The organism is Achromobacter maghribensis, assembly GCF_057334215.1.
The window spans coordinates 16,414-71,961 of the sequence record NZ_JBHFII010000005.1 but is presented as its reverse complement, the minus strand read 5'-3'; the positions used below and the strand labels follow the sequence as shown (position 1 = coordinate 71,961).

The following is a 55,548-nucleotide window of genomic DNA, read 5'->3' as shown; positions in this document are numbered from 1 at the left end:
GGCATGCTTTGATTTTTAAAATGGCTGTCCGGGACGCTATAGATTTTCAAAAAGATGGCGGCCCCCCCCCCGCGATCAGGGGCTTAACGTCCAGATTTGGTCGTCATTGGCGGGCCATCATTCCGGCATCGAGAAACAGCGTGCGTACATCCAATAGTCGCGCGACTGCCCGCGTACTTTCCTGTACTGCCGCAGCAAGCCCTCGCGTTGCATTCCCATGCGTTCCAGAACGGCGATGGACGCCGCGTTGCTGTCCAGGACGGTAGCCTGGACGCGTTGGAGCTTCAAGGCCGCTTGCGCCCACTCGGTGACGGCGCGGGCGGCCTGGGTTGCCAGGCCACGGCCGGTATGCAGCGGGTCAAGGTCATAAGCCAATTCGGCGCGCCCATTCGCGGGGGAAATCTCGTTCAAGCCGACGGTGCCCAACAGCCCGTCGCCTGCGTCCACGATGGCCCAGCGCAGCGCATCGCGGTGGCCGGCATAACTCTCGATCAGCACCGCAAGCGCGGACGGGCTGATATCGCCCCAGCTGGTATGTTCAACGACGCCCGGCTTGTTCAGATACGCCGACCAGGCAACGGCATCGTGGGGTCGAAGCGGCCGTAGCGTGGCTTGCAGGGTGCCGGGCAGTGCGATCGCGGGGGTGTCCATCGGTGGCCTTGGGTCTTGGTCTTGGACGCTTCATAAGCAATCCATTATTCGTCCATCAAAAAATAGAATTTTTCTGTTATGGCTGTGAACCACAATTCATACCGCCCGCCAGGAATAAGCGCGAGGCCAGAAAGTAGAACATAAGAGACACAGGGCACAGAAGAGGACGACGATGGAATCGGTGTATCTGGTAGTGGCGCTGGGCGCGGTGGTCGCCGGTTTCGTCCAGGGCTTGTCGGGGTTTGCCTTCGGGCTGGTGGCCATGTCGTTCTGGGCGTGGGCGCTGGAGCCGCGCCTGGCGGCCACGCTTGCCGTGTTCGGCGCGTTGGTGGGTCAGGTCTTGGCGGCCGTTACGGTCCGGCGCGGATTCAATCTGAAACTGCTGCTGCCTTTCGTGTTGGGCGGCCTGGCCGGTATTCCACTGGGCGTGGCGGTGCTGCCCCATCTGGACATGGATTGGTTCAAGGCGTTGTTGGGCGCCTTGCTGATCGTGTGGTGCCCGATCATGCTGGCGGCCAGGAACCTGCCCAGGATCTCGGCAGGCGGAAGGTTTGCCGATGGCACGGTGGGGTTCGCTGGCGGGGTGCTGGGCGGCATCGGCGGGTTTTCCGGTACTCTGCCCACGCTGTGGTGCACGTTGCGCGGTTTCGACAAAGACAAACAGCGTGCCGTCATCCAGAACTTCAACCTGTCCATGCTGGCGGTGACGATGGGTACCTACATGGCCACGGGGATCGTGACGCGGGACATGCTGCCGATGTTCGCCATCGTGGCCCCAGCGATGCTGGTGCCGACGCTGCTGGGCGCAAAGCTCTACATCGGCATCAGCGAGGCGCGTTTCCGGCAGGTTGTTCTGGGCTTGCTTACGGCGTCCGGCGTGGCGTTGCTGGCGTCCGGCGTGCCCCCCTTGCTGGAACGCCTGGCTTAGCAGGCCCGCCATGACGGCGGTGCCGGCAGACGGCGTTATCGCGCTGCGGGCGCTTGCGCCGCCACGGCGTCGGTCGGGGGGGGCGCATAAGGCCCCATCAGTTCCGTCACCCAATCGATGAACAGCCGCAGTTTCGCGCTGACGTGCCGGTTCGGTGGAAACGCGATGGTCAGCGGCATCGGGTCCAGGCGCCAGTCCTCGAACAGCGGCACCAGCGCGCTGCGCGTCAGGTAGGGCTCGGCCATGTAATGCGGCAGCCACAGTACGCCCAATCCGGCCAGCCCGGCTGCCAGGTAGGCGTTACCGTCATCCACCGCCAGCACATAGCGGCCGTGCACGTTCACGCTTTCGTCACCGCGGTGCATGGCATAGGGAAAGGCGCGGCCCAGACGCGACCATAGATAGCCGACGATCCGGTGGTGCGTGTTTTCCAGTTCTTGCGGGTGCGCCGGCAGACCGGCGCGCTCGAGATAGGCGGGGGCGGCGTAGACGCCCAGCCGCAGATCGGCAACGCGGCGCGCCATCAGCGACTGGTCGGTGATCTCGCCGCCGCGCACCACGCAATCCACGTTCTCGCCAAGGATATCCACGATGCGGTCGCTGACGCCCATGTCCAGTTGGATGTCGGGATAGCGCGCGTGGAACGCGGGCAAGGCGGGGATCAGGATCATGCGCGCCAGCGGACTGGGCACGTCCACGCGCAAGCGGCCCCGCGGCGCGGCCGACGCGGCGGACAGGCCCGTTTCGGCATCATCCATGTCGGCCAGCAATTTGACGACGCGTTCGTAATACGCGGCGCCGTCCGCGGTGACGGCGACGCGACGCGTCGTGCGGTTCAGCAGTTTGACGCGCAGGCGGGCTTCCAGCTGCTGCACCAATTGCGTGACGCTGGTCTTGCTCATGTGCAGCGTTTGCGCCGCCTTGGTGAAGCTGCCGGCTTCCACCACGCGGGCGAATGCCTGCATCGCATCGAATCGGTCCATAGCGGCTCCAGGAGGTGGCGCGGGGTTGCGGACTGTTTGGATTCTACAAACAGTGATGGACAGTATTGCCCGTTTATCGGCACCCGGCGGATCTCTACAGTGAACCCATCGTTAACCACGGGCCGCTTCCGGCCCATTGATGGAGATGACCGATGGCAACCCGCGACGTCGTTTTTCCGCCTGGCCGCCAGGCGCTTTATGAACGTAACCGCTATTCGCCGGCAATCCGGTCCAATGGCTTCCTGTTTGTCTCGGGGCAGGTTGGCAGCCGCGAAGACGGCTCGCCGGAACCCGAGCTTCAAACGCAGGCGAGGCGGGCGTTTGAAAACCTGAACGCCGTCTTGAAGGCGGCAGGCTGCACGTTCGACGATGTGGTCGACGTGACGGTCTTCATGGTCGACCCGCAGTCCAAGTTTGAAACGCTCTGGCAAGTGGTGCCGGAATACTGGGGCGAGGCACCGTATCCGGCCTTGACCGCGGTGGGCGTGACGTGGCTGTACGGGTTCGACTTCGAGATCAAGGTGATCGCGAAATTGCCGGACCCGGCGTAGCGCTGACCCGCCGCGTTTACTTCTTCACCACGTAGTTGTTCGCCTCGTTTTCGCCCGCCCATTTGCGCAGCGATGCGATGAATTCGGGGCATACGTTGCCGTCGACGCTGGAACTGACGATGACGCTGTTCTGCATCCGCATCAGCACGGTGCATTCGTAGACCCGCGAACGGTCCTGGTAGTGGCCAGTGGTGTTGGTCTGGAAAACGGGCGTGGCGGCGCTGGTGTTGGTGGCGGGAATCATGCCGACCACCTGCTGGCTGGAGCCGGTGGTGACCCATTCCGTGTAGGGGGCGGTCTGATAGTCGGACCACTCCAGCTCCACTTCGTTGCCCACGACGCGCGTCTTCGACGGCTCGCCCAATGCGGCGATGGCGTCATTGATCGAGCGGCCTTCCATGTTCTTGGCCACGTTCACGCTGGGCGAGAACGACAGGCCCGACTTGAACACGTTGCCTAGCGAAGGAAGCGAGGAACTGCCGCCGGTGGGCATCGGCGCGCATCCTGAGAGGGCGGCCGCAGCGGCAATCAGGCTGGCCGGCAGCCAGAGCGGCGTGCGGCGGGTTGGAGAGGGCTGGGACGACTTCATGGCGTGCTGTCGATGCTCCGTGGCAGGTCAAGGTGGCTCAACGCGTTTTGTTTCTTTTCGTGACAGGCTTCTGGCCCGTCTGCGGCGGACGCCCGGGAGTGCAGGGGACGGACGCAGATGGCGCGCTTACGAAAAGTTCGACATTTTTACCGGAAATCGGGGCCAGTATCGCCCTTGATCTGTGTGAAATTTGTTACGTAATATGCCGGCTGGGGAGATTCCCAGGGGGACGGACCCCACGGGCTTCTTGCTAAGATCGTCCCCGCTCTCCACTCGACCCCTTACACCGACGATGATGCCTGCTCGATTTTTTCCTTTGATCCGCGCTGCATTCGCTGCTCTTGCTTTGGTGGCGGGCCTGGCCTCTGCCTCGGCGCAGGCGCAAAACGCCTATGGCGGTATGGCGACAGACGGCGACCACACCAAGGTCTACTCGGTGGCGCCGGAAAAAAACAAGCAGTGGGCCGAAATGGCGGCCATCGCGGAGTGCAAGCGCGCGGGGGGAAAAGGGTGCAAGACGCTGACCACCTTCTGGGACAGCTGCATGGTTTATGCGCGCAATTCGCGCCAGGATCTGTTCCCGGGCAATAGCGTGGCGCCCGAAATGGCGGCCAAGAAGGCCATGCGCCGTTGCACGGCGGGCAGCCCGGACGGCAACTGCCGGTTGACTTCCCTGCCGGTGTGCGCGGGCCCGGGCTATAGCGCCGAAGACTTGGCGGCCGCCAAGCGGGCCAAACCCGCTGACATAGAGGCGCTATCCGCCAAGCTGGACAGCCGCGCCTACTGGGGCGCCGTGGCGGAAAACGCTGATGGCGGCGCGGTCTATTCGGATGGGTATCCCTCCGAGGACGAGGCAATCAATACGTTGCTGAAGTGGGAAGACTGCAAGGACTGCCGCAAGCTCCTGACCTATAAGGACACCTGCGTGGGCATCGCCTGGATCAAGGGCAGCGAAGGCCGGGGCACGCGCTTTACCGCGTTGAACCCCGACTCCGTTTCGGCGCGCGAAGCGTCCCGCGAGACCTGCACGGCCAAGACCGGCGCGCCTGCCTGCGTGGCGATGGTGCGGTGCTCGGGCCGTGCCTATATGGACGGCTACAAGGGCCAGGACGCCAAGTTGCAATAAGGGTTTGCGGGGCAAGCCGGCCTCTGCGCCGGCCTGCGGCCCGCGCTTATTTGTCCAGCCAGGGCGCTTGCTTCCACAACGTCTGGAATTCTGCTTCGCCCGCGGCAAGTTCACGGGCGTAGTCTGCCGGGGGCAGGTAGCGCAGCGGCGCGAACATGTCCCGGGCCTTGGTCTGGAACTCTGGATCGTCCAGCGTGCGCTTCACGGCGTCCACCAGCTTGCCCCGCACTTCCGCCGGCAAGCCCTTGGGCGCGGCAAGGCCCCGCAGGGATGCCAGTTCAACGTCGTACCCCTGTTCCTTGAAGGTGGGCACATCCGGCAGCGCCGCCGAGCGCGCCTTGCCCATCTGGCCAAGGAAACGCAGCGGGGTACCGCCTTTCTGATATTGCAGCGCCTCGCCGACATTGATTGCGCCGATGGTGATTTCTCCGCCCGCCAAGGCGCCGCGCACTTCGCCGGCACCCTTGTACGGGATGTGGCTGAGCTTCACGCCCGAGGCGCGCTCGAAACGCAGCATGGCCAGATGGTCGTCCGACCCCGTGCCGGTCGTGCCCACCGTGACTTTGCCCGGATTCTTCTTGGCATAGGCCGACAGGTCGGCCAGCGTCTTCATCTCGTTGTCGCTGCGCACGGTGAAGGCGCCCGGATCGTCGATCAGGTTGCCCAGCAAGTCGTAGCTTTGCCATGTGAAATTGGACTTGCGCTCGATGGGGATGGTCAGCATGTTGGGCGTGTTGATGAAGCCGATGGTGTAGCCGTCAGGCTGCGCCCGGGCCAACTCCGTGAAACCAATGGCGCCGCCGGCGCCGGGGCGGTTCAACACCACGATGCGGGCATCGTTGCCCAGGTACTTCTGCAGAAACGGCGCCATCATGCGCGCCACCAGGTCCGTGCCGCCGCCGGGTCCATAGGACACGATCAGGTTGATGGGGCGTTCCGGGTAGCCGGCGGCGAGGGCCGTGCCGCCAAAGATCGCGGCGCCCGACAGGAGGGCGGCGGACGCCGCCAGGACGCGCAGCGTGCGGCGCTTGTTGGGTTGTTGCATGTTGTCTCCTCAAGGGATGGGTCGGCGGCTTGATGCCGCGCTGTTTTATCAGGGGCCGCAACGCGGGGAAGGCGCGGCGGGGACTGCACGATTTCAGTGGGGCTACGGCTTCAGTGCGGCGATGCGTGCGGCCGCGATCGGCCAGACTTCGGGGTTGACCAGTTGCGGGGGGCGTTCGCCGCGCAGCATCGCGATCAGTTGCGTGGCGGACGACTGCGCGACATTGCGACGGGCCTCGTGGGTGACGCCGGCGGTATGGAACGTAGCGACCACGTTGGGCAAGCCCAGCAGCGGCGCGTCGCGCGGGGGCGGCTCTTGCTGCCAGACGTCCAGGCCCGCGCCGCGCAGATGGCCGCCGCGCAAGGCGTCGTACAGCGCTGCTTCGTCATGGATGCCGCCGCGCGCGGTCGAGAGGAATACGGCGTCCGGCTTCATGGCGGCGAACGCGCGCGCATCGATCAGGCCGCGCGTGGACGCGTCCAGCGGACAATGCAGCGATACGACATCGGATTGCGCCAGCAGGTCGGCAAGCGACACGGGTTCGGCGCCGCGCTGGCGGATGGTGTCGGCATCCAGCAGCGGATCGTGCGCGATTACCCGCATGCCGAAGCCTTGCGCGATGCGCGCGACCCGCGACCCGATCTGCCCGATCCCCACCAGGCCGATCACCGTGCCGTGGATCTCGTGACCCATCAGGTCTTCACGGGAAAAGCCGGTGTCGTGGCGCAGGCGCTGGTGGGATTCGACCACGCGGCGCTGCACGGCCAGCAGCAGCGCGTAGGTGTGTTCGGCGACGGATGCGGCGTTGCCGCCCGCCTGGTTCACCACGGCGATGCCGGCCGCCGTGCAGGCCGGCACGTCCACCGTGTCGTACCCCGCGCCGCCGGACGACACGCAAACCAGATCGGGGCACTGGGCGATCAGCGCGGCGTTCACGAACCATTGAGGCGGCAGTTCGTCTTTTGCGGCGGACACGTGATAGGCGTGGGCCGTCTTCAGGCCGGCCAGCGTGCGCGCATCGTCGCCGCGCGCCGGCAGCACCGACAAGCCGATGCCGGGCGCGGCACCAATAAGCTGGTCGAACACCGGGTTCAGCCACAGGTCCAGCCGGCACAGGCGTTTGGGGAAGTCTTGCGGGGGGGAACCGATATCCGGCATTGTGCGTTGTCTCCGTCTAGGGGCGTAGGGTGTCGAGGCGACTCTACGCGCGCCCAAACCGGAGATAAAGCGAATAATTTTCTAAGCCAAAGGCGAAATTTAGTAAACGATGGCGCCGTCAGACCATGCCGGCCGGCGCGTCGAAGTCCAGCGTGTCTTGCGCCAACGTGCGCAGGCTTTCCAGCATGGGTCGCGTGTCGTCCCGGCGCCATTGGAAGGTATAGGGCAGGGGGCGCAACGGCGCCATGCCGGGCAAGCGGTGCAGGTCGCCGCGCTGGATCAGGATGCGCGCCCAGGCGGTGGGCAGGAAACCCAGCCCCAGGCCCTGGCGCAGCATGCCGGCGATGGCGCCCCAGCTGTTGCAGCATTGGGTGCGGCCCGGGGACACGCCTTGTTCGGTCAACCAGTCGTCCAGCATGCGGATCACGCCCGAGCTTTGCGGCTGCGTGATCAGGGTCAGCCCGGGCAGGTCGGCGGGCGTGACGGCGGCGGGATCGGGCACGGCGCGGGATGACGCCACCCATTCAAAGTCCGCGCTGCCGATCAGGTGCGACGCGATGGACGCGCGCGACGACGGGCCGGCGATCACGGCGAAATCCAGGTCGCCGTCTTCCAGCCCGCGCTCCACCAGTTCGCCGACTCCCACGTAGGGCTCCACCAGCAGATTCGGATGCGCGCGCTGGATTTCCTCGATCAGGCGCGGCATCCAGGTGATTGACGTGAGTTCGCCCGCGCCAAACCGGCAGCGCCCGGAGTACGTAAGGTTGTTGCTGGCCTGCTGCATGAACTGATCGGCGTTGCGCAGCAGGTCTTTGGCGTGCGGCACCAGTTGCTCGCCCAGCGCGGTCAGCGTGGCGCTGCGTGCGCTGCGGCTGAACAGGTCCGCGCCGATGGAGGTTTCCAATTCCCCGATGCGCTTGGACAGCGACGACACCGAGATATTCAACCGGTTGGCGGCGATGGCGAAGTTCTTGCAGGTGGCGGCCCAGTAGAAGGCTTCAAGTTGCTTTAGCGTCATGGCGGGTGTCGGGTGGATGTCCGGGTGGGCAAAAGGCCGCAAAGACGGCGGCGGCCGATAGCCAGGGCGAATAAAAGTGTAATAACCAATATCGATAAAGTCACTTTATTCAAAGTGGCGCCCCGCCTATAGTCATCCGCCATCCCATGACCAACGCGGCGGCCCCAGCCATGGCCGGCCGACCCCCGCACGGAGCCCATGCCATGCCCGACCCCTTGCGCCACCTGCTGAGCCTGCACGATTTCGAGGCGGCCGCGAAGAAGCGCTTGCCCAAGCCGATCTATGCCTATGTGTCCGGGGCCGTGGAAGACGGCCAATCCGAACGCGGCAACCGGCACGCGTTTTCCCAGTACGGTTTTCGGCCGAAAGTGCTGGTGGACGTGTCCCGGCGCAGCACGCGCGCCACGGTCTTGGGCCGCGAGTACGCCGCGCCGGTGGGCGTGGCACCCATGGGCATTTCGGCCCTGTCCAGCTATCGCGGCGATATTGTGCTGGCCCGCGCCGCCGCCGATGCGGACGTGCCCTGCATCATGAGCGGATCGTCGCTGATCCGGCTGGAGGAAGTGATGCAGGCGGCGCCCGGCACCTGGTTCCAGGCCTACCTGCCCGGCGACGACGCGCAGATCGCCGCGTTGATTGACCGCGTGGCCGCGGCCGGGGTGACGACGCTGGTGCTGACGGTTGACACGCCGGTTGCCGCCAATCGCGAAAACAATGTGCGGGCGGGATTTTCGACGCCGCTGCGTCCCAGCGCCGGCCTGGCATGGCAGGGGTTGACGCACCCGCGCTGGTTGTTTGGCACATTCTTGCGCACGCTATGGCGCCACGGCATGCCGCATTTCGAGAACAACTATGCCACGCGCGGCGCGCCGATCCTATCCGCCAATGTGCTTCGCGACTTCTCGGACCGGGGCCATCTGAATTGGCGGCACGTGGCGGCCATCCGGCGCCGCTGGGCGGGGCGGATGGTGATCAAGGGCATCCTGCATCCCGACGATGCGCGGACGGCGCGTGCGCAGGGCATGGACGGCGTGATCGTGTCGAATCATGGGGGGCGGCAGTTGGACGGCAGCCTGTCGCCGCTGCAGGCGTTGCCGGCGATCGTGGACGCCGCGGGCGGCATGGATGTGATGCTGGATAGCGGCGTGCGGCGCGGGTCGGACGTCTTGAAGGCAATGGCGCTGGGCGCGCGCTGCGTCTTCGTGGGGCGGCCCTTCAACTATGCGGCGACGGTGGCGGGGCAGCGCGGCGTGGCGCATGCCATTGGCCTGATCGTGGAAGAGGTCCGTCGCAATATGGGGTTGCTGGGCGTGGTGGATCTCAAGGCGCTGGATGCGGATTGCGTGATGCGGATTACGTAATGCGGATTACGTGATGCGGCTGCCTGGCGCGTAGCCGCCTGCGTCGCCCGCCGGCCTGGCCTAGAATGCGGGCACCTCGTTCATGCGGCGCTGTCCGCCAAGGATGCCTTGCCTTATCTACGTAGAACTGTGTTGACGCATCGCCGCGGCGCCTGGGCGTGCGCCGGCGTCGTGCTGGGATGGGCCTTGTTGATGCCAGCGGCCGCGCATGCGCAGGCAGCGGCGCCCGCGCCGACTTACCTGAAGACCACCGAGCCGCTTGGCGGCGCCTTCGAGCTGGAAGGCTATCCCGAATCCAACCTGCGGCAAATCAAGTATCGCGGCAAGGTCTACCGGCCGCTGAACGCGTACGAGTTCATTTATGTCAAGGCACTGGGCCCGATGCAAGGCGGCCAGCCGATGCTGTTGGCGGTGTCCAACGACTTCATGGGGGTGGGCACGATACTGATCGCCGTGCAGAACGACACGCCGCTTGCGCGCGTGTTGAGCCCGACCGTCGATATCCGCGACCCCGACATGGGGCTGGCGCAGCCGGGGCGACAGGACCTGCTGCTGTTCACGGCGGGGTCGCGCGCGTTGGTCACGTCCACGGGGCAGGTGCTGTGGTTCGAGCACGCATTGCCCAAGGAATATGTGCATTCCATTCCGCTCCTGGTGTCGGTGTCGCCGGACAACCGCCATGGCGCATTGCTGCTGGACAACGAGATCCGGCTGAGCGTGTCCGACAAAGGCCCGTATGCCAGCGTGCCGTTCACCAAGGCGATGCAACAGAACGCGTTCAAGGCGGCATGGGACCAGAGCTATGCACAGGCCAAACAGGCGCTGCACGAAGGCAAGCGTATCGACCAGCGCCGCCTTTACGCCAATCTGAAGGCGGAGTGGGTCAACCGGAATTTTCGATGGCAGCAAACGCAGGATGGCTGGCAGTTCATCGGGCAGGGCCTGAAGCCCGTCGCGCTTGCCGGCAAACCCCGCCAGGAGCGATGACGTGATGCCCCTATTTCAAGGATCGCGCGGCTTGGCGCTTGCCTGCATGTTGTTGCTTGCGGGGTGCGCGGGCCGTGCCGATGTCTACGAGAAACACGTTCGCGCCGAAGACGCCGACCCGGCCGATGTGGCGTTGACGCTTGACGTCGCGTTTGCGCAAGCCCCCGATTACGAGCCGAAGACGAACGAGTACGGGTCGGAAACCAAACGGTTGGAATATTCCGGCTATCCCAGCCTGGACGTGCCGTTCTACCAGAAGGGCGTGGGCTTCGATCTGGGCGTGCTGGGCGACCCGCGCGCGCTGCTGGCCTTGCCATACCCGTCGCCCGCCATTCGGACGACCGCCGCGCAGCTGAAGATTTTTGGCGAACGCCTGGACGCCACGCACTATCGCTTCGTGGTGCTGCCGCGGCCGGGATGGAGCAGCATGAACAGCTTTCAGGTTGCGTTTGCCATCAACGGCCGGCGCGAAGGCATGACGTTTGCCTACAGCCCGAAAACGGTGTGCGAAAGCCGCTTCGATGTCACGACGCCGACATATGGGTTCGGGATGTCGGTTGCGGCCAGCTTTCCGGGCGGCAAGCCCGGTTGCCTGAAGGCCTGCGATGCGCGGCCGGGGTACCCGGGGCAGTGCGCCTTCTTTTCCGGCGTCGACTAGGACGCCGGATCAGCCCGTCAGGTCCTTGACCGCGTTTTCGACCAGGCCCTGCAACCACGCCAGGGCAGCGTCGGCGGGCGCGCGCCGGCTGCATACCATGTCGATGCCAAAGGGGCCGGGGTCCACCTCGGGCGGCAAGGGACGCAGGCTCAGGTTCTGGCCCGCCAACCGCAAGGCGGCACGGCGCGCCAGGGTGGCGATCAGGTCCGTGCCCGCCACCGCGTGCGGCAACGCGACGATATGGGCGAAGGTGCAGGCGACGCGGCGCTTGCGGCCCAGCCGCGCCAGGCCGGTATCCACCACGCCGCGCGCCGACCCGTCATCGCTGGGCGCGAACAGCGCATGCGGCAGGGCCACATAGCGGTCCAGGTCCAGCTTGCGGCCGCGCAGGGCCGGATGCTGCTTGTCGGCGATGCAGACGAACGATTCTTCGTACAGACGGGCAACGCGCATGCGTTTGGGCGGCGTCAGGTGGCCGCCGATGGCGATATCCACGGTGCCGTTGTCCAGTTGTTCATAAATGGAGGCGCGGTCCAGCCGGGTCACGCGCAGGTCTGCCTCGGGCGCTTCGCGCCGCAGCCGGGCGACGATGTGCGGCACCAGGACGACGTCGGCATAGTCGCTGGCGGCGAGCGTGAAGCGACGGCCATCGGCGGCCGCCGGGTCGAAACCGGCGCCTTGCGCCAGCGCGCGGCGGATCTGGTCCAGCGCGCTACGGATGGCGGGCATCAGCGCCACGGCATGGTCGGTGGGCTGCATGCCGTCGGCGGTGCGCACGAAGAGCTCATCATTGAAGACGCGGCGCAGCCGGTTCAGCGCGCTGCTGACCGAGGGCTGGGCACGGTGAATGCGCTGACCGGCCAGCGTGACATTGCGGGTGTCGTACAGCGCTTCGAAGGCGACCAGCAGGTTCAGGTCTACGGCGGATAAATTCATGTGGTCAATAGTACGAATAGTGATTATCGATTTCAACAATTCGAGGGTGCGCTTCTACCATGACCGGCATGGAACCAAAAAAGGAAACCGCCATGCCCACCGTCCTGATCACCGGCATCGAACCCTTCGATGGCGAATCGCTCAACCCGTCATGGGAGGCCGCGCGCCATCTGGACGGGCTGGAAATCGGCGGCGCGCGCGTGGTGGCGCGCCAGTTGCCCTGCGTGATCGGCAAGGTGGTGGGCGTGTTGCGGCAGGCGATCGACGACGTGCGGCCGGATCTGGTGATTTGCCTGGGACAGGCGGGCGGCCGCAGCGACATCACCGTCGAACGCGTGGCGATCAACGTGGTGGATGCGCGCATCCCCGATAACGAGGGCCATCAGCCTATCGATGAACCTGTCGTGCAGGGCGGCCCCGCCGCGTACTTCTCGTCGCTGCCCATCAAGGCCATCGTGCGGGATTTGCGGGCAGGCGGCGTGCCGGCGTCGGTGTCGCTGACGGCGGGAACGTACAACTGCAACACCATTTTTTATGGGTTGGCCCATTTCGTCGCGACGGAACGGCCGGCCCTGCGCGGCGGATTCGTGCATGTGCCGTACCTGCCCGAAATGGCCACCCGCCATCCCGGCGCGCCCAGCCTGGCGCTGGAGGTGCTGCTGCACGGCGTGAAGATCATGGTGGCGACCTCGCTGGCCGTGACGCAGGACGTCAAGCTGAGCGGCGGCGCGCTGCACTGACAAGGAGAAACGATGATGGAAACACTGGCAAGCGCGGACGCGTTTTCGTTGGACGGCGTGGCGTTCCGCCATCGGCGGGTATCGGCGGGCGGCTTGGGTTATCACGTGGTGGAAGGGGGCACGGGCCCCGCGCTGATTCTGTTGGCGGGCTTTCCGCAGAGCTGGTACGCGTGGCGCCGGGTCATGCCGTTGCTGGCGCCGCATTTCCGCGTGTTCGCCGTGGACCTGCCGGGGCAAGGCGATTCGGACAAGCCGCTGGATGGCTACGATACGCGCACGGCCGGTGAACGGTTGCGCGCTTTGTTCCATGCCATGGGCCTGACACGCTATGCGCTGGCGGGGCATGACATCGGGGCCTGGATCGCGTATCCCTATGCGGCGCGCTATGCCGCCGAGGTTGAACGCGTGGTGCTGCTGGACGCCAATATCCCGGGGGTGACGCTTCCGCCTGCCATCGAACTGGGGCCAGACAACTGGAGAAGCTGGCACTTTCTGTTCAATAGCGTGCCCGATCTGCCTGAAGCCTTGCTGGCCGGGCGGGAACGCGTCCTGATCGAATGGTTCTTCTCCCGCAAGACGGCCAACAAGCCGGGCGTCTTCAGCCGGGCCGACATCGATGAGTACGAACGCGTCTATCAAACCCTGGGCGGCCTGCGGGGCATGTTGGGGTACTACCGCGCGGTGGTTGAAGACGCGGCGCAGAACCGGGCGTTGCGCGCAACCCCGCTGACGGTGCCGGTGCTGGCGCTGGGCGGGGCGCAGGGCAGCGCGCCCGACTTGCACCAGGCACTGAAGCCATTGGCGCGCGATCTGCAGGGCGGTGTGCTGGACGATTGCGGCCACTATCTGCCCGAAGAGCAGCCTCGTGAACTGGCGCGTCGCATGCTGGCGTTCCTGACGCAACCCGCCGCGCCATCCCGCGCGTAGCGGCTGCCATCCCCCGGGCGCCGGCTATTTCCACATTGCCTATCGGTATTTGTTGAGGGCCTGCGCCGCACCTATTCTGTTTTTACCAAACAGACAGGGGCGGCACATGAGCACGATGGTATACACGCGGCGGGACATCCTGCCGCTGCCCGGCGATTTCATTTATCGGGCTGACGTGGGAGCCGCGGCATGAGCGTGATGCGCAGATGGTTCCGCCCGTCCGGATGGCGGGCGGGCGTGGGGTTGCTGGCGGGCGTGATGCTGGGGGCAGGGCTCTTAAGCAATTTTGCTGGCTCCGCGCCGGTGCCGGGTGAAGAGGCCAACCGGTATCCGAACCGTCCGGTCAAGATCATCGTGCCGGTGTCGGCCGGCGGCAGCGCCGACAAGCTGGCGCGCACGGTGGCGCAGAAACTCAGCGAAAAGTGGCATCAAAGCGTGGTGGTCGAGAATCAGCCCGGCGCCAGCAGCGCCATCGGCAATGCGGCAGTCGCGCATGCGCGGGGCGACGGCTACACCGTGCTGCTGAGCGGCGACGCCCTGTCGCTGAACGCCTTGCAGCCGGGCAAGCTGCCCTATGACCCGGTGAAAGACCTGCAAGGGGTGACCAAGGCGGTCGTGAACCCGCAACTGCTGGTGGTGCGGCCCGGGCTGGGCGTGACGTCATTCCAGGAATTCGTGGCGCTGGTCAGGCGGCGGCCGGGCGAGATATCGCTGGCGTTGCCCGGCGGCACCGGCAGTTTGCAGCATTTGGCGGTGGAACTGCTGAACGAGCGCATCGGAGCCAAAACCAATCAAATCCCGTATCCGGGCGGCGGACCGGCCACGCTGGACGTGCTGGGCGGCCATGTGGACGCCATGCTGATCACGCTGGCCGCAGGCACCGAGAACGTCCGCAACGGCAAGCTCGTGGCGCTGGCCGTCACTACGCCGTACCGCTCCAAGGCGTTGCCGCAGGTGCCGACGATCCAGGAAGCGGGAATAGCCGGCTACGGGGTCGAAAGCTGGCAGGGTTTTTCGGTGCCTGCCTCGACGCCGCGCGCCATTGTGGACCGGATCAACCGGGACGTAGTGGCGGTGCTGCGCGAACCCGAGACCGCGGCGCTGCTGGAGAACCAGGGCTTCACCATCGCGGCGACCACGCCCGAAGCCGTCGACCAGACCGTGCGGGACGACATCGCGACGTACCGGCGGGTGATGGCTTCTGCCGAAGTGAAGCTTAAGTAGTGCGGTTCCGTGCCATATCGTTATAGGCGCGGGCGCGTCTTCCCCCGGGGAAACGACGCGCCGCATATTGATATCTGAAAGTCTTCTTTGTCTTGCCGGCCCGCGGCCCGCAGCATGGACCTCCGTTCAATGCACACGACAAGACGACAACATGGCAATCCGCAAGACATCGGGCCACGCCCGCACCGCAATCGCGCTGGCGCTGGCATGCGCCGCCGGCGTCGCCCACGCCGACGCCACGCTGGACAAGATCAAAGCGCGCGGCACTGTCACGATTGGCGTGCTGGCCAACGGCGGCGTGTTCGGTTCGCTGGACCCGGCCACGCAGCAACTGGTGGGCTGGAACCCGGAGCTGGCGCGCGAGCTGGCCCGGGGCCTGGGCGTGAAGGCCGAGCTGGTGCAGGTGCAGACCGCCACCCGAACGCAGTTCCTGATTTCCGGCAAGGTGGATCTGCTGATCGCGTCGATGGAGCTGAACCCGGAGCGTGCCGACATTCTGGGCTATGCCCCCACGCCGTTCTTCCGCGTGGGCGGCGCCGCCGCGACCTTGAAGACGAGCGGCATCGCGACGTGGGAGGACCTGCGTGGCAAGCCCGTGTGCGTATCGCAGGGCAGCAGCTTCGCCCGGCCGCTGTCGGCCGACTACGGCGCGGTGGTCAAGGGCTATAAAAGTTCGTCGGATTCCTTGCTGGCGTTGCGGGGCGGCCAATGCGTGGCAGCCGTGCACGATTCCACCCTGATCCATCCGTTGCTGCGCAGCAATCCCGAATGGGCCGCTTATCACGCGCCCATCGCGACCGAGGTGCTGCCGGCCAATTCCGTTGTGTGGACCCGCAAGGGCGAGGCCGACACCATCGCCGCCGTCGACAAGGTGGTGCAGGACTGGCATCGCACGGGTTGGCTGATCGCCACCGAAAAGCGCCTGGGGATCGAGCCGGCGCAGCCCCTGCTGCAGGAACTCAACGCGAAATTCAAGCAAGGCAGCTGAGCCGGGCCGGGTACGGAAAGAAGACATGGCGCTTATCTGCGCGCAGCAATCGGGAAGGAAACAGTAATGAAGACGGGAATGAAAGCGGCGGCCGCCTTGGCCGTCCTGGCCGGATTGGCCTCGGGCGGCGCACAGGCGGACGCGACCCTGGACAAGGTCAAGCAGCGCGGCAAGATCGTGATCGGCGTGGACGGGGCCAGCCCGCCATTCGGCATCCTGGATCCGGCAACCGGCAAAGTCGGCGGCTTTCAGACCGAACTGGGCGAAGACATCGCCCGCCGCCTGGGCGTAACGCTGGAAACCGTGCCGGTCACCGCGTCCACGCGCGTGCAGTTCCTGCAGGCGGGCAAGGTCGACCTGTTGATTGCCAACATCCAGTGGACGCAAGAGCGCAGCGAGATCCTGAGCTACGCGCCCACGCCCTATAACCTGGTGGGCGGCGCGGCGATGGTGTCCAAGCAAAGCGGCATCAAACGCTGGGAAGACCTGAAGGGCAAGGTGGCTTGCGTGTCGCAAGGCAGCAATTTCGCCAAACCCTTGCAGGACACCTATGGCGCGGTGGTCAAGGGCTTGCGCAACATCCCCGAATCGTTGCTGGCGTTGAAGGGCGGCAGTTGCGACGCGTCGGTGCACATCCAGCCGGCACTGTATGAAACGCTGCACGGTCCGAACGGCAAGGAATGGAACGACTTCGAGCTGGCCACGTCCGACTCGCTGATCCCGTCGCCCACGGTCATCTGGACGCGCCGCAATGAGGCCGACACGCGCGCCTTCGTCGACGGCGTGATCCGGGATTGGCTGAAGACAGGATTGTTGGTGAAGGAAGCCGACCGCTTCGGGGTGCCAGGGGACTATCTGAAGCAAGCAACCGCGCAGGCGCAAGCCGGCAAGTTCGATAGCGCGCCGCCCGAGGCGCAGGCCAAGCCATGACCACCCAGATGACCTCAACCCTGTTTCCCGGCGTGTTGTCGCGGCGCGCACGCAGCGCCGAGCTGTCTCCCATCGCCGCTGCCGGCGCCCGGGCGGCGCGGCTGGCGGCCGAGGGCCGCTCGATCATCGTGCTGACCTCCGGCGAGCCCGACTTCGACACGCCGGCCCCGATCAAGGATGCCGCCCGCGCGGCGCTGGAGCGCGGCCAGACCAAATACACGCCCACCGCGGGCACGGCGGCGCTGCGCGGCGCCGTGGCCGACGGCTATCGGCAACGTCATGGCCTGGACGTCGAGGCGTCCAGCGTCATCGTTTCCAATGGCGGCAAGCAGGTGATCTACCTGGCGTTGAACGCCACCCTGGACGACGGCGACGAAGTCATCGTGCCGGCGCCATATTGGCCCACGTTCCCCGATGCGGTGCGGATCAACGGCGGCGTGCCCGTCATTGTCGGCACGCAAGCGGAAGAGGGCTTCAAGTTGACGCCCCAGGCGTTGCGCGACGCGATCACGCCGCGCACCAAGTGGCTGATCCTGAACTCGCCCGGCAATCCGACCGGCGCGGTCTACACGGCCGATGAACTGCTGGCGCTGGCCGACGTGCTCCGCGGCGCGCCGCATGTGCTGGTGCTGTGGGACGAGATGTACGAAGAAATCTGGTTCGGCCAGGCGCCCGCGCACTGGTTGCGCGCCGCGCCCGACCTGGCCGGCCGCACGCTGGTGGTGAACGGCGTGTCCAAGGCCTACGCCATGACGGGGTGGCGGATCGGCTGGGGCGTGGGCCCAGAGGCCCTGATCCACGCGCTGGAGGCCGTGCAGTCGCAAGTGTCGTCGGGCCCCAGCTCGGTGGGGCAAGCAGCGGCGTTGGCGGCCCTGCAGGGCGTGGCGGACGATTTCGTGCTGACCGCCCGCGCCGCCTACGGGCGCCGCGCGCAACGGGTCGTGGACGGACTGGCGGCGGTGCCCGGTGTGCAGGTGCATGCCCCGCAGGGGTCGTTTTTCGCCTGGATCGGCGTGGGCGGGTTGATCGGCGCGGTGCGTCCGGACGGCCGGCGCATCGAAGACGACGGCGATGTCGTGGACTGGCTGCTGGAGTCTGAAGGGGTGGCGGTGGTACGCGGCGCGGCATACGGGTTGTCGCCGTATCTGCGACTGTCGTTCGCGGCGTCGGACGCGAATATCGACGCGGCGCTTGCGCGTATCGGTCGCGCGGTGGCGGCCTTGTCGCTGCCCCTGCCGCTGCCGCGGGAGGCCATCGCATGATCGATTCGGTGTTGCACGCCTGGGTCGCGTTCTTCAAGCCCCTGGGCCTGAACTACAGCTTCGTGCAAGACGCCGGGGAGCTCTCGGCGTTCGGGCATGGCCTGCTGGTCACGTTGCAGCTGTGCGCCTGGACCATCCCGGTCAGTCTGCTGTTTGGCGTGCTGATCGCGGCGGCGCTGACCAGCGGCCGGCCCTGGCTGGCGCGGCCGTTGCAGGCCTTTGTGGAGCTCACCCGCAATACGCCCACGCTGGTGCAGCTGTACTGCGCGTTCCTGGTGTTGAACATGTTGATCACGCAGAAGCTGGGCGGCGGCAATCCCATCACCCCGTTCGCCTGGGTGGTCATCGTGGTGGCGCTGCACAAGGGCGTGTTCCACGCCGAAGCGCTGCGCGCCGGGATCGAGGCGGTGCCGCAGGTGACGATGGAAGCGGCGCGTTCGCTGGCTTTTTCAAGGCGCCAGATACTTACGCAGGTGCAACTGCCGCTGGCGGTACGCTTCGCCTTGCCGGCACTTGTCAACAACCTGGTCGACCTGGTGAAGATGACTGCGATCGCGTCGGCCATCGCGGTGGGCGACGTCACCTACGAGTCCATCATGATCTGGTCGCATCGCGACAACGTGCTGGAACTGCTGCTGTTGATTCTGCTTTACTTCGGCCTGCTGACCTGGCTGGTCAGTCTGGCGGGGCGCTGGCTCGAAGATCGCTTGAGGATGCCCGGCTATGGCCAATGACCTGGCATTGCAACCCAGCCGCGCCCGGGCGTCCGGGCGGTTCCTGCCCGCGCTGCTGCGCGATCCGTGGTTTGGCCTGTTGCTGGCGCTTGTGGCGCTGGCTGCGGGCTGGGCCGTGACGGGGACGACGCCCGCTGCCGTGGTGGCGCTGTGGCATTGGTCGCCGGCGTTGCTGCGCGGGCTGGGCATGAACATCCAGATCAGCGTGCTGGCGATGGCGCTGGGCACGGTCGTGGGGCTGGTGGTGGGCGCGTTGTCCTTGTCGCCGTCGCGGCTGCTGCGGCGCGTGACGCGCGCCTATGTGCTGTTGTTCCGCAACGCGCCCATTCTGGTGCTGGTGTATTTCACGACCTACGTCTTCCCGTTCGAAGTCAATGTGGCGGGGTGGTACTTACCGTTTCCAGACTGGATCAAGGTGGTGATCGGTCTGGGACTGCCCGCCAGCGCCAATGTGGCCGAGATCTTCCGCGGGGCGATCCAGTCGATTCCCAGCGCGCAATGGGAGGCCGCGCAGTCCCTGGCGTTCAGGCGGACGCAGATCTTCCGGATGATCGTGCTGCCGCAGTGCGTGCGGCGCATGTTGCCGTCGTGGATGAACCTGATGGCCAGCATCACCATGAGCACATCGCTGGCCTCGCTGGTGGGCGTGCACGATCTGGTCGACACCGCCACCGTCGCCAGCAATACCGTGGCCCGCAGCGACTTCACCGTCCTGGTCTATTTCACGCTATTGGCGCTTTTCTTCGCCTATTGCTACCCCATCGCGCGTTGGACGCGGTATCTGGAACGACGCCATGAACATTATTGATTCTTCGCCGCTGGTAAGCCTGCGCGACGTGCACCTGGCTTTTGGCGATACGGAGGTGCTGAAGGGCATCGACGTGGAGGTCAAGCAGGGGCAGGCCGTGTCCATCATCGGCCCGTCCGGCTCGGGCAAATCGACCATCCTGCGCTGCATCACCGGGCTGCTGCGTCCGCAACGCGGTGCGATCCAGGTGGGCGACGTGCGCGTGGACGGGCTGAAGACGGAATCGGACTTCATCGCGCTGCGCAAGCGCGTGGGCTTCGTGTTCCAGCAGTACAACCTGTTTCCGCACCTGAGCGTGCTCGAGAACCTGGTGATCTCACCGATCAAGGTGGGCGGGCAGCCGCGCGCGCAGGCCGAGGCCCGGGCGCGCGAGCTGCTGGCCAAGGTGCGGATGGACCACAAGGCGGGCGCCTACCCCGGCGAATTGTCGGGCGGCCAGCAGCAGCGGGTGGCCATCGCCCGCGCGCTGACGCTGCAACCCGAGCTGATCCTGTTCGACGAAGTGACGTCGGCGCTGGACCCGGAGATGGTGGGCGAAGTGTTGACCGTGATCCGCGACCTGGTGCAGGACGGCATGACCTGCGTGCTGGTGACGCACGAAATGCGCTTTGCCGAAGAGGTCAGCGACACCGTGTATTTCACCGAGGCTGGCCGCATCGTCGAGTCCGGACCGCCGTCGCGCATCTTCGGTTCGCCGCAAAGCGAACGCACGCGCGCTTTCCTGCAGCGATCGTCCGGCGCGCCGGCCGCCCGGCATGCTGCGCCCGACCCCATCGCAAGCTATCTGACCTTTGATCCGCTACGTCTGGCGGTGTGATTTCCATTGGAGCCTGACCATGAGCACTGAATCCGCAATCGCCATCGAACGCCGCCAACACGTTCAGGCGGCGCTGTCCGATATCCAAGCCTTGTTGCGTGCCGGTCCCGCGGCCGGCTCCGTGACGCGCGAGCAGCTAGCCGCGGTCACCGCGCGCCTTGAGCAATTGGCCCAGCGTCGTGAACTGTTTCCCGTGTCGGATTTCCCGCCGCTCACGGCCGGGCAGGGCGTGGGCGCATCGACGCGCTACCGCTTGAACCCCGACGATGCGGCGGGCGCGCCGGCGCTGTATTTGAATTCCATCAACCCGGGCAAGACGACCTTGCCGCACAACCACACGACGTGGGCGGTCATCGTGGCGCTGTCGGGCCAGGAACTGAATCGCGTCTACCGCCGCAGCGACGACGGTTCGCAGGAAGGCCGCGCCACGCTGGAGCAAGTGCGCGAGGTGGTGGTGCAGCCGGGACAATCCGTGTCGTTCCTGCCCGACGATATCCATAGCATCCACGTTACCGGGGACACGCCGACGCTGCACTTCCATCTTTATGGTCAGCCGCTGGAAACGCTGTCAGGCCGCATCGGCATCGACCTGGCCACCGGCCAGATCCTGAATTACAACGCCACGCAGATGAAGCCCGGCCAAGAGGTGCGCGCATGAGCGCCGACCTGCGTCACGCGCAGGTGCAGACCCGGCTGGTGCATGCGGGGTCGCCAGCGTTGAAAGACGGTTCCGGGCCCGTGAACGTGCCGGTCGTGCGTACCAGCACCGTGCGTTTCGCCGACACCGCGACCCATGCGGCGTTGAACAAGCAGCGCGCCGCAGGCGATCGCGTGGCCACCTATGGCCGGCATGGGCTGGATACCCACCAGGCGCTGGAGGAAGCGGTGGCGTCGCTGGAAGGCGGCTACCGCGCGGTGCTGGCGCCGTCGGGCTTGTCGGCGATTGCGCTGGTGCTGCTGGCGACGCTGGCGCCGGGCGACCACGCGCTGGTGGCCGACAGTGTCTATTCGCCCGTGCGCAAGGTGGATAAATCGCTTCTGCAACGCTACGGCATCGAGGTAGAGTATTTTTCGCCCGCGCAGGACACGCTGGAGTCGCGCATCCGGCCTAATACCCGGCTGCTGTACCTGGAGTCCCCCAGTTCTCTGTTGTTCGAGGTGCTGGACCTGCCCGCCCTGGCCGCCACGGCGCGACGCCACGGCGTGCTGGTCGCGGCCGACAATACCTGGAGCGGCGGCCTGTACTACCAGCCGCTGGCGCTGGGCGCGAACCTATCTATCCAGGCCGCCACCAAGTACCTGGCGGGCCATTCGGACGTGATGATGGGGGTCGTCACCGTGGACAGCGCCGAGCTGGCACAGAAGATCGGCGTGGCCTACGACGCGCTGGGCTTGTCGGTGGGCGCGGACGATGCCTACCTGACGTTGCGGGGCCTGCGCACGTTGGACGTGCGATTGGCGCGCCATCACCAAAACGCGCTGGCCGTGGCTGAATACCTGGCGCGGCATGCGGACGTGGCGCGGGTGTACTACCCGGCGCTGCCGCAGGACCCCGGCCATGCGCGGTGGCAACGCGACTTCAGCGGCGCAAGCGGGCTGGTCTCGTTTGCCTTCGGCAACCCGGATCCGGCGGCCGCGTCGCGCTTCATCGACGCGCTGCGCTACTTCTCGATCGGCGCGTCGTGGGGCGGCTATGAAAGCCTGGCGCTGGAGGCAGCGCCGGAACGCCTGGCCGAACATAGCTTCTGGCAGCAGGGCGCCGGCAAGCCATCCGTCGTGCGCCTGCACATCGGCTTGGAAAGTCCGCTGGACCTGATCGGCGACCTGGATCATGCGTTCGCCGTCACCCGCGACGCCTTGCGGCGCAGCGCCTGACGCATATGCAAATAAGCCCCGCGCTTTAGGGTTTCTGGCTATGTAGAAGCAATTACAACCTCTTTGTCCGGTTGTACCCGCGGGTACTAGAATTTGCCTTGTTCCATGGCTGGCAGCAGGGCATGACTCCATTTCTTTCGATCGAATCGGTACAACTTCCGTTCTTGTCGCGCCGGACGGAAGCGGTCCGAGATTTTTATCACCGCGTGATCGGCCTGGAAGAGTTGGCGGGCGCCGACGGTCAGCGCCTGCTTTTTTCCCTGGGCGGGGCAACGCTGTCGTTGTCGCCGGTGGCGGAAGTGAGCCGGGCCGTCAAACCCGATTACCTGGCCCTCAAGACGCCGGCCTACGATGACCTGCTGGCGCGTTTGCGCCAGGCGGGGCATCACCCCGTCTGTTCGCTGCCCGACGCGCAGCCGCGCGTCATGTACGTGAAGGACCCGTCTGGCAATCAACTGGCCTTTCTGGGCTGAAGGCGCGCGATGAACTTCCAGCAACTCCGGTCGGTGCGCGAAGCCGTGCGCCAGGACTTCAACCTGACCGACGTCTCCGAAAGCCTGCATACGTCCCAGCCCGGTGTCAGCCGTCAAATCCGCGAGTTGGAGGAAGAGGTGGGGGTGGACATCTTCGTGCGCTCGGGCAAGCGGCTGATCGGCTTGACGCCGCCCGGCGAGCTTATCCTGCCGCTGGTCGAACAGATCCTGCAATGCGCCGACAACATCCGCCACGCGGGCGCCGAGTACGCGGACAGTCGCAAGGGTGTGCTCTCCATTGCTGCCACGCATTCGCAGGCGCGCTACGCCTTGCCCCCCGTCGTCAAGGAATTCCGGCAGCGCTACCCCGATGTGGTGCTGCACCTGCACCAGGGGTCGCCCAAGCAGGTGTCTGAAATGCTGCTGGAAGGCGAGGCGGACATCGGCGTGGCAACCGAGGCGGTGGCGGACTATCCCGGGCTGGTGAACCTGCCTTGCTACCGCTGGAGCCACAGCATCATCGTGCCGCGCGGCCACCCGCTGGAACGCGAACATGACGGCATCAGCCTGTCGCAGCTGTCGCGCTATCCGCTGATCACGTATGGGCACGGCTATACCGGTCGGGCGCATATCGACGAGGCCTTCGCCCGCGCCGGCATCACGCCCGACATCGTCATGACCGCGATGGACGCGGATGTGATCAAGACCTATGTGGAACTGGAGCTGGGCGTGGGCATCGTGGCGGCGGTGGCCTGGGACGCGGAGCGCGACACGCGCTTGACCGCCATCGACGCGCGTCACCTGTTCGAGATCAACCTGACGCGGCTGGCCATTCGCCGCGGCGCCTGGCTGCGCGGCTACGCCTTCCACTTCATCGAGATGTTCGTGCCGACGCTGACGCGAGACGTGGTGGACCGGGAATTGAAGGGCGAGGCCTGAGGGGCATCGGCGCGCTCGCGCAGGCAGCGGCCGAACCGCCCGCCGCATATCCATAGACGCATTTCTACGTTGCCGCGTCCGGGGCGCGCACGTAGCCTGGGCTTCTCTTCATTTCAGGAAGTCCAGGTCATCCCATGAGCACCTCTGCCCAAACGGCCGCGCCGGCCCTCAGCAAGCACACCGAACGCGCACAGGCCGTGCGCGCCTTCATCGCCCAGGTCCGGCAATTGGCGCCTGATGCGGCGCAAGCCACACCCGCGCAACTGGCCCGGGTGGCAACGCTGCTGGAAGCGCTGGGGCAACGCCGCGACCTGTTTTCCGCCGACGCCTTTGCCGTGGTGCCGGGACGCCCGACTTCCATCTACCGCCTGGCCGAGGACATCGACGGCGGCTACGCGCTGTACCTGTCGCTGGGCGAACCGGGCAAGGCACAGCCGCCGCATGACCATACGACGTGGGCCATTATCGCGGGGGTGAACGGCAACGAGCGCAACGAGGTCTATGTGCGCGCGTCCACCCAGGATCCGCTGCGCGACACCTTGACCCATGTGCGGCGCGTGGACGTCGGCCCCGGCAGTTCGATCGTGCTGGGCCCGGGCGACGTGCACACCATCGAACTGGTGGGCGACGAACCGGGCGCGCATCTGCATTTCTACGGCCTGGCGCTGGACCGGCTGCACGGCCGCGTGGTGTTCGAGAACACCGCGGGCGGCACGTACCGGACGTTTTCGCCGCCCGCAGCCATCTACCACGCGCGCCTGTCGCCGCAGGCGCTGCAGGACGAACTGCGCGGCGAGGCCGAGATCGCCGTGCTGGACGTGCGGGAAGCCGGTCGCTACGCCCGCCGGCATCTGCTGCATGCGGTGCCTGCGCCGCTGTGGCGGCTGGAACTGTTGGCCGACCGGCTGGTGCCGCGCCGCGACACCCGCATCGTGCTGGTGGACGACGACGAGACCCAGGCCCATCAGGCCGCTTTCAAGTTGACCCGCCTGGGTTGGACCGACGTGTCGGTGCTGGCCGGCGGAACGGACGGTTGGGAACGCGCGGGCCTGGAACTGTTTTCGGGCACCAACGTGCCTAGCAAGGCGTTCGGCGAGGTCATCGAACATGAGAAGCACACGCCATGGATCGACGTGGAAGAACTGCACGAGCGCGTGGCGCGCGGCGACGATATCGTCGTTGTCGACAGCCGCACGCCTGAAGAATTCCACAACTTCACGCTGCCGTTTTCGCACAGCCTGCCGGGGGCGGAACTGGTCTACCGCATTCGCGAGCTGGCGCCTGATCCCAAGACCTTTGTCGTGGTCAATTGCGCCGGCCGCACCCGCAGCATCGTCGGCGCGCAGACGCTGATCGACGCCGGCATCCCCAACCGCGTCGCCTCCTTGCGCAACGGGACGATGGAATGGCTGCTGTCGGGCCGCGAACTGGCCTATGGCCGCCACGCCGCATTGCCCGAGCCCGGCGAAGCGGCGCTTGCGGCCGCGCGCGAGCAAGCCAGAGACGTGGCGCAGCGCGCCGGCATCGGCTACATCGATGACACCGCGCTTCGCGCGTTCGAAGCCGAACAGGCGACGCGCACGCTCTACAAATTTGACCTGCGCACCCGCGAGGAGTACGAGACCGGGCATCTGGAAGGCTGGCGCTGGGCGCCGGGCGGCCAACTGGTGCAGGCGACGGACGAATACCTGGCGACCCGCCGCGCCCGCGTTGTGCTGGCCGACTGGGACGGCGTGCGCGCGCTGACGACCGGCGCCTGGCTGGCGCAATTGGGCGCCGTCGAGGTCTACCTGTACCAGCCGCCCGCGCTGGCTCCCGTGCAAAGCGGCCCCGAACCGCGTCGCGTGCTGCGCCATCGCCCGGACGCCGTGGGCGTGCGCCCGGCCGCGCTGAACGACGCGCTGCAGGCGGACGAGGCCATCGTGTTCGACGTGGAATCGCGCGCGGCCTATGAGCGCGGCCACGTGCCTGGCGCGCGGTTCGCGGCGCCGGACCGCCTGGCGGAGTTCCTGTCACCGGACGACCCGCGCGTCATTGTGTTGACGTCGTCCGACGGCGTGCTGGCGGGCGCCGTGGCGGCCGAGCTGGCCTGGCGCGGCAAGCATCCGGTCCGGTATCTGCTGGGCGGCACGCGTGCCTGGAAGGCGCAGGGCCTGACGCTGGCGGCGGGGGCCGAGGGCGTATTGACCGGCGACGACGATCAAAGCATCAGCCCATATCTGTTCGATGACCTGTCGGCCCGCGACCAAGGGTTCCGTGACTACCTGGATTGGGAACTGGGGCTGGTGGCGCAGCTTGAGCGCGAGGGCAGCGGCGGCATCCGCCTGATCGCGGCGGCGTAGGGCATGCGCGGGCGGCCCGGTGGCCAGCGCGCGCGCCGGGTTTTTGCCTGATTATCCACGGTCGCGGAAAGGGCTAATCTCTTCTTTTCGCCAGGAGATCCGACATGCCACCGCTACACAACGAAGGTCATCGCCAAGACACCTACACGCTGGGGACCAAATCGGTCAGACGCATGGGCTACGGCGCGATGCAATTGGCCGGCCCGGGCGTCTTTGGCCCGCCGCGCGACCGCGACGCGGCGCTGGCCGTGCTGCGCGAAGCCGTGGCCAACGGCGTCAATCACATCGACACCAGCGACTTCTATGGACCGCACGTCACCAACCAGATCATTCGCGAGGCGCTGGCGCCTTATCCGGATGACCTGGTGCTGGTGACCAAGATCGGGGCCCGGCGCGGCGAGGATGCCTCCTGGATACGCGCGGATGGCGCGGCCGATCTGGAAAGCGCGGTCGAGGACAATCTGCGCAATCTGGGGCTGGACGTCCTGGAGGTGGTGAATATGCGCATCATGTTCGGCGTGCACGGGCCCGAGGAAGGGTCGATCGCCGAGCCATTGTCGGCGCTGATCAAGCTGCAGCAACGCGGCCTGGTACGGCATATCGGCTTAAGCAACGTCACGCCCGCGCAGGTCCAGGAAGGCCGCGGGCTGTGCGACATCGTCTGCGTGCAGAATCAGTACAACCTGGCGCATCGCCACGACGACGCGCTGATCGACGCGCTGGCCCGGGACGGCATCGCCTACGTGCCGTACTTTCCGTTGGGCGGCTTCAGCCCATTGCAATCCGCCACGCTGACCGAGGTCGCGCAGCGGGTGGGCGCGACGCCCATGCAGGTGGCGATCGCGTGGTTGTTGCAGCGCGCGCCGAATATCCTGGTCATCCCCGGCACGTCGTCGGTGGCCCACCTGCGCGAGAACCTGGCTGCGGCGACTCTGGTGTTGCCGGAAACGGAGATCCAGGCCTTGGACGGGATCGGACGCTCGGCCGGCTGATGCGTGTCGGCGGCTGCCGAACGGCTACACCGCGGCCAGCAGGTCGTCGACGTGGACCATCAAATCGCGAACCTGGCGCAGCATCGGATACTGATGCAGCACCGGCGCCCACTGAGGGGATTCCAGCAATTGCCGCCAGACGGGTTCCAGCGCCGAGGGATCTGGCGGCTGCCCGGCCTCCAGCCTGCACGCATAGTCCACGCTGGCCGGCGCCGAAAGCAATTGCATCCGGCTGGCAGCGCTAAGCAGACGCGGCGCGGCGTCGGCCGGCGCATCGCAGCAATAGAGCACCGTGCCATTCAGCGCGGGCGAATCGGTCGGCAGGGCGCGAAGCGATGCGCCGCGCAGGTTTACGATTCCTTGCCGGGTCTGGAACGGATAGACGATGTGTGATTCGGCGTGCGCAAGCAGCCGCAAGCCGCGCTGAAGCCGGGGCAGGTCGGCGGTGGCGGCATCCACCGATGCCTTGGCTTCAATCAGCAGACAGACGTCCCAGACTGGCGTGGCGGCGGCCGTGCAGGTCTGGCGCAGCAGGACGGCGTCCCATTCGCTCTTGGCGCGTTCCGAGCTGGCGGGGATGGACGACGGCACCAGCATCGCCGTCACGACGCGGTAACGCGCAAGGTCGCCTTCGGCGTGGTTCAAGCGCTGGGCCAAGGCGTCCAGCGCTTGGGTGGCCAAGGCTTCGACGGCGGCGCCACGGCGCTGGGCCGCTGAACCTTGCGCGGCGGCGCCGGGGCTTCCCGAGCGCGGGCCGTGGCGGTCCCAGAGAGATTGGTACTGCCGCACCTGCGCATCCGGTGCCAAGGCGTCCAGGCGCTGCAGGCGCTCCAGCGCGTGATCGTCCAGCAGGCGGGCCAGCGCTCGCTGGACGGAGGGGTCAACCACCTTGTCCGGCACGGCGCGCAGTCGGCGCGCAGCGTCACGCAACGCCGTCCAGGACGCCGTGGAGACTGCCGCTTGCAGCGGCGCCAGGGCATCTCGGTCCGGGCCCGGCGCCATGCGTTGCAGCTTGGCGGGATGGGCGATCGCGTTGGCGGCGGCATGGATCTGGCGGCGGTCCTGGTCGGCGACGGCGGACAGTGACGCGAATTCACGCACCTGCGGCGCGCGATGCCGCAGCACGATGGCCTGGAAGGCCGGGTCGCCTTCTTTCGCGCGCATGGCCTCGTGGATCAGTTGGGCCAGCGCGCGCAGGAAGTCCTGCCGGGTCGCGGCGTCCGGGGCCATGCCTTGGGCCAGCGCCTGGCGCGCGTGCTCGACCGTCATGGCAAGCAGGGTAGCCGGACCGGCATTCGGTGCCTGCGTTGCCGCCTCGGGCGCGGACGGCACGCGGTAGCGGCGCGCAACGGTGCGGAGAATCGTGTCCAGCAACGGTGGGGAGGGCGGCAGCGGCATGGGCGAGCATTGGCGGTCAGGCAATGACCGCAGTGTCGCATGAAGCGGGCATCGGCTGACGGGTAGCAGAATGCCCGATCAAGACCTGAGGACCGGGCCGCAAGCCCGCTCCGTCACGCGTTACTTGAACATCGCTGCGTTTTCTTCCAGCACGGCGTCGGCGCATTGCGCGTCCAGATTGCCACCCGGGGCGCCCGCCACGCCGATCGCGCCGATGACGTTGGCACCGGCCTTGACCGGCACGCCGCCGCCCAGCAGCAGGAAGCCGGGGATGTCGGTCAGATTGGCCGCGCCCGGATTCTTCTGCGCGTTTTCCATCATGGTCAGCGTCGGGGTCTTGGCCGAGACGGCGGTGAAGGCCTTGGCGCGGCTGGCTTCGATGGTGTGCGGGCCGGCGTTATCGGCGCGTGCAAAGGCCTTGAGCAGGCCGGCGCGGTCCACGACCGAGGCGCTGACGTTGTAGCCCTTGGCCTGGCACGCGGCCACGGTGGCGGTAGCGAGCTTTTGCGCATCGGCCATCGACAGGTTGCTTTCGTTCAGCACGGCGGCATTGGCGGCGCCGGCGAAAGCCAGGGTGGACATCAAGGTGGCAAGCGAGAAACGGGTCATGGTCTGCGTCCTTTTCGGGAACATTCGGTAGGAGCAGTCAGTGTGGCCAAAACCCGCGGCGGGCGGTATACGCCCGAATACGCGGGCGTCTCCGTAGCGCTACGGAGGACCGGGGTCCAGCAACGTGGCGTACTGGCGGATCAGTTGCGCCAGCGAATCGGCTTCCAGCTTGGCGAAGACGTTGGCGCGGTAGGTTTCCACGGTGCGCGGCGACAAGTCGAACTCGCGCGCGATCTCTTTGTTGCTCATGCCTTGCACGACACGTTCCAGCACCTCGTGTTCGCGCCCCGACAGCCGTGCCAGCCGTTCGGCGGCGGCTTGCGTCACGGCCAGGCGCTCGCGGCTGGCGATGTGGGTGCGCACGGCCGCCTGCACTGCATCGAGGAACACGTCGTCATCCACGGGCTTTTGCAGGAATTCCATGGCGCCGCCCTTGAAGGCGCGACGGCACAGGTCGACGTTGGCGTGGCCGGTCAGCATGACCACGGGCAAGTCGGATTGTTCGGCCAGCCGGCTCAGCACGTCCAGCCCGCTGATGCCGGGCATGCGGATATCCAGCACGACGCAGCCGATGGCGCTGGGAACCAACTGCGCCAAAAAGGCCAACGGATCGCCGAAACCGGCGCTGCGCAGGCCGACGCTGCGCAACAGCAGCGCCAGCCCGTCCCGCACGGCGTCGTCGTCGTCGACCAGATAGACCTGCGGCGAAAGCGCCAGGGTGCGCGCGTCTGTGGCGGTCATGGGGAGGCTCCTGAACGCGGCAGGCTGACGGTGAAGCAGGCGCCGCAAGGGTGGAGGTTGCGGGCGGCGATGCGGCCGTCCATGGAGCCGGCCAGCGTGTCGCACAGCGCCAGGCCCAAGCCCATGCCCTGCGGCCGCGTGGTGTAGAACGGCGCGAACAGCCGCGGCAGCGCGTCGGCGGCGATGCCCGCCCCGGTATCGCTGACGATGAACAGGTATTCGTCGCCTTCGGCGCGGCCTTCGATCTGAATGTGGCGTGGACCGTCGGTATCCACCAGCGCATCCGCAGCGTTCTGGACCAGATTGTGCAGGATTTGCTCCAGCGCCACGCGGTCGCCCCGCGGCCGCGCGCCGGGGCTGGCGTTGTGCCACCCGAGGCGGATGCCTTGCCGGGCCAGGTCCGGTTCGCGCAGGAAGCGCAAGGACGCCACCAGCGCGTCCGGATCCAGCGCTTCACGCCGCGCGGGCGAACTGGGCTGCACCAGGGCACGCATGCGGCTGATGATGTCGGCGGCGCGTTTGGCCTGTTCCGAACTGGCCAGCAGGGCATGGCGCACGGCGGGTCGTTCGTCGTCGTCGTCCAGCAGGCGTCCTGCCGCGCGCGTATGCGCCAGGATGGCGGTCAGGGGTTGGTTCAGTTCATGGGCAATGCCCGCGGCCATTTCGCCCAGCGTGCTCAAGCGGGCCATGGCCGCCAGCCGCGCCTGTTCCTGCTGCCGGCGAACGTCGGCGCGCGAGCGTTGCCACGCCGCCGCGCCGGCCACGAGCAACCCGCTGGCCACGGCCCACGCCAGCCAGGCCAGCCACGGCCAATAGCCGGGCGTCAGTGTGCGGGTGCTGCGCATCTGGAACGGCTGGCTGGCCGCACCCAGCGGTTTCTGCAAACGCATCGTCAATCCGAACGCGTCAGCCGGCTGCTTGTCCAGCAACGGCAAGGGAATGCGGTCCACCGTCAGGCTCAGGTTGGACAGGCCAGGCGGGAAATCGGTGGCGGGCACCAGTTGGCGGGCCTCCAGCAGCAGACTCCAACTGGACGGCGCGATCAACCAATACTGCGCGGTGCCCACCGGCAAGGTGACGGGCCGCCCGGATTGGCGTGCGCGTTCCCGCGCCGCGGCCCAGTCGGGTGGCGCGGCCGTGCTGCCAGACCAGGCGCCGTCGGCCAGATAGCCCAGGCCCAGCAATTGCGGCAAGGCGGGCTGCAGGCTGGGGTACAGGCGCTCGGGCAAAGGCGGATGCGACAGGGCCGCCAACGTGGCGAGCACGGCTTCGTGCTGCACCGTTTTTTGGCTCAGCATGCGTTGGGCGATGCTGGAGCTTTGGAAGAAGCGGTCGTACTGGTCGACGTATTCCAGGCGGGCGATCCAGATGGCGCCCAGGCAGAACAGGAACAGCCAGCAGAAGAGGGCGCGCGTGCGCGATAAGAGGTTCACGCGTGAAATTATGCCCTGCAGCCAGCGCGGACAGGAATCCGTAGGGCTACGGAGGGATCAGGCGACGCGCTTGCCCGGGTCCGTGGCCGCAGCCGCCTGCGAGCTGGCGGACACCGCCATCTGGTACAGCGCCGCCACCAGATCGGACTGGGTGATCAGCCCTTGCAAGGTGCGCGACGCGTCCAGCACCGGCACGCAGTGCAGGCTGTCGGACATGGGGCGCGCCAGTTCGATCACGGGCAATCCGGGGGTGGCGAAAGGCACTTCGCTGCGCATGCAGTCCGCCACCAGCAGGTCGGAGGCGGGAACGCCGTCGACGGTGGCGGTCACGAGCCGGCTCTTGCGCGCCAGCACGTCGCCCTGGGCGAGCATGCCGGCATAGCGGCCGGCGGAATCCAGCACCGGCAGCGCCTGCAGCCGGTGTTTGTCGAACAGGCGGATCGCATAGTCCAGCGGATCTTGCTCCTGCACGGTAACGACATCGCGCGACATGATGTCCGCGCAAGAGACGTCGCCGAAGCGGCGCAGGCTGGCGCGCAGCTCGGCGGCCAGCACGATGTCTTCCAGGTCTTCCTTGCTGATGTCCAGCAGTTCGCCGCGTTGGGACAGGGCGTCGTCCAGATCGGCGCGGCTGAAGCCCAGCCGGGTGCTGGGGACGGCGTCGCGGGTGTGGTGGCCGGGGGCCGGGTCGGCGTGGCGGCGGGGATAGTTGCGCTTGAGCGCGCCATTGAACGCCACGGCGATGCACAACAGGATCAGGGAATTCAATCCCACCGGCCACAGCGCGAAGCCGTAGCCCAGGCTGGCGACGGAGGGGCCGCCCAACACCGCGGTCAACGCGACGGCGCCGCTGGGCGGATGCAGGCACCGCAGGCTGAACATGGCGCCGATGGCCAGCGCCACCGCGACGGCGGCAGCCACGCCCGGCACCGGAATCATCTGCGCGCAGAACACGCCGATCAGGGAGGACACCAGATTGCCCGCCAGGATGGACCAGGGTTGGGCCAGCGGGCTGGCGGGCGCGGCGAACAGCAGCACGGCGGATGCGCCCATCGGGGCAATGAACCACGGGTTGGCACTGCCCAGCGCGTGGCGGCCCACCCATTCCGTGCAGAACAGCCCGACAAGCGCGCCCACGGCGCCATACAGCTTCTCGCGCCGGTTGACGCCGACAGGCGCCGGCGCGAACGCGCTCAGCCAGCGCTTGATTGCCACACCCAAAACGATCTCCTTGCGTGCCTTAAATATGTCGGGGGACGACAATTTATCACGCGGCGGTGGCGCGCCGCGAGTCGTGGGCGGGGGGATTCAGGCGGGGTCGTCGCCGATGCGAGTCAGCAAGCGCGCCAGCAAGGGCCGCATGGCGCGCAGTTCTTCCAGATGCGAGGCGGACAGGCTTTCCAGCACGCGTTCGGCTTTGGGGGTCAGCACGACTTCAACGCGCCGGCCGTCTTCAGGATCGGTCTCGCGGCTGACGAGATCCTGGCGGGCCAGGCGGCCGACCAGTTCAGCCGCCGTGTGCGGGCGGATCAACAGGCGGTCCGCAATTTCGCCCACGTACAGGCCGCGCCGGCCAGACGGGCTTTTGCGGGTGCCCTTGATGGCCAGCAAGGTCTGGTGCTGCTGCGGGGTCAATGCCAATTCCGCGGCGGCCCCTTCACTGAAGGCCGCGAATGTGCGCAACGCGTAGCGGAAGTCGGCCAGCAGTTCGTAATCAGCGGGCGACAGCGGAGTGGGGGACGGAGAGGTTTTCACCCTCCGATTCTAATATATGTCGCTATACGATATAAATGATCTGGCGCAAGCCCAGGCGCTTTCTTCGTGGTGGTTTCTTGAATTCCCGTATCGACGCACGCTGGCGCGCGCCGGCTGCGCGACGAAAGCGAACGCATGGCGTATTTCCGCCGCGCCTCGTGACGGCGTTGGCGTTATCCGCCGCCGCTTGCCGCCCGTAGTTCCCACAGCACGTCCAGCACGTGGCGGGTCGCCTGTTCCACCTTTTCCGCACGGTGCGCGATGCCCAGCGGGCGCCATAGCGCGGGCCGCAGCGGGCGCATCACGATGCGCGGATCGGGTTGCGGCGCGGTAGCCTCGTGCGGCAGCAGCGTGGCCCCGTAGCCGGCGGCCACCAGACTCTTGATCGCGTCGTTGTAGTTCAACTGGATGCGGGCACGCGGGTTCAGGCCGGCGCCGGCGAACCATTCGCCGGTCTGGCGCGACAGCCGTGTCGTGGCGTCGTTCAGGATCAGCGGGCGGTCCGTCAGCCAGGCCGGCGTGACGCGCGCCGGCGCAGGCCAACTGGCGGGCAGGAAAGCCATGACCGGGTCGCGGCGCCAGGGCTTGAGCACCAGGCCGTCCAGAGGCGGTTGCGGCAGCGCCACCAGCCCGACGTCCAGCGTGCCGTCATGCAGCCGCTGCAACGTTTCCTGAGAGGTCAGCACCGCGACTTGCACGTCGATGCCGGGGTGATGGCGGCCCAGCGACTCCAGCGCCTGTGGCAGCAGATGGGCGATGGCGCCGGTGGACGCGCCCAGCCGCACGCGGCCGGACAGGCCCTGCACCTGCCGCTGCACGTCGTCCAGGGCCTGGTCGGCCTCGGCCAGCAGGCGGCGCGCGCGTTCCAGCAGCGTGTCGCCGATGGAGGTGGGCCGCACCTGGCCCCGCTTGCGGGTCAGCAGCGGAGCGCCGATGCGGGCCTCCAGGTCGGCCACGTGCAGGCTGACGGTGGGGGGCGCCAGATGCAGCGCGCGGGCGGCGTCCGCGAAAGAGCCCAGGTCGGCAATGGCCACCAGGGTGCGCAAGCGGTCCAGGCTGATTTCGCGCATCGGCTTATCGTTCAGTAAACATGACGTTGATGGTCATGATATTCGACTTTTCTTATGTTGGCCTCCGCCCGATGATACGGACTTGTCACCCCCCATCCTCACCTCCCGAACGGGACGGAGCACGCCATGACCCATCCTCTTGTTTTCATCGACGGCGACCAAGGCACGACGGGCCTGCAGATTCATGAACGGTTGCACGGCCGGACCGATCTGCGCCTGCTGACGCTGCCTGAGGCCGAGCGCAAGGACCCGCAGCGCCGCGCCGAAGCGATCAACGCCAGCGACGTAGCCATCCTTTGCCTGCCCGACGAGGCGGCGCGCCAGGCGGCGGCCTCCGTCGTCAACCCCTCGGTGCGCGTGATCGACGCCAGTTCGGCGCATCGCACGACGCCGGGCTGGGTGTATGGCTTTCCGGAAATGGACGCCGCGCAAGCGGACAAGATCGCCCAGGCCAAGCGCGTCACCAACCCGGGGTGCTATCCGACCGGGGCCATTGCCTTGCTGCGCCCGTTGATCCACGCCGGACTGATGCCGGCCGACTACCCGGCCGTGGTGCACGCGGTATCGGGCTATTCGGGCGGCGGCCGCGCCAGCGTGGAGGCCTATGAAGGACCGGACGGCGCGAAAGGTCCGGCCTTCCAGCTGTACGGGCTGGGCCTGGCGCACAAGCACACGCCGGAGATCGAGGCGCACGCCGGGCTGACGCAACGGCCCGTGTTCGTGCCGGCGTACGGGGCGTTCCGCCAAGGCATCGTGCTGACGATTGCGCTGCATTTGCGCCTGTTGCCGGCAGGCGTCACGCGCCAGCGGCTGCATGATTGCCTGCAACGGCACTACGCCGGCACGTCGCACGTGCAGGTAGTGGACAACCAGGAAGCCCAGGGCCACACCCATCTGGATCCGCAGGCGCTCAATGGCACCAACGACTTGCGCCTGGCCGTCTACGGTAACGAGGCGCATGGCCAGGTGCTGCTGACCGCGGTGTTCGACAACCTGGGCAAGGGCGCGTCCGGCGCGGCAGTGCAGAACCTGGACCTGATGCTGGCCGCATAGTCTTGTCCTGCGGCAGGCGGACCGCGTTCATGACGCCGCCGAATTGAAAAACGCCTGCCGAGGGCAGGCGTCGTGCGCAAAGCGGGAACCCTCGCGTGCTAGGCGTAAATGGACGGGCGTCCATCGCCTCGGGTGCCGTGTCTCACCATTTCATTTCGCCCTTGGCGACCTTGGCGCTGATGTCCAGCGAGGCGGCCGCGCCGGACTGGGGATATTGCGCCTTCATCGCGGCGATCAGCGCGGCGCCGTCGGCGGCCTTGGCGGTTTGCTGGTCGAAGGCGCGGATATAGCCTTGCGTGTAGCGGACCGATTCCAGGTTCAGGGGGGCGCCCGGCGCATAGTGGCCGGGTATGACGGTAACGGGGGCCAGCTTTTCAATGCGGGCCAGCGTGGCCAGCCAGTCCTGGTGCGATTGCGGCGTTTGCGTGTCGGCCATCCAGACGTGCAGGTTGCCGAACACCACCACGCCACCCACCACGGCCTTGAGCGACGGGATCCATACGAAACTGCGGTCCGGTTGCGGGCCGTCGAGTCCGGTGATTTCCAGCGTCTTGCCTTCGAGCGTCAGCGTGCGGCCGGGCAGCACCTGCGGGATGACGGCCTTGGAAGGCGCGTCGGCGCCCAGCTTCGGGCCCCAGAACGCGAGCTTGCCGTCCACGGTTTCCTTGATGTGCCGCACGGTCGGTTCGGTGGCCACGACGCGGGCGTCGGGGAAGGCCGCCAGCACGGTGTCCAGGCCGAAATAAAAGTCGGGGTCGCCGTGGCTGATGTAGATGGTGGTCAGTGTCTTGCCGCTGGCGCGCACCATCTCGACGACTTTTTCGGCTTGCGATTTGCCGAACTGAGCGTCGATCAGGATGGCTTCACGCTGACCACTGACCAGTACCGACGAGACCTGGAAAATGGCCTCGTTGCCCGGATTGAAATGGGTCAGCGCAAGGTCGGTGCCCGCGGCGTGAACCGGGGCGATCAGCATGGCGAGCGTGGCGGTTTGCAGCAGGCGGCGCAGGGAAGCAAGAAGGGGCATGGCGGGCTCTCGGACGAAAAGGGGGTGAAAGTGGAGCCAGTCTAGTTGCACGATCCGTTCGGATCTATCCCCCGCAATGGCTGAGTCTGTTGCATATATCGGTCATATCAACCCGGTTTTGCGTCGGCCAGGGTCGTTTCGACCAGATTGCGCAGCCACATCGTGCCGGGATCGCTTTCGAAGCGCGGATGCCAGTGCACCGTGACGCACAAGGGCGGCAGCGCGATGGGCAGGGGGCGGATCTCGAAGGCGTTGTCGCGGTTGAACCAGAGGGCGGCCCGATAGGGCAGCGTGACCGTCAGGTCGGTGCGACGCACGATCTCGGCGGCGGCGGAGAAGTGCGGCAGCGTCAAATAGGGCTGACGGTGCAGGCCGGCTTCGCCCAGCACGTCGTCCAGCAGGCGGTGCGCACTGCCGCGCGCGGCCACCAGGATATGGTCCAGGCGCTTGAACTGGCCGCGCGTCAGGCCGGCCGACAACACCGGGTGGCCGCGCCGGCCCATGCAGGCATAGCGCTCGCTGAACAGGTCGGCGTGGCGGGTGTGGCGGCCCAGGCCCGCCAGGTTGCCGATGGCCAGATCGACCTCGCCGTCCTTCAGCGCCTGCGGCAACTGTTCCAGCGCGATCTCGACCACTTCGACCCGCAGGCGCGGGGCCAGGGCATGGAGGCGTTCCATCAGTACCGGCAGGAAGACCATTTCGCCGATGTCGGACATCGACAGCCGGAAACGGCGGGTGCTGGTGGCAGGGTCGAACCGCTGGCGCAGATTGACCGCCTCGGCAAAGCTGTTCATGCCGCGTTCGATGGGGCCCGCCAGGGCGAACGCGATCGGCGTGGGCTGCATGCCCGTGGCCGTGCGAACGAACAGGGGATCGTCGAAGCGCTCGCGCAGCCGGGCCAGCGCATAGCTGACGGCAGGCTGCGTCAGGTTCAGGCGTTGCGCCGCGCGCGTGACGCTGCGTTCGTGCAGCACGGTCAGGAAAACCCGCATGAGATTCAAGTCGAAGTCCACGCATGCCCTTGATATCAATCTGATTTATAAGATAAATAATACCCATAAATTTGACACATAAATAGTTGATTCTTAGACTAATTTCCCAGAGCCGCGCCGCCTTGGCAACGGCCGCACCACCGGGGAAATCGTCGCATGCATGCGTTGACATTGCCGTCGTTGTTGGTTGAGCAGGGCGCCCGTCTGGGGCATCGTGTGTGGGTGCAGGCGCCGGGCGGCGTCTTGCGTTTTGGCGATGCGCCGGCCCACGCCGCAAGCTGGGCCGCGCGCCTGGCATCGGCGGGCGTGGGGCGTGGCGACCGCGTGGGCCTGATGGCGGGCAACCGGCACGAGTTCCTGTCCGTGGTGCTGGGTTGCGGCTGGCTGGGCGCGGTGGTGGTGCCCATCAATACCGCGTCGCGCGGCATGCAGCTTCGGCACATCCTGGCCAATAGCGGATGCGTGCTGCTGGTGGCGGACGCGGCGTCCTGTGCCGCCTTGTCGGCATTGTCCGCCACCGAACCCGTCGCTGGCCTGGCGCTGCGCGCGATCTGGCTGCTGGACGATGCCCCACCGCTTGCCGGCCTGCCCGCGCCGGCCAGTGCGCTGCCGCCGCCGCCCGATGCGCCGCTGCCGCCGGCCGCCGACATCCGCCCCGGCGACATGCTGGCGATCCTCTACACCTCGGGCACATCGGGCCTGTCCAAGGGTGTGTGCTGCCCGCACGCGCAGTTCTATTGGTGGGGCGCGATCGCGGCGCGCAATCTGGAAATCTCCGACGCCGACGTGCTCTACACCAGCCTGCCGCTGTTTCACACCAACGCGTTGAACGCCTGTTTCCAGGCGCTGGTGACCGGCGCTTCCATCATTTGCGACGAGCGTTTCTCGGCCAGCCGCTACTTCGACCGGCTGGAAGCCACCGGCGCGACCGTGACGTATCTGTTGGGGGCGATGGTGCCGATGCTGCTGGCGCATGAACCCGCGGCGGCAGAGCGCCGGCATCGCACGCGCATCGCCTTGGCGCCCGGCGTGCCTGAGCGCTTCCATGGCGCCTTCACCGAGCGTACCGGCATTGCGCTGCTGGAGGGCTACGGGTCCACCGAAACCAATTTCGCGCTGGGCGGGACGCTGGCCGAACAACGGCCCGGCACGATGGGCCGCGTTGCCCCCGAATTCGATGCGATGGTGGCCGACGAGGACGACGCGCCGGTGCCGGATGGCGAGGCGGGCGAACTGCTGCTGCGCGCCAGGCCGCCGTTCGCGGTGGCGACCGGCTACTTCGGCATGGACGACAAGACGGTCGAAGCCTGGCGCAACCTGTGGTTCCACACGGGCGACCGCGTGGTCCGCGACGCCGACGGCTATTTCAGATTCCTGGACCGCATGAAGGACGCTATCCGCCGCCGCGGCGAGAACATCTCGTCCTACGAGGTGGAACAGGTGCTGCTGGCGCATCCGGCCGTGGCCGTCGTGGCGGTTTATGCGGTGCGCTCCGAGCTTGCCGAAGACGAAGTCATGGCGGCGGTGGTCTACAAGCCCGGCCAGTCATTGACGCATGCGGCGCTGCTGGATTTCTGCCAGCCCCGCATGCCGTATTTCGCCGTGCCGCGCTATCTGCGCGTGCTGGGCGATTTGCCGCGTACCGAGAACGGCAAGGTCCGCAAGTTCCGCTTGCGGGAAGAGGGCATCACCGGCGACACCTGGGACCGGGACGCCGAGGGCTATCGCGTGGCGCGATAGCGCTAACCGGCGCTTCTCGCGCCATTGATCCATTCAAAAATCCAAGGGGCGGCAATGACGATGGCATACAAAGGGGCGGCGTTGTCCGCTGGCGACGAGGCGAAAAGAAAGCGAACCCGGCGCGTGGTGATGGCCTCCGTCGCGGGCAACGCGATGGAGTGGTACGACTTTTTCATCTATGGCACGGCGGCGGCGCTGGTGTTCGGAGAACTCTTCTTTCCCAAGGGCACCGACCCGTTGCTTGGCACGATGGGCGCGTTCGCGGGGTTCGCGGTGGGCTTTTTGGCGCGGCCCCTGGGCGGCGTGGTGTTCGGCCACATCGGCGACCGCTATGGTCGCAAGCTGGCGCTGGAATGGACGCTGGGGCTGATGGGCGCGGCGACGTTCCTGATCGGCCTGCTGCCAACATACGACCAGGTCGGGTTCTGGGCGCCGGTGGCGATGGTGGTCCTGCGCATCCTGCAGGGCGCGGCCGCGGGCGGGGAATGGGGCGGCGGCGTGTTGCTGATCAGCGAGGCGGTGGGCGGCAAGCGGCGCGGGTACTTCTCGTCGTTCAGCCAGCTGGGTGTGGCGGGCGGCTTCGTGCTGTCGTCGGCCGTCTTCATGCTGGCCCAGCAATTGCCGCAAGAGTCGTTCATGAGCTGGGGATGGCGCTTGCCGTTCCTGCTTAGCGTGCTGATCTTCGGCGTGGGCCTGTACATCCGCAAGCACATTCCCGAAAGCGAAGAATTCGTGCAGGCCAAGAAAACGGCCAAGCGCGGCATGCCCGCCGTGGAAGTCTTCCGCCGCTATCCGCGCCAGGTGCTGACCGCGATGGGGTTGCGCGTGGCCGAGAACGGCGGTTCATACATCTTCCTGGCGTTTGCGCTGGCCTATGGCAAATTCCTGGGCATCCCCAATGACGTCATGCTGGGCGGCGTGCTGGCGTCCATGTTCATCGAGTTGGGCACGTTGGTGTGGTTCGGGCACTTATCCGACCGCATCGGGCGCCGCGCGGTGTACCTGATCGGTTCGGCCGGTCTGGTGCTGGTGGCGTTTCCCTTCTTCTGGCTGGTGCAGACGAAGGAACCGATCTGGATATTCCTGGCCTTCTTCCTGGGCAATACGGTCTGCCACGCCGCCATGATCGGCACGCAGCCCGCGTACTTCGCGGAACTGTTCCCGGCCGAGGTCCGCTACACCGGCCTGGCGCTGGGGCATGAACTGGCCTCGGTGTTCGCGGGCGGCTTGTCGCCGTTGATCGCGATGGCGCTGTTGCGCAAGTATGAATCCGCCACGCCCGTTGCGTGGTTCCTGGTGGGCATGGCCGCCATCACGGTGATTACCTTGCTGCTGACGCGCGAGCCGCCCCGCGAGGACGCGGAATGAGCATGGCCCGTGGTCCCGGCATCGTCAGCGTGGGCGAAACGCCGTCGCTGCGCCATCCCGATGCCGCGTGCAGCACCGCCGGCCTGATGGCCGAGGCCATCGGCTGCGCCTTGCGTAGCGCGGGTCTGGCCCCGGCGGAGGTGGACGGATTGGGCGTGGCGTCGTTCACGCTGCGCCCCGACCGGGCCATTGACCTGGCCTGGCGGCTGGGGTTGCGCCTGAACTGGTGCATGCAGGACGAAATGGGCGGCGCCAGTGCCATCAATCTGCTGCGCCAGGCGTGGCTGGCGTTGGAAGCCGGGCAGGCCGACACCATCGTGCTGGTGTCGGGCGACCACTTCACCGGCGCGGATTTCGCGGGGCTGGTGCGCGGCTACAACCGCAGCGCGCAAGATTATCTGAGCCCGCTGGGCTGCGAAGGGCCGAACCCGCTTTTCGCCATGCTGACGCAGCGGCAAATGGCGCGCACGGGTTTGCGCCGCGAAGACTATGGCGCCCTGTGCGTGGCGCAACGGCAGTGGGCGGCCCACAACCCGAACGCCGCATACCGCCAGCCGCTGACGCTGGCGCAATACCTGGATGCGCCGCTCGTGGCGCCGCCGCTGGGCCGGCTGGACTGCGTGCCCGTCGTCAGCGGGGCCAGCGCGCTGGTGCTGCGCGCGCGGCCGCAAGGCATCAGCGTGCGGTTGATCGCCAGCGACGGGCGCTATAACGCCGATCAGCAGGAAGGGGATGGTCTGCAAACCGGCATCGCCGAGTTCGCGCCGGCGCTGTGGCGCCGCGCGAGCGTGGGGCCGGAAGACATGGACGTCGTCAGCGTATACGACGACTATCCCGCCATGGCGCTGGCGCAATTGTGCGATCTCGGGTTTGCCGACGCGGATGACCTGCCGGGATTTGTCGCCCGGCGCATTGCCACGCGTTCCTTGCCCGTCAATACGGCGGGGGGCCAGCTGTCTGCGGGGCAGGCGGGCACGGCGGGCGGCATGCACGGCCTGGTCGAGGTATCGCGGCAGTTGCTGGGTCAGGCTGGCGGGCGCCAATTGCGCGGGCCGCGCAGCTTGCGGCATGGCGTCGTCACCGGCTACGGCATGGTGCAGCTGCGCTACGGCATGTGTGCCAATGCCGCGGTGCTTGCATTGGAGGAAGCATGAGCGTGAACGTCTTTGAATGCCAGGCATGCGGTCATCGCGTGTATCCCGCGCGCTTGTGGTGCCCGGCCTGCGGACAGGATCAGAACCAGGCGCGAGAAATCGCCGTGCAAGCTGCCGAGCTGCTGGCGTGGACCGAGATGCCCGCCAGGCCGGGCGACGCGGCGTCCGCCGTTATCGCCACCGTGCGCGCCTTGCCCGACGGCCCCCAGATGGTGGTGCGGCTGGACGCGCCGCCCACCCATGCCGGCCAGCGCCTGCATCTCTTTACGCGGACGATGCACGGGCGGGCGTTGCCCTGGGCAAGCGCAACGCCGCGCTGAGGCGGCGTCAGCCGCCGTCCGCCTTCTGAATGGCTTCCAGGCGCTGCGCGAGCGACGCCGTGGACAGCTCGCCCACGCGCAAGTCGACCAGACGACCCTGCGCGTCCAGGAACAGCGTGGCGGGCAAGCCGCGGTTGCTGAAATTGCGCGAGGCATCGCCTGCCGGATCCAGCAGCACGTTACGCAGGGAGGGCGCATGTTGCTCCAGGAACTTCGCCACGTCGGGCGGCGCCTCGCCCTGATTCAGGAACACGAAATTGACGTCGGGATTGGCCGCCTGCGCTTTCGCGAAAGCCGGCATTTCGCGCCGGCATGGCGGGCACCAACTGGCCCATAGATTGATGACAGTGGGTTTGCCATGGAAGGCGGACAGCGCGGCGGGCGCGCCGTCGATGCGCTGCACGGCCAAGGCGACCAGGGCGGGTTGCGCTTGCGGCGTGGGCGCCAGCCAGCGCCCGCCGCCCACCCAGACGACGCTTGCCAGCGCCAGCGCGCCTACCAGCGCGGCACGCGGGGCATGCCGCCGCAGCGCGGCGAACAGGGTGTAGGCCCAGGCGGCGGCCAGGCCCGCCCATCCATGCCAGCCGCCATCGCGCAGGTCCAGCACCCTGATCGGGTCGGGCAGGTAGTGCTCGCGGTACTGCCAGACGAAACTCAGCCGGGCCACCAGCAAGCCGATCAACAGCGCCCGCCACAAGGCGGTGCCCAGTTCGGCGGCCAGATCGCGCTGGCGGTTCAAGAGGCGCGCCGCAAGCAGGCCCGCGGCGGCGGCCGCGATCAGCAGGGCGAAGTCAGCGGGGATGACGAGCGGGCCCAGGCGCAGGGCGGGCATCATGCGCCCGCTCCGGCCAGATGGATGGAGGGTGCGTCGCCGTCATTGATCTTCAGTTGCATGCTGCCTTCCCGAGTTAACGGGAAAGCCTATCATGCCGCGTCGCAAGGCTGGATTCAGCCCCCGGCGTCCGGCCGTACTTTCAGCCGGGGATGACTGCGGTGACGTCGATCTCGACCAGCCATTCCGGCCGGGCCAGCGCCGACACGACGATGCCGGTGGACACCGGAAACACGCCCTTGAGCCAGTGTCCCATGACGCGGTAGACGGTTTCGCGGTAGCGCACGTCAACAAGATAGACGGTGAGCTTGCAGATGTGCGAGAGCTCGCTGCCGCATTCCGCCAGCAGCATGGCGACGTTGGCCATGGCCTTCTCGGCTTGCGCGGCCACGTCGCCCACGCCGACCGATTCGCGGGAATCCAGGTCCTGGCCGATCTGTCCTCGCAGGAACACGAGGTTGCCGGCCACCACGGCTTGGCATAGGTCGTTGTCCAGTTGTTGTTCGGGGTAAGTGTCGCGGGTATTGAATTTGCGGATGCGGGTGTGCGCCATGATGGGTGTCTTGTCGTAAGGCGGGCGCGCGGGGCGCCGCGCCGGGTCAGTGGGGAAGAATCTTGGAAAGGAACCGCTGCGCCTGCGGACTGGCGGCGTCGCGGAAGAAACGATCGGTGGGGCTGTCCTCGATGATGGCGCCGTCTTCCATGAAGACCACGCGGTTGGCCACGCGCCGGGCAAAGCCCATCTCGTGCGTCACCACCATCATCGTCATGCCTTCTTCGGCCAGTTCCACCATCACGTCCAGCACTTCGTTCACCATCTCGGGGTCCAACGCCGACGTGGGCTCGTCGAACAGCATGGCCATCGGGTCCATGGATAGCGCGCGGGCGATGGCCACGCGCTGCTGCTGCCCGCCGGACAACTGGCCGGGATGCTTGTGGGCATGGGCCGACAGGCCCACGCGCGCCAGCAACGCGGCGGCCTTGGCGCGGGCGGTGTCGATGTCGCGCCCCAGCACGATCTGCTGGGCCAGCGTCAGGTTGCGGGTGATGTCCAGGTGCGGGAACAGCTCGAAGTGCTGGAACACCATGCCGACCTTGGTCCGCAGCGTGGGCAGGTCGCGGGACGCGGTGACGGAATCGCCGTCGATCAGGATGTCGCCGTTCTGAATGGGTTCCAGCGCGTTGACGGTCTTGATCAGGGTGGACTTGCCGGAACCGGACGGGCCGCACACCACCACGATCTCGCCCTTGGAAACGCGGGTGGTGCACTGCTTGAGCACGTGGTGGCTGCCGTAGTATTTGTCCACCCCGCGGATGTCGATGATGGGTGCGGACGTGTTCATTTGTCGTAATGCCCCGCGCGGATCGAGGCGCCGATCAGGTTCAGGATCAGGCGGCCCGCGGTGATGCAGGAGATCTGGTTCAGGTCTTTCTCTGGTTGGATCTCGACGATGTCCATGCCCACCACGCGGCCCTTGCGCACCAGGCCATGGATCAGTTTGCGGGCCTGGACGAAGGTGACGCCGCCGGGCGCCGGGCCGGCCACGGCGGGCATGGTGGCGGGGTCCATGCCGTCGGCATCGATGGTCAGGTAGTAATTGCCGCCGTCGGGAATGCGGTCCAGCACGGCGTCCATGCCCACGTCGTGCAGCTCGTAGGCCGTGACGAGTTCGGCGCCATAGGCGCGGGCGGCCACCAGTTCTTCCGGCCGGCCGCTGCCCTGGGCGCGCAGGCCGATCTGGATGATGCGGTCCACGTGGGCCATTTCGGATGCACGGCGGATGGGGCTGGACAAGCCGTCGCGCACGCCGTTGACGTCATCGCGCCAGTCCAGGTGGGCGTCGATGTGCACCAGCGTGATGGGGCCTTTCTGGTCCAGGCCGCGCAGGATGGGGGTGGTTATGCCGTGGTCGCCGCCCAGCACGATGGGCACGGCGCCGGCGGCGGCGATGCGGCGCACGGCGGCTTCGGCGCGCTCGTAATGTTCGCCGCGCGGCTTGGACAGGTCGGGGATGATGTCGCCGCAGTCGACGAAACGGATGTCGTCGCGGCCTTGCAGCAGCGGGCCGTCGATGTCGAAGTCATAGTGTCCGGGCCGGCGCACGACGCGGTCGGTCGCCTGGCGGATGGCCGTGGGCGCGTTCGTCTGGTCATTGCTGAAATCGGCGGCGGAATAGGGCGAGCCGTAGGGCATGCCCAGCACCGCGATATCCGCCTGCAGGTGGTCCAGGTCCAGCGCCAGCGTGGAATACAGCAGGGTCGGGTGGCCGGTGCGGGGAGGGACGGTGTAGGGAGTCATGTCGGGGGTTCCTTCAAAGGACGGTTAAGGGGGGTCAGGCCTGGGGGGGATCAGGCCTGGGCCTTTGGCGCGGCTGCGCGACGCGCCGCGGCTTCCAGCCGGCGGCCGATGCCGGCCATCAGCACGCTGCACAGCCAATAGATCAGCGCGGTGGCGCCCAGCACCTCCAGATACGCGAAGGTGTTGGCCGTCAGCAGATTGCTCTGGTAGGTCATTTCGGGCAGGCTCATCACCGAGAAAATCGCCGAGTCCTTGAACATCATGATGACCAGGCTGGTGGCGGGCGGGATCAGGTAGCCGAACAACTGAGGCACGACGATGTGGCGCTGCGTCTGCCAGTACGTCATGCCCAGCGATAGCGACGCGCTGGTCTGCCCGCGCGGCACGCTCTGCAGGGCGGCGCGCAGGATTTCGCAGAAATAGCCGCCGGTGTAGAACGCCGTGCAACCGATGGCCACCGTCATCGCAGAGGCCGGCACGCCCAGCTTGGGCAAGCCGAAGAACGACAGGTAGACGAGGATCAGGTACGGAATGTTGCGCACCAGCTCCACGTAACCCAGCGCCAGCGGGCGCAAGGGCGTGCGCGACTGCGCCGCGTAGGCGGCAAGCGTGCCGATCAGCATGCCCAGCGGGATACCGATCACGCTGACCAACGCCGTGATCCGCAGGCCCTTGAGCAACACGGGGATGGATTCCCCGACGATGGAAAGATCAATGGGCATGGGGCAGCATCCTTGACACGCGGCGTTCGCACAGCCTGGAAACGGCCGACAGGCAGAACAGAATGATGAAATAGACCACCGCCGTCACCGTGAACACCTGCAGCGGCAGATCGCTTTGCAGCGTGGCGTTGCGCGCGACCGTGGCCAATTCGGGCACGGCGATGATGGACATCAGCGACGACGCTTTCAGCAGGATGGTCAGCTCGCTGGTCAGCGGCGGGATCGCCCGGTAGAACACCTGGGGCAGCAGCACATGGCGCCATATCTGCCGGAGCCGCAGCCCCAGGGCACGGGCGGCGGCCACCTGCCCGCCCGACAGCGTGCCCAGCGCGCCGCGCAGGATCTCGACGATGTAGGCGCTGGTGTTGCACGCCAACGCGCCGATGCCCGCGGCGATGGGCGATACGGAAATGCCCAGCAGCGGCGGCACCACGTAGTAGGCGATCAGCATGTGGATCAGCGCGGGCGTGCCGCGGATGGCGCTGACCCACAGCATGACGACGCCGCGCAAGGGGGCATACGGCGACATCCGTGCCAGCAGCAGCGCCACGCCCAGCACGATACCGATGGCAAAGGCCGCCGCCGAGGCGGCAAGCGTGATGGCCGTGCCCGAGACAACGCCGTGCAGGAACGGTGCCAGCGCGCCGTTTTGATTCAACCAGTCCAGCATGGCGGCGGGCTCAGATCGCGCCGGCGGGCAGGTAGTTGGCGCGCGGGATGTCCATGGGCGCGCCGAACCACTTCTTCTGTAGTTCCAGCAGCTGGCTGGATGCGCGCAGCTCATCGAACGTGTCGTTGACGAACTGGCGGATCTCAAGGTCTTGCGGATTGGCGACCCACGCCAGCAGCTTGGCTTGCCCGATCTCACCGGCAATGCGGAAGGCGCCGGGCTGTTTGCGCATCTGCACGGCGGCGATGTTCGAAGGCATCAGCGCCACGTCCACCGTCTTGTTGGCCAGCGCGTTGGAGACGTCCGGGTAGGCCTGGAACAGTTTGGTGTCGGCATAGCCCTTGGCGCCGGACTCCTTCAGGCGCTTTTCGAATTCCTCGGCGACCGGCTGCGACGACGATCCCATCTGCGTGCCGATGATCTTGCCCGCGATGTCCTTGTCCTGCTTGATCGACGCGTCATCCGCCCGCACCATCAGCACCGACCGCACCACGCCCACCGGCTGGGTGAAGGCAAAGCGCTTGGCGCGTTCGGGGGTGATGCCCACGCTGGTGGCCACCAGGTCGAACTTGCGCGACATCAGGCCCGGCAGCAGGCCCTGGAAGGGCAGGTTCATCTGTTCCAGCTGCACGCCCAGTTTGGCGGCCATCAGTTGCAGCACATCATGGCCGTAACCCACGACCTTGCCGTTTTCCACGAACTCGAACGGCTCGTACGCCGCCTCGGTGCCCACGGTGAGGCGGCCGCGCTTCTTGATATCGGCCAGCGAGCCGCCCTCGGCAAATGACAGCGCGGGCAGGGCCAATACGGCACCGGCGGCGAGGGTGGTCGTGACAAAGCGCCTTCTGGACAGGTTCTGCATGATTTTTCCCTTGAAATATCGTGATGTTCCGGCCGCCGGGCTGGCGGACCCGGATCGGGCCGCCGCGGGAATCTGCGCTCCCTGGCGCCAGCGGTTCGGGAAACTGTATTCCCCCGATTCGGTCATGAAAAATGATTTTTTTAGTGGTATGGTTTCAAAATTCAATACCTTTCAAAACGGAACGACCTTGGCCCGTCCGGAGTTCACCGAGCGCGACCTGCGCTCCCTGCGCATCTTCTGCGCCGTGGCCCAGGCCAACGGTTTCGCCGCGGCGGAAAAGCAGCTGAACATGTCCAAAGCCTCGATCAGCCGCCATGTGCGCGAGGTCGAGGAAACGCTGGGCGTGCGCCTGTGCGACCGCGGGCCGTCGGGCTTCGAGCTGACCCAGGCGGGAAAGGTGGCGCTGGAACTGGCCCGCGACGCGTTGAAATCGCTGGCGCGCATCCGCCCCGAGATCGATGCGGTGCGGGGCGTGCTGTCAGGCACGTTGTCCATCGGCATGGTGGAACACGTCATCACCGACGCCGACTGCCAGATTCCCCTGGCGCTGGCCGCCATGCGCGAGGCGGCGCCCGACGTGAAAGTGGAAATGACGGTGATGACCTTCAACGACCTGGATCAGGCGCTGCGCGAGCGGCGCGTGCAGATCGCGGTGCGCGGCATGTACCGCCGCGAAAGCGGCTTTCACTATCAGCGCCTGTTCGTGGAACGGCATCGCCTGTTCGTGGCGCGTGGCAGCTTGGACCGCGCCCGCGACCTGCCGCTGGTGTATCGCTCGCACCCGTTCGTCCACGATGCGCTGGGCGAATACGGGTTCGCGCGCGGCCCGGAGGCCACGGGTCTGGAGGCCATCGCCATGCTGGTGTCGTCCGGCCATTACCTGGGGATGCTGCCCCAGCACTATGCCGATTCGGTGTCTAGGCGGCATGCCTTGACGCCGTTGCCGGACGGCCCCGTCTATGAAAACACCATCAGCGCCATTACCGAGGTGTCGCGGCCGGGCACGCGTGCCGTCGAACTGTTCCTGCGCTTGCTCGAACGCTTCCATCCCGCCCTGTAGCGGGCGATTCGCCGCGTATGGCGGCCAGGCGGCCGGGGGCAGGGCGGCCTTGCACGGGCAGGTTCCGCAGTGACGCTAAAATGTCGGCTCTCGGCTGAATGCCCAGCCCCTCCGGCTTCTTCATTATTGCGCCCGGCGCACCCATAACTATGAAAAAACTGACTGCTGTTTTCCTCGTGTCCGCAACCACGATGCTGACCGCTTGCGGCCCCAGCGACAACGCGCCCACCGCCGGCGCGCAAGCGCCCGCTGCCGTCAAGAAGGTCGTGGTGGGCCTGGACGACAATTTCCCGCCCATGGGTTTTCGTGACACGAGCAACCAGATCGTCGGTTTCGATATCGACATGGCCAAGGAAGCCAGCAAGCGCCTGGGGCTGGAAGTGGAATTCAAGCCGATCGACTGGAGCGCCAAGGAAGCCGAACTCAACGGCAAGCGGGTCGACGTTCTGTGGAACGGCCTGACCATCACCGAAGAGCGCAAGAAGAACATCAGCTTCACCGCGCCGTACATGGCCAATCACCAGATCATCATCGTCGGCAACGCCTCGCCCGTGAAGGCGAAGGCCGATCTGGCGGGCAAGACCGTGGGCGCGCAGGACGGCAGCAGCGCCACCGACGCCATCGCCAAGGACCCGGTTGCCGCCCAGATCAAGGAAGTAAAGAAGTTCGGCGACAACGTCACGGCGCTGATGGACCTGGCCGCCGGCCGCCTGGACGCCATCGTCGTCGACGAAGTGGTGGGCCGCTACCTGATCAGCAAGCGCGCGGGCGAATACCGGGTGCTGGAAGAAAACTTCGGCACCGAAGACTACGGTGTGGGCGTGCGCAAGGACGACACCGAACTGCTGGGCAAGCTGGACAAGACGCTGGATTCGATGAAGCAGGACGGCACCGCCGGCCGCATCGCGACCCAGTGGTTCGGCGCCAACATCATCAAGTAAGCGGCAAGCGGCGCGACTTACTGAATGGACTACGTACTCTCCCTGTTGGGGCCCATGGCGGAAGGCGCGAAAGTGACCTTGACGCTGTTTTTCATCACCTTGGCCCTGGCAGTGCCCCTGGGGCTGGTGCTGGCGCTGGCGCGTATTTCGAAATGGCCGCTGCTAAGCAGCCTGGTCAATGGCTACATCTGGCTGATGCGCGGCACGCCGCTGATGCTGCAGATGCTGTTCATCTATTTCGCGTTGCCGTTCGTGCCGGTGGTGGGCGTGCGCTTGCCGGATTTCCCGGCGGCCGTGGTGGCGTTCGCGCTGAACTACGCGGCGTATTTCGCCGAGATCTTCCGCGCCGGTATCCAGTCGGTGGACCGCGGCCAGTACGAAGGCAGCAAGGTGCTGGGCATGACCTATCTGCAGACGCTGCGCCGCATCGTGCTGCCGCAGATGGTGCAGCGCGTGCTGCCGCCGATGAGCAACGAGACCATCACGCTGGTGAAGGATACGTCGCTGATTTACGTGCTGGCATTGAACGACATCCTGCGGACGGCGCGCGGCATCGTGCAGCGCGACTTCACGACCACGCCATTCCTGGTCGCCGCCGCCTTCTATCTCCTCATGACGCTGGTGTTGACGTGGTTCTTCCAGCACATGGAAAAGCGCTATGCCAAATATGATCAGTGATCCGACGTCCGGCGCCGACGCGGCCGCGCGTCCCGTCATGATCCAGGCCCGCGGCATCACCAAGTCATTCGGCACCAACCGCGTGCTGGACCAGGTGTCGCTGACCCTGGGCCAGGGCGAGGTCGTGGCGGTGATTGGTCCGTCGGGGTCGGGCAAGAGCACCTTCCTGCGCTGCCTGAACCATCTGGAGACCATCGACGAAGGCAGCATCGACATCGAAGGCGAGGCCATGGCCCGTGCCGTCGATGGCGGCCGCAGCCAGTACGCCAGCGACGCCGACGTGCGCCGCATCTGCCGCAAGATGGGCATGGTGTTCCAGTCGTTCAACCTGTTCCCGCACATGACGGTGCTGCAGAACATCATCGAAGCGCCGTTGACGGTCAAGGGCATGTCCAAGGCCCAGATCATCCCGAAAGCGGAAGAGCTGCTGCGCAAGGTCGGCCTGCTCAACAAGCGCGACAACTACCCCACGCGCCTGTCGGGCGGCCAGAAGCAGCGCGTGGCGATCGCCCGCGCGCTGGCGATGGAACCGGACATCATGCTGTTCGACGAACCCACGTCGGCGCTGGACCCCGAACTGACGGGCGAGGTGCTGCGCACGATGAAGCAGCTGGCCGACGAGCGCATGACCATGCTGGTCGTCACGCACGAAATGGGCTTCGCCCGCGAAGTGGCGCACCGCGTCATTTTCATGGACGAAGGCCGCATCGTCGAGGAAGCGCCTTCCGCGGACTTCTTCCGCGCCCCGCAGCATGCGCGCAGCCGGGAATTCCTGGCGCATATGCTCTGATTCCGTGACCGTGGCCGTTGCACGGCCTCGCATCACTGAAAGCAGCCCGCCTTCGAGCGGGCTGTTTTATTTTTAGAAAAACTATTCTGAATCCATCAAGTCGGCGTAAGGACTTGGGTTTATCGCGGCGGCAGCCATGATATTCTTGCCCAAGTCAGAGATTAGTTTTTCTAAAGGAACGTGCCATGGGTGCCGTGCTGCCGTTGCTTGCCCTGCGAGCCTTTACCGAAAGCGCGCGCCTGGGCAGCCTCAAAGCCGCCGCCGAGGCGCTGGGCGTGACACCAGGCGCCGTCAGCCAGCAGATCCGCTTGCTGGAAGACCGGCTGGGGCTTGCCTTGTTCGTGCGCGAGCGCCACGGCGTGCGCCTGACGCCCGCCGGCGCCAGCGCCTATCCCGGCTTGCTGCGTGCCTTCGACCAGATCGAAAAGTCGTTGTCGCTGCTGGAGTCCCACGGCGCCCAGCGCACGCTGACCGTCAGCACGGTGCCGTCGTTCGCGTCGTCGTGGCTGGTGCCGCGCATCGGCCGGTTCTCGGCGTTGCATCCCGATATCGAAGTCAGGGTCGAGGCGTCGTCCAAGCTGGTGGACTTCAAACGCGACCGCATCGACGTGGCGTTACGCCATGGCCTGGGGCATTACCCGGGCTTGTCGACGTTCAGGCTGATGACTCCCGTGTTGTTGCCGGTGGCCAGTCCGTCCCTGTTGGCGCAAGGTCCGGCCATCCGATCGGCCGAAGACTGCATGAAGTACCCCTTGCTGCAGGATTCCGACCGCGCCGATTGGGCGCTGTGGCTGCAGGCGCACGGGGTAGAGGCGGGTGCCGACGCGCAACGCGGCCCCAGCTTTGAAGACGACCTGCTGTTGCTGCGTGCCGCCGGCACCGGGCAGGGCATTGCGCTGGTGCAAGACACGCATGCCCGCGAAGACATCGAATCGGGCCGGCTGGCGCTGGCGCTGGACCGGCCCTGGCCCGCGCGCTTTGCGTACTACATCGTCAGCCGGCCGGATGCCGTGGCCCGGCCGGAAGTGCAGGCATTCATCGATTGGGTAAAGGCCGAAGCGGCGGAACCAGCGTCCCCGTCCGCGTCCGCGTCCGCGCCTTCGATGCTGGCGGTGGCCCAGGGGCGCGCGCATGGCTGAGGCCACTCCGGTGCTGCGCTTGCGCGGCGTCTACAGCCAGCGCCTGTCCCCGGTCAGCCTGGATCTTGCGGCGGGTGAATGCGCGGCCATCACCGGGCCTTCCGGGTCGGGCAAGTCACTGCTGCTGCGCCAGGTCGCGGACCTGGACCCCGGTCATGGCGAAGTCGAACTGGATGGCGCGCGCCGTTCCGGCATGCGCGGCTTCGAATGGCGGCGCAAGGTCGTCTACTGCCAGGCCGAGGCGGGCTGGTGGGATGATCACGTCGCGCCGCACTTCACGGACCCGGCCACGGCCCACGCGTTGATGGGAGAGCTGGGCCTATCCATTGAAAAGCTCGACTGTCTGGTGCACGAACTTTCCACGGGCGAACGCCAGCGGCTGGGTCTGGCGCGCGCGCTGGCGCAAGCGCCCCGCGTGCTGTTGCTGGATGAGCCCACCGCCGCGCTGGATCAGGCGGCGGCCGAGCTCGTCGAACAAGCGATGCGGCGCTATCTGGACAGCGGCGCGGCGATTCTGTTGGTGACGCACAGCGCGCAACAGGCCGAGCGCCTGGCGCGCCGCCGTTGGCGGATGGATCAGGGCAGACTGGAGCCGTTATGGACGTGATCACGTTGCAGCTGCTGGATCTGGTGATCGCGTCGTGCCTGGTGCTGCTGTGCGCCGCGATCTCTTTGGCGCTGCGCCTGAACCTGCAGCGGCAGGTCTTGTGGGCCGCGGTCCGCACCGTGGTGCAGTTGCTGCTGGTGGGCCACATCCTGCGCGTGGTGTTCGCGCACGCCGCGCCGTGGCTGACCGCGCTGTTCGTGGCGGCGATGATGGCCCTGGCCGCCCGCGAGGTGGCGGCGCGGCCCAAGGCGCGGCTGACCGGCCACGGCAACGGCTGGGTCGGCACGTTGGCGGTGGCGGCTACCACCCTGATCACGTCGATGTTCATCCTGAATACCGCACTGCGCCCCGACCCCTGGTATGACCCGCGCTACGTCATTGCCCTGGTCGGCATCGTGCTGGGCAGCGTGCTCAATGCCGCCAGCCTGGCCTTGGACGGCGTTCTGTCTGGCGTGCGCCGTGAGAAATTGGCGATCGAGGCGCGGCTGGCGCTGGGAGCCACCCCGCATCAAGCGTTTGCTTCGCTGTTGCGGGAATCGGTGCGGCGCGGCATCTTGCCCAGCGTCAACCAGATGTCGGCGGCCGGCATCATCACGCTGCCGGGCATCATGACCGGCCAGATCATCGCCGGCATGGACCCGATCGAGGCCGCGAAGTACCAAATTTTGCTGATGTTCCTGCTGTGTGGCGCCAGCGGCATGGCGGCGATGGTCGCGGCCTATGGCGCCATGCGCCGGCTGACGGACGAGCGCGGGCGTTTGCGTCTGGATCGTCTGGCGGCGTCCAAATAAAGGCCCCGGTAGCCCCTCCAGGGCTGAAATAGGTGGGTTTGGGCACGAAATTTCATGAGAAATCGACGCGGGGCTTTCCATAATGGCCCCAACTTTCCATTCTTTTGAATGTCTTTCTTGCCCCATCCGATGCCTTTCGAGTCTTGCCTGACCCTTGCGTCCCCTCTGGCCGGCTTTATCGCCACGCCCGGCAATCTGGTGCGCCGCGCATGAGCGCCGTCATGACGTCCGCCGCCGTTCGCCCTGCCAGCCGGCAACACGCCGTGCCCGCCTGGCAAGTCCTGTTGTGCCTGGCCCTGTGGCTGGCCGCCCTGGCGTGGGCGCGCTGGCTGACGCTGCCCGACGAAGGGCGCTATGCCGGCGTGGCCTGGGAGATGTTGCGCAGCCGTTCTCCCATGGTGCCGCTGCTGGATGGGATGCCGTATTTCCATAAGCCGCCGCTTTACTACTGGCTGGCACAGATCAGCTTTTCGCTATTCGGCGTGAACGAGTTCAGCGCGCGCATCCCGTCGCTGATCGGCGCCTGGAGCGCCGGGGCGGGGCTCTATGCCTTTGTGTCGCGCTACAGGAATGTGGCGCAGGCGCGTTGGGCCGTCGCCATCCTGGGGCTGACGCCGTTGTTTTTCGGCGCGGCGCAATTCGCCAATATGGACATGCTGGTCGCCAGCATGATCACGCTATGCGTGCTGGCCGCCGCCGACACGGCGTTGCGGCGAGGGCAGGGGCGGCCGTTTCGCGCCATGTCGGTCGCCACCGGCGTCCTGGCGGCGCTGGCCGTGCTGGCCAAGGGCTTGATCGGCCTGGCGTTGCCCGGCGCCATCGTGCTGGCCTGGCTGCTGCTGCGGCGGGATTGGCGCGGCATGCGCGCCTTGCTTTGGGTACCGGCCTTGCTGGCGTTCGCGGCCGTGGCGGTGCCGTGGTTCTGGATGATGCAGGTGAAGTTTCCGGGCTTCTTCCATTATTTCTTTGTCTACCAGCACTTTGAGCGGTTCGCGCAAAGCGGCTTCAACAATGCGCAGCCTTTCTGGTTCTATCTCCCCATCGTGGTCGGGCTGGCGTTGCCGTGGTCGCTTTGGGGCGTGCCGCTCCTTACGCCGGCATTCTGGCGCGAAGCCGATCCGCACGGCGTGCGGCGGCTGATGGCGATGTGGATCGCCGTGGTGGTCGTGTTCTTCTCCATCCCGCAGTCCAAGCTGATCGGCTACGTGCTGCCGGTATTTCCGCCGCTGGCGTTACTGATCAGCGAGCGTATCGCGCCCGCCTGGGCGGCTGGCCGACGTCGGGGCGCCGTCATCGCGGTGGCCGTCGCGGCGGTCATCTGCGTGGGGGCAGTCATTGCGGCATCGAACAATCCGCGCGGCAGCGCCGGTCCGGCCATGCAGGCATTGCGCAGCGAAATGCGGCCGCAAGACGGGCAGGTGGCCTTGCATGCGCTGCCGTTCGACCTGGGTTTCTACACCCAGGCCTCGGCGCCCGCCTGGATCGTCGACAACTGGCAAGACCCCGAGATCCCCACCCGGGACAACTGGCGCAAAGAGTTGTACGACGCGGCGCGGTTCGACCCCGTCGCGGGCAAGCGGGTGCTGATCGACAACGCCGATTTGACCGCACGCCTGTGCGCGGCTGCCGACGGCGCGCGCTTCTGGATCTGGGGCCGGGACGACGATGCCTCGCGCTATCCCGCCATCAACGGCGTGCCTGCGCGCATCGCCGGCGAAACAAGAGCGGTGTGGCGCCTTGATGTCGATGCGGCATTCCGCCGGCGGATGTGCACGGGCACGCCTCTGTCGCGCTAGTCACGCAACGCCACGACGCCGCTTGCAAAGCCTGATGTTCAATCGGCGAAAGCCGAGGTGATGGCTTCCACGACGACACGTACCCGGGCCGTGCGCGCCAGGTCCTGGTGCAACACCAACCATGCCTCGTAGGGTCTGGTCCGATGGCGCCCGGGCCATAGCCGCACCAGCGTGGGATCGCGTCGGGCAAGGTACTCGGGTAGCTCGCCGATCGCCAAGCCGGCGCGCACAAAGGTCGCGAGCATCAGGCTCGAATCCAGTTCGGCAACCACGCGGCCCTGTGCCCTGGATTCGCCCGCCAGCGTGTCGTCCTGCCGGCCGGTCACGCCCTCTTGGTAGAGCGCGATGTCATGGCCGGCAAAGCCGGTTCCGGGCTGCGGTTCACCATGTTTGTCCAGATAGCTTCGGGTTGCGTACAGGCCCACCTCCCAGCAGCCGAGTTGGCGAACGATCAGGTCCGGTTGCTCTGGCCGCAGGGTACGTACCGCAACGTCGGCCTCTCGTCGCGCCAGGTCAAGCAGCCGCGTCGTGGTGCTCAGGATCACCCGCACCTCGGGATGAGCGGTGCGCAGGCGTTCAATGGCAGGAACCACGAAGTCCACCGCCAATGCGTCGGTGGTGGTCACGCGTACCTCGCCCGCCACGCGGGCGTCGGCGCC

58 protein-coding genes are annotated in these 55,548 nt (G+C 66.8%); 34 read left to right on the top strand and 24 right to left on the bottom strand.

From position 1 onward, the window contains the following. Positions 1–117: 117 nt before the first annotated feature. The gene (locus ACE039_RS01845; RefSeq protein ID WP_485821531.1) at positions 118–651 is read right to left on the bottom strand and encodes a GNAT family N-acetyltransferase; all 534 of its coding nucleotides are present in this window, start codon (positions 649–651) and stop codon (positions 118–120) included. 172 nt (positions 652–823) lie between these two features. On the opposite strand from ACE039_RS01845, the gene ACE039_RS01840 reads away from it, so the two are divergent. Further along, positions 824–1,579, top strand: a complete 756-nt coding sequence (locus ACE039_RS01840) for a sulfite exporter TauE/SafE family protein (RefSeq protein ID WP_448709882.1) — start codon at positions 824–826, stop codon at positions 1,577–1,579. A gap of 35 nt (positions 1,580–1,614) precedes the next feature. Here the strand turns inward: ACE039_RS01840 and ACE039_RS01835 are convergent, their stop codons facing one another. Then, on the bottom strand, positions 1,615–2,562 hold the full coding sequence (locus tag ACE039_RS01835) for a LysR family transcriptional regulator (RefSeq protein WP_485821530.1): 948 nt from the start codon (positions 2,560–2,562) through the stop codon (positions 1,615–1,617). 152 nt (positions 2,563–2,714) lie between these two features. Between ACE039_RS01835 and ACE039_RS01830 the strand changes: the two genes are divergently transcribed. Then, positions 2,715–3,113, top strand: a complete 399-nt coding sequence (locus ACE039_RS01830) for a RidA family protein (protein WP_485821529.1) — start codon at positions 2,715–2,717, stop codon at positions 3,111–3,113. A gap of 16 nt (positions 3,114–3,129) precedes the next feature. Here the strand turns inward: ACE039_RS01830 and ACE039_RS01825 are convergent, their stop codons facing one another. After that, positions 3,130–3,702, bottom strand: a complete 573-nt coding sequence (locus ACE039_RS01825; RefSeq protein WP_485821528.1) for a hypothetical protein — start codon at positions 3,700–3,702, stop codon at positions 3,130–3,132. Positions 3,703–4,018: 316 nt separating this feature from the next. Here ACE039_RS01825 and ACE039_RS01820 point away from each other — a divergent pair, with 316 nt between their 5' ends. Beyond that, positions 4,019–4,828 (top strand): DUF4189 domain-containing protein, encoded by an 810-nt coding sequence (locus ACE039_RS01820; RefSeq protein ID WP_313464494.1) that lies wholly within the window; start codon positions 4,019–4,021, stop codon positions 4,826–4,828. 46 nt (positions 4,829–4,874) lie between these two features. Here the strand turns inward: ACE039_RS01820 and ACE039_RS01815 are convergent, their stop codons facing one another. From ACE039_RS01815 to ACE039_RS01805, 3 genes are all read right to left on the bottom strand, one after another. Beyond that, positions 4,875–5,873, bottom strand: coding sequence for a tripartite tricarboxylate transporter substrate binding protein (locus ACE039_RS01815; protein WP_485811534.1), 999 nt, complete (start codon positions 5,871–5,873; stop codon positions 4,875–4,877). Between the two features lie 102 nt (positions 5,874–5,975). Next, positions 5,976–7,031, bottom strand: coding sequence for a hydroxyacid dehydrogenase (locus ACE039_RS01810; protein WP_485821527.1), 1,056 nt, complete (start codon positions 7,029–7,031; stop codon positions 5,976–5,978). A gap of 118 nt (positions 7,032–7,149) precedes the next feature. Beyond that, on the bottom strand, positions 7,150–8,049 hold the full coding sequence (locus ACE039_RS01805) for a LysR family transcriptional regulator (protein ID WP_105557260.1): 900 nt from the start codon (positions 8,047–8,049) through the stop codon (positions 7,150–7,152). Between the two features lie 146 nt (positions 8,050–8,195). Here ACE039_RS01805 and ACE039_RS01800 point away from each other — a divergent pair, with 146 nt between their 5' ends. The 3 genes from ACE039_RS01800 (at position 8,196) to ACE039_RS01790 (ending at position 11,055) form a co-directional block, all read left to right on the top strand. Next, positions 8,196–9,410 (top strand): alpha-hydroxy acid oxidase, encoded by a 1,215-nt coding sequence (locus ACE039_RS01800; protein ID WP_199196805.1) that lies wholly within the window; start codon positions 8,196–8,198, stop codon positions 9,408–9,410. A 132-nt stretch (positions 9,411–9,542) separates the two neighbouring features. Further along, the gene (locus tag ACE039_RS01795; protein ID WP_310027940.1) at positions 9,543–10,397 is read left to right on the top strand and encodes a hypothetical protein; all 855 of its coding nucleotides are present in this window, start codon (positions 9,543–9,545) and stop codon (positions 10,395–10,397) included. 4 nt (positions 10,398–10,401) lie between these two features. Further along, complete coding sequence (locus tag ACE039_RS01790) at positions 10,402–11,055, top strand: hypothetical protein (protein WP_485821526.1); 654 nt, start codon at positions 10,402–10,404, stop codon at positions 11,053–11,055. A 9-nt stretch (positions 11,056–11,064) separates the two neighbouring features. Here the strand turns inward: ACE039_RS01790 and ACE039_RS01785 are convergent, their stop codons facing one another. Further along, positions 11,065–11,991 carry a LysR family transcriptional regulator gene (locus ACE039_RS01785; protein ID WP_485821525.1) on the bottom strand — a complete coding sequence of 309 codons (927 nt, stop codon included), beginning with the start codon at positions 11,989–11,991 and terminating at the stop codon, positions 11,065–11,067. A 92-nt stretch (positions 11,992–12,083) separates the two neighbouring features. Here ACE039_RS01785 and pcp point away from each other — a divergent pair, with 92 nt between their 5' ends. The 15 genes from pcp to ACE039_RS01710 all read left to right on the top strand — a co-directional run bounded on the left by pcp (position 12,084) and on the right by ACE039_RS01710 (position 27,042). Further along, positions 12,084–12,731 carry a pyroglutamyl-peptidase I gene (gene pcp / locus ACE039_RS01780; protein ID WP_485821524.1) on the top strand — a complete coding sequence of 216 codons (648 nt, stop codon included), beginning with the start codon at positions 12,084–12,086 and terminating at the stop codon, positions 12,729–12,731. 15 nt (positions 12,732–12,746) lie between these two features. Continuing rightward, positions 12,747–13,658 carry an alpha/beta fold hydrolase gene (locus tag ACE039_RS01775; RefSeq protein ID WP_485821645.1) on the top strand — a complete coding sequence of 304 codons (912 nt, stop codon included), beginning with the start codon at positions 12,747–12,749 and terminating at the stop codon, positions 13,656–13,658. Between the two features lie 189 nt (positions 13,659–13,847). Continuing rightward, on the top strand, positions 13,848–14,882 hold the full coding sequence (locus ACE039_RS01770; RefSeq protein WP_485821523.1) for a tripartite tricarboxylate transporter substrate binding protein: 1,035 nt from the start codon (positions 13,848–13,850) through the stop codon (positions 14,880–14,882). A 151-nt stretch (positions 14,883–15,033) separates the two neighbouring features. Then, positions 15,034–15,870 carry a transporter substrate-binding domain-containing protein gene (locus tag ACE039_RS01765; RefSeq protein WP_485821522.1) on the top strand — a complete coding sequence of 279 codons (837 nt, stop codon included), beginning with the start codon at positions 15,034–15,036 and terminating at the stop codon, positions 15,868–15,870. A 66-nt stretch (positions 15,871–15,936) separates the two neighbouring features. Then, positions 15,937–16,800 carry a transporter substrate-binding domain-containing protein gene (locus ACE039_RS01760; protein ID WP_485821521.1) on the top strand — a complete coding sequence of 288 codons (864 nt, stop codon included), beginning with the start codon at positions 15,937–15,939 and terminating at the stop codon, positions 16,798–16,800. 8 nt (positions 16,801–16,808) lie between these two features. Beyond that, positions 16,809–18,062 carry an aminotransferase class I/II-fold pyridoxal phosphate-dependent enzyme gene (locus ACE039_RS01755; RefSeq protein ID WP_485821644.1) on the top strand — a complete coding sequence of 418 codons (1,254 nt, stop codon included), beginning with the start codon at positions 16,809–16,811 and terminating at the stop codon, positions 18,060–18,062. Beyond that, positions 18,059–18,796 carry an amino acid ABC transporter permease gene (locus ACE039_RS01750; protein ID WP_105557268.1) on the top strand — a complete coding sequence of 246 codons (738 nt, stop codon included), beginning with the start codon at positions 18,059–18,061 and terminating at the stop codon, positions 18,794–18,796. Before ACE039_RS01755 ends, ACE039_RS01750 begins: the two co-directional genes overlap by 4 nt. Beyond that, positions 18,786–19,604: an amino acid ABC transporter permease gene (locus tag ACE039_RS01745; protein WP_485821520.1), complete on the top strand. Its 819-nt coding sequence runs from the start codon at positions 18,786–18,788 to the stop codon at positions 19,602–19,604. The genes ACE039_RS01750 and ACE039_RS01745 overlap by 11 nt, the downstream gene beginning before the upstream one ends. Then, positions 19,591–20,421 (top strand): amino acid ABC transporter ATP-binding protein, encoded by an 831-nt coding sequence (locus tag ACE039_RS01740; RefSeq protein ID WP_313460350.1) that lies wholly within the window; start codon positions 19,591–19,593, stop codon positions 20,419–20,421. Before ACE039_RS01745 ends, ACE039_RS01740 begins: the two co-directional genes overlap by 14 nt. Before the next feature lie 19 nt (positions 20,422–20,440). Continuing rightward, the gene (locus tag ACE039_RS01735) at positions 20,441–21,079 is read left to right on the top strand and encodes a cysteine dioxygenase family protein (RefSeq protein ID WP_485821519.1); all 639 of its coding nucleotides are present in this window, start codon (positions 20,441–20,443) and stop codon (positions 21,077–21,079) included. Continuing rightward, positions 21,076–22,296, top strand: coding sequence for a cystathionine beta-lyase (metC, locus tag ACE039_RS01730; protein ID WP_485821518.1), 1,221 nt, complete (start codon positions 21,076–21,078; stop codon positions 22,294–22,296). The genes ACE039_RS01735 and metC overlap by 4 nt, the downstream gene beginning before the upstream one ends. 122 nt (positions 22,297–22,418) lie before the next feature. After that, positions 22,419–22,769, top strand: a complete 351-nt coding sequence (locus ACE039_RS01725; protein WP_448712806.1) for a VOC family protein — start codon at positions 22,419–22,421, stop codon at positions 22,767–22,769. Positions 22,770–22,778: 9 nt separating this feature from the next. Next, positions 22,779–23,708, top strand: coding sequence for a CysB family HTH-type transcriptional regulator (locus ACE039_RS01720; RefSeq protein ID WP_448712804.1), 930 nt, complete (start codon positions 22,779–22,781; stop codon positions 23,706–23,708). A gap of 134 nt (positions 23,709–23,842) precedes the next feature. After that, positions 23,843–26,050 carry a rhodanese-like domain-containing protein gene (locus tag ACE039_RS01715; RefSeq protein ID WP_485821517.1) on the top strand — a complete coding sequence of 736 codons (2,208 nt, stop codon included), beginning with the start codon at positions 23,843–23,845 and terminating at the stop codon, positions 26,048–26,050. A 104-nt stretch (positions 26,051–26,154) separates the two neighbouring features. Next, positions 26,155–27,042, top strand: coding sequence for an aldo/keto reductase family oxidoreductase (locus ACE039_RS01710; protein ID WP_485821516.1), 888 nt, complete (start codon positions 26,155–26,157; stop codon positions 27,040–27,042). 24 nt (positions 27,043–27,066) lie between these two features. Here ACE039_RS01710 and ACE039_RS01705 read toward each other — a convergent pair whose 3' ends face one another. The 7 genes from ACE039_RS01705 to ACE039_RS01675 form a co-directional block, all read right to left on the bottom strand. Continuing rightward, a complete protein-coding gene (locus ACE039_RS01705) occupies positions 27,067–28,440 on the bottom strand; it encodes a 3-deoxy-D-arabino-heptulosonate 7-phosphate synthase (RefSeq protein WP_485821515.1) in 1,374 nt (457 codons plus the stop codon). A 120-nt stretch (positions 28,441–28,560) separates the two neighbouring features. After that, complete coding sequence (locus ACE039_RS01700) at positions 28,561–29,049, bottom strand: GlcG/HbpS family heme-binding protein (RefSeq protein WP_313460332.1); 489 nt, start codon at positions 29,047–29,049, stop codon at positions 28,561–28,563. A gap of 99 nt (positions 29,050–29,148) precedes the next feature. Beyond that, complete coding sequence (locus ACE039_RS01695; RefSeq protein ID WP_105557278.1) at positions 29,149–29,790, bottom strand: response regulator transcription factor; 642 nt, start codon at positions 29,788–29,790, stop codon at positions 29,149–29,151. Continuing rightward, positions 29,787–31,223 carry a sensor histidine kinase gene (locus ACE039_RS01690; protein ID WP_485811536.1) on the bottom strand — a complete coding sequence of 479 codons (1,437 nt, stop codon included), beginning with the start codon at positions 31,221–31,223 and terminating at the stop codon, positions 29,787–29,789. The genes ACE039_RS01695 and ACE039_RS01690 overlap by 4 nt, the downstream gene beginning before the upstream one ends. Before the next feature lie 57 nt (positions 31,224–31,280). After that, on the bottom strand, positions 31,281–32,444 hold the full coding sequence (locus ACE039_RS01685) for an HPP family protein (protein WP_485821514.1): 1,164 nt from the start codon (positions 32,442–32,444) through the stop codon (positions 31,281–31,283). 87 nt (positions 32,445–32,531) lie between these two features. Beyond that, complete coding sequence (locus tag ACE039_RS01680; RefSeq protein WP_448712792.1) at positions 32,532–32,978, bottom strand: MarR family winged helix-turn-helix transcriptional regulator; 447 nt, start codon at positions 32,976–32,978, stop codon at positions 32,532–32,534. Positions 32,979–33,151: 173 nt separating this feature from the next. Next, positions 33,152–34,048 (bottom strand): LysR family transcriptional regulator, encoded by an 897-nt coding sequence (locus ACE039_RS01675; RefSeq protein WP_485821513.1) that lies wholly within the window; start codon positions 34,046–34,048, stop codon positions 33,152–33,154. 126 nt (positions 34,049–34,174) lie between these two features. On the opposite strand from ACE039_RS01675, the gene argC reads away from it, so the two are divergent. Further along, positions 34,175–35,101 (top strand): N-acetyl-gamma-glutamyl-phosphate reductase, encoded by a 927-nt coding sequence (argC, locus tag ACE039_RS01670; protein WP_485821512.1) that lies wholly within the window; start codon positions 34,175–34,177, stop codon positions 35,099–35,101. 142 nt (positions 35,102–35,243) lie between these two features. On the opposite strand, the gene ACE039_RS01665 is transcribed toward argC, so the two are convergent. Then, a complete protein-coding gene (locus ACE039_RS01665) occupies positions 35,244–36,128 on the bottom strand; it encodes an MBL fold metallo-hydrolase (protein ID WP_485821511.1) in 885 nt (294 codons plus the stop codon). Positions 36,129–36,235: 107 nt separating this feature from the next. Further along, positions 36,236–37,120: a LysR family transcriptional regulator gene (locus tag ACE039_RS01660; protein WP_448712820.1), complete on the bottom strand. Its 885-nt coding sequence runs from the start codon at positions 37,118–37,120 to the stop codon at positions 36,236–36,238. A 156-nt stretch (positions 37,121–37,276) separates the two neighbouring features. Between ACE039_RS01660 and ACE039_RS01655 the strand changes: the two genes are divergently transcribed. Genes ACE039_RS01655 through ACE039_RS01640 form a run of 4 tightly spaced genes read left to right on the top strand, consistent with a single transcriptional unit; the run spans position 37,277 to position 41,702 of the window. Next, the gene (locus ACE039_RS01655) at positions 37,277–38,860 is read left to right on the top strand and encodes an ATP-dependent acyl-CoA ligase (protein ID WP_485821510.1); all 1,584 of its coding nucleotides are present in this window, start codon (positions 37,277–37,279) and stop codon (positions 38,858–38,860) included. A gap of 54 nt (positions 38,861–38,914) precedes the next feature. Further along, on the top strand, positions 38,915–40,228 hold the full coding sequence (locus tag ACE039_RS01650; RefSeq protein WP_448712782.1) for an MFS transporter: 1,314 nt from the start codon (positions 38,915–38,917) through the stop codon (positions 40,226–40,228). After that, a complete protein-coding gene (locus ACE039_RS01645; protein WP_485821509.1) occupies positions 40,225–41,382 on the top strand; it encodes a thiolase family protein in 1,158 nt (385 codons plus the stop codon). The genes ACE039_RS01650 and ACE039_RS01645 overlap by 4 nt, the downstream gene beginning before the upstream one ends. Beyond that, on the top strand, positions 41,379–41,702 hold the full coding sequence (locus tag ACE039_RS01640) for a zinc ribbon domain-containing protein (protein ID WP_485821508.1): 324 nt from the start codon (positions 41,379–41,381) through the stop codon (positions 41,700–41,702). The genes ACE039_RS01645 and ACE039_RS01640 overlap by 4 nt, the downstream gene beginning before the upstream one ends. Before the next feature lie 7 nt (positions 41,703–41,709). Here the strand turns inward: ACE039_RS01640 and ACE039_RS01635 are convergent, their stop codons facing one another. The 7 genes from ACE039_RS01635 to ACE039_RS01605 form a co-directional block, all read right to left on the bottom strand. After that, complete coding sequence (locus ACE039_RS01635) at positions 41,710–42,537, bottom strand: TlpA family protein disulfide reductase (RefSeq protein WP_485821507.1); 828 nt, start codon at positions 42,535–42,537, stop codon at positions 41,710–41,712. 139 nt (positions 42,538–42,676) lie between these two features. Then, the gene (locus ACE039_RS01630) at positions 42,677–43,087 is read right to left on the bottom strand and encodes a RidA family protein (protein ID WP_448712774.1); all 411 of its coding nucleotides are present in this window, start codon (positions 43,085–43,087) and stop codon (positions 42,677–42,679) included. Between the two features lie 46 nt (positions 43,088–43,133). After that, complete coding sequence (locus ACE039_RS01625; RefSeq protein ID WP_485821643.1) at positions 43,134–43,859, bottom strand: amino acid ABC transporter ATP-binding protein; 726 nt, start codon at positions 43,857–43,859, stop codon at positions 43,134–43,136. Positions 43,860–43,873: 14 nt separating this feature from the next. Then, positions 43,874–44,833, bottom strand: a complete 960-nt coding sequence (locus tag ACE039_RS01620; RefSeq protein ID WP_105557293.1) for an agmatinase — start codon at positions 44,831–44,833, stop codon at positions 43,874–43,876. 50 nt (positions 44,834–44,883) lie between these two features. Further along, positions 44,884–45,555, bottom strand: a complete 672-nt coding sequence (locus ACE039_RS01615) for an amino acid ABC transporter permease (protein WP_448712860.1) — start codon at positions 45,553–45,555, stop codon at positions 44,884–44,886. Next, complete coding sequence (locus tag ACE039_RS01610) at positions 45,545–46,225, bottom strand: amino acid ABC transporter permease (protein WP_448712862.1); 681 nt, start codon at positions 46,223–46,225, stop codon at positions 45,545–45,547. Before ACE039_RS01610 ends, ACE039_RS01615 begins: the two co-directional genes overlap by 11 nt. A gap of 10 nt (positions 46,226–46,235) precedes the next feature. Next, complete coding sequence (locus ACE039_RS01605; RefSeq protein ID WP_105557296.1) at positions 46,236–47,087, bottom strand: transporter substrate-binding domain-containing protein; 852 nt, start codon at positions 47,085–47,087, stop codon at positions 46,236–46,238. A gap of 148 nt (positions 47,088–47,235) precedes the next feature. On the opposite strand from ACE039_RS01605, the gene ACE039_RS01600 reads away from it, so the two are divergent. The 8 genes from ACE039_RS01600 (at position 47,236) to ACE039_RS01565 (ending at position 54,889) form a co-directional block, all read left to right on the top strand. Next, positions 47,236–48,147: a LysR family transcriptional regulator gene (locus tag ACE039_RS01600; protein WP_105557297.1), complete on the top strand. Its 912-nt coding sequence runs from the start codon at positions 47,236–47,238 to the stop codon at positions 48,145–48,147. A 149-nt stretch (positions 48,148–48,296) separates the two neighbouring features. After that, entirely contained in the window at positions 48,297–49,088 is a 792-nt protein-coding gene (locus ACE039_RS01595; RefSeq protein ID WP_105557298.1) for an amino acid ABC transporter substrate-binding protein, read from the top strand. A gap of 24 nt (positions 49,089–49,112) precedes the next feature. Then, a complete protein-coding gene (locus ACE039_RS01590) occupies positions 49,113–49,766 on the top strand; it encodes an amino acid ABC transporter permease (RefSeq protein WP_006223039.1) in 654 nt (217 codons plus the stop codon). Positions 49,767–49,803: 37 nt separating this feature from the next. Further along, complete coding sequence (locus ACE039_RS01585; protein ID WP_313464928.1) at positions 49,804–50,556, top strand: amino acid ABC transporter ATP-binding protein; 753 nt, start codon at positions 49,804–49,806, stop codon at positions 50,554–50,556. Between the two features lie 185 nt (positions 50,557–50,741). Further along, entirely contained in the window at positions 50,742–51,695 is a 954-nt protein-coding gene (gcvA, locus tag ACE039_RS01580) for a transcriptional regulator GcvA (protein ID WP_485821506.1), read from the top strand. Then, entirely contained in the window at positions 51,688–52,302 is a 615-nt protein-coding gene (locus ACE039_RS01575; RefSeq protein WP_485821505.1) for an ABC transporter ATP-binding protein, read from the top strand. Before gcvA ends, ACE039_RS01575 begins: the two co-directional genes overlap by 8 nt. Then, positions 52,293–53,093, top strand: a complete 801-nt coding sequence (locus ACE039_RS01570; RefSeq protein WP_485821504.1) for an ABC transporter permease — start codon at positions 52,293–52,295, stop codon at positions 53,091–53,093. The genes ACE039_RS01575 and ACE039_RS01570 overlap by 10 nt, the downstream gene beginning before the upstream one ends. Before the next feature lie 209 nt (positions 53,094–53,302). Beyond that, a complete protein-coding gene (locus ACE039_RS01565; RefSeq protein WP_485821503.1) occupies positions 53,303–54,889 on the top strand; it encodes an ArnT family glycosyltransferase in 1,587 nt (528 codons plus the stop codon). 38 nt (positions 54,890–54,927) lie between these two features. Here ACE039_RS01565 and ACE039_RS01560 read toward each other — a convergent pair. Next, the coding region (locus tag ACE039_RS01560; RefSeq protein WP_485821502.1) for a LysR substrate-binding domain-containing protein at positions 54,928–55,548 on the bottom strand (621 nt) is incomplete at its 5' end.

Coding starts and splice junctions, on each gene's coding strand:
- ACE039_RS01575 (WP_485821505.1), top strand. CDS start 51,688: ATGGCTGAGGCCACTCCGGTGCTGCGCTTGCGCGGCGTCTACAGCCAG.
- ACE039_RS01600 (WP_105557297.1), top strand. CDS start 47,236: ATGGTTTCAAAATTCAATACCTTTCAAAACGGAACGACCTTGGCCCGT.
- ACE039_RS01755 (WP_485821644.1), top strand. CDS start 16,809: ATGACCTCAACCCTGTTTCCCGGCGTGTTGTCGCGGCGCGCACGCAGC.
- ACE039_RS01735 (WP_485821519.1), top strand. CDS start 20,441: ATGAGCACTGAATCCGCAATCGCCATCGAACGCCGCCAACACGTTCAG.
- ACE039_RS01765 (WP_485821522.1), top strand. CDS start 15,034: ATGGCAATCCGCAAGACATCGGGCCACGCCCGCACCGCAATCGCGCTG.
- ACE039_RS01595 (WP_105557298.1), top strand. CDS start 48,297: ATGAAAAAACTGACTGCTGTTTTCCTCGTGTCCGCAACCACGATGCTG.
- ACE039_RS01840 (WP_448709882.1), top strand. CDS start 824: ATGGAATCGGTGTATCTGGTAGTGGCGCTGGGCGCGGTGGTCGCCGGT.
- ACE039_RS01760 (WP_485821521.1), top strand. CDS start 15,937: ATGAAGACGGGAATGAAAGCGGCGGCCGCCTTGGCCGTCCTGGCCGGA.
- ACE039_RS01665 (WP_485821511.1), bottom strand. CDS start 36,128: ATGCCCCTTCTTGCTTCCCTGCGCCGCCTGCTGCAAACCGCCACGCTC.
- ACE039_RS01725 (WP_448712806.1), top strand. CDS start 22,419: ATGACTCCATTTCTTTCGATCGAATCGGTACAACTTCCGTTCTTGTCG.
- ACE039_RS01815 (WP_485811534.1), bottom strand. CDS start 5,873: ATGCAACAACCCAACAAGCGCCGCACGCTGCGCGTCCTGGCGGCGTCC.
- ACE039_RS01640 (WP_485821508.1), top strand. CDS start 41,379: ATGAGCGTGAACGTCTTTGAATGCCAGGCATGCGGTCATCGCGTGTAT.
- pcp (WP_485821524.1), top strand. CDS start 12,084: ATGCCCACCGTCCTGATCACCGGCATCGAACCCTTCGATGGCGAATCG.
- ACE039_RS01605 (WP_105557296.1), bottom strand. CDS start 47,087: ATGCAGAACCTGTCCAGAAGGCGCTTTGTCACGACCACCCTCGCCGCC.
- ACE039_RS01695 (WP_105557278.1), bottom strand. CDS start 29,790: ATGACCGCCACAGACGCGCGCACCCTGGCGCTTTCGCCGCAGGTCTAT.
- ACE039_RS01805 (WP_105557260.1), bottom strand. CDS start 8,049: ATGACGCTAAAGCAACTTGAAGCCTTCTACTGGGCCGCCACCTGCAAG.
- ACE039_RS01770 (WP_485821523.1), top strand. CDS start 13,848: ATGAGCGTGATGCGCAGATGGTTCCGCCCGTCCGGATGGCGGGCGGGC.
- ACE039_RS01585 (WP_313464928.1), top strand. CDS start 49,804: ATGATCCAGGCCCGCGGCATCACCAAGTCATTCGGCACCAACCGCGTG.
- ACE039_RS01745 (WP_485821520.1), top strand. CDS start 18,786: ATGGCCAATGACCTGGCATTGCAACCCAGCCGCGCCCGGGCGTCCGGG.
- ACE039_RS01775 (WP_485821645.1), top strand. CDS start 12,747: ATGGAAACACTGGCAAGCGCGGACGCGTTTTCGTTGGACGGCGTGGCG.
- ACE039_RS01740 (WP_313460350.1), top strand. CDS start 19,591: ATGAACATTATTGATTCTTCGCCGCTGGTAAGCCTGCGCGACGTGCAC.
- ACE039_RS01675 (WP_485821513.1), bottom strand. CDS start 34,048: ATGCGCGAAATCAGCCTGGACCGCTTGCGCACCCTGGTGGCCATTGCC.
- ACE039_RS01800 (WP_199196805.1), top strand. CDS start 8,196: ATGACCAACGCGGCGGCCCCAGCCATGGCCGGCCGACCCCCGCACGGA.
- ACE039_RS01835 (WP_485821530.1), bottom strand. CDS start 2,562: ATGGACCGATTCGATGCGATGCAGGCATTCGCCCGCGTGGTGGAAGCC.
- ACE039_RS01570 (WP_485821504.1), top strand. CDS start 52,293: ATGGACGTGATCACGTTGCAGCTGCTGGATCTGGTGATCGCGTCGTGC.
- ACE039_RS01655 (WP_485821510.1), top strand. CDS start 37,277: ATGCATGCGTTGACATTGCCGTCGTTGTTGGTTGAGCAGGGCGCCCGT.
- ACE039_RS01590 (WP_006223039.1), top strand. CDS start 49,113: ATGGACTACGTACTCTCCCTGTTGGGGCCCATGGCGGAAGGCGCGAAA.
- ACE039_RS01750 (WP_105557268.1), top strand. CDS start 18,059: ATGATCGATTCGGTGTTGCACGCCTGGGTCGCGTTCTTCAAGCCCCTG.
- argC (WP_485821512.1), top strand. CDS start 34,175: ATGACCCATCCTCTTGTTTTCATCGACGGCGACCAAGGCACGACGGGC.
- ACE039_RS01620 (WP_105557293.1), bottom strand. CDS start 44,833: ATGACTCCCTACACCGTCCCTCCCCGCACCGGCCACCCGACCCTGCTG.
- ACE039_RS01720 (WP_448712804.1), top strand. CDS start 22,779: ATGAACTTCCAGCAACTCCGGTCGGTGCGCGAAGCCGTGCGCCAGGAC.
- ACE039_RS01565 (WP_485821503.1), top strand. CDS start 53,303: ATGAGCGCCGTCATGACGTCCGCCGCCGTTCGCCCTGCCAGCCGGCAA.
- ACE039_RS01610 (WP_448712862.1), bottom strand. CDS start 46,225: ATGCTGGACTGGTTGAATCAAAACGGCGCGCTGGCACCGTTCCTGCAC.
- ACE039_RS01660 (WP_448712820.1), bottom strand. CDS start 37,120: ATGCGGGTTTTCCTGACCGTGCTGCACGAACGCAGCGTCACGCGCGCG.
- ACE039_RS01615 (WP_448712860.1), bottom strand. CDS start 45,555: ATGCCCATTGATCTTTCCATCGTCGGGGAATCCATCCCCGTGTTGCTC.
- ACE039_RS01635 (WP_485821507.1), bottom strand. CDS start 42,537: ATGATGCCCGCCCTGCGCCTGGGCCCGCTCGTCATCCCCGCTGACTTC.
- ACE039_RS01710 (WP_485821516.1), top strand. CDS start 26,155: ATGCCACCGCTACACAACGAAGGTCATCGCCAAGACACCTACACGCTG.
- ACE039_RS01715 (WP_485821517.1), top strand. CDS start 23,843: ATGAGCACCTCTGCCCAAACGGCCGCGCCGGCCCTCAGCAAGCACACC.
- ACE039_RS01630 (WP_448712774.1), bottom strand. CDS start 43,087: ATGGCGCACACCCGCATCCGCAAATTCAATACCCGCGACACTTACCCC.
- ACE039_RS01845 (WP_485821531.1), bottom strand. CDS start 651: ATGGACACCCCCGCGATCGCACTGCCCGGCACCCTGCAAGCCACGCTA.
- ACE039_RS01700 (WP_313460332.1), bottom strand. CDS start 29,049: ATGACCCGTTTCTCGCTTGCCACCTTGATGTCCACCCTGGCTTTCGCC.
- ACE039_RS01645 (WP_485821509.1), top strand. CDS start 40,225: ATGAGCATGGCCCGTGGTCCCGGCATCGTCAGCGTGGGCGAAACGCCG.
- ACE039_RS01785 (WP_485821525.1), bottom strand. CDS start 11,991: ATGAATTTATCCGCCGTAGACCTGAACCTGCTGGTCGCCTTCGAAGCG.
- ACE039_RS01790 (WP_485821526.1), top strand. CDS start 10,402: ATGCCCCTATTTCAAGGATCGCGCGGCTTGGCGCTTGCCTGCATGTTG.
- ACE039_RS01650 (WP_448712782.1), top strand. CDS start 38,915: ATGACGATGGCATACAAAGGGGCGGCGTTGTCCGCTGGCGACGAGGCG.
- ACE039_RS01705 (WP_485821515.1), bottom strand. CDS start 28,440: ATGCCGCTGCCGCCCTCCCCACCGTTGCTGGACACGATTCTCCGCACC.
- ACE039_RS01825 (WP_485821528.1), bottom strand. CDS start 3,702: ATGAAGTCGTCCCAGCCCTCTCCAACCCGCCGCACGCCGCTCTGGCTG.
- ACE039_RS01810 (WP_485821527.1), bottom strand. CDS start 7,031: ATGCCGGATATCGGTTCCCCCCCGCAAGACTTCCCCAAACGCCTGTGC.
- ACE039_RS01830 (WP_485821529.1), top strand. CDS start 2,715: ATGGCAACCCGCGACGTCGTTTTTCCGCCTGGCCGCCAGGCGCTTTAT.
- metC (WP_485821518.1), top strand. CDS start 21,076: ATGAGCGCCGACCTGCGTCACGCGCAGGTGCAGACCCGGCTGGTGCAT.
- gcvA (WP_485821506.1), top strand. CDS start 50,742: ATGGGTGCCGTGCTGCCGTTGCTTGCCCTGCGAGCCTTTACCGAAAGC.